General features: G+C 70.1%; 54 protein-coding genes and 5 pseudogenes (1 of these 59 running past the window's edge). 38 read left to right on the top strand and 21 right to left on the bottom strand.

Annotated elements, in window-relative coordinates:
• Positions 1-81 carry the 3' end of an SDR family NAD(P)-dependent oxidoreductase gene (locus E1289_RS07910; RefSeq protein ID WP_131976851.1) on the top strand. 834 nt of this gene lie to the left of the window's left edge, so the window shows 81 of its 915 coding nt (coding positions 835-915); its start codon lies off the left edge, out of view; its stop codon occupies positions 79-81.
• 45 nt (positions 82-126) lie between these two features.
• On the opposite strand, the gene E1289_RS07905 is transcribed toward E1289_RS07910, so the two are convergent.
• Complete coding sequence (locus tag E1289_RS07905) at positions 127-522, bottom strand: hypothetical protein (protein ID WP_131976849.1); 396 nt, start codon at positions 520-522, stop codon at positions 127-129.
• 169 nt (positions 523-691) lie between these two features.
• Between E1289_RS07905 and E1289_RS07900 the strand changes: the two genes are divergently transcribed.
• Positions 692-868, top strand: a complete 177-nt coding sequence (locus tag E1289_RS07900) for an SgcJ/EcaC family oxidoreductase (protein ID WP_131976847.1) — start codon at positions 692-694, stop codon at positions 866-868.
• 14 nt (positions 869-882) lie between these two features.
• On the opposite strand, the gene E1289_RS07895 is transcribed toward E1289_RS07900, so the two are convergent.
• From E1289_RS07895 to E1289_RS07885, 3 genes are read right to left on the bottom strand one after another with little or no spacing between them, the layout of a single operon-like run.
• Positions 883-1,059 (bottom strand): DUF397 domain-containing protein, encoded by a 177-nt coding sequence (locus tag E1289_RS07895; protein WP_131976845.1) that lies wholly within the window; start codon positions 1,057-1,059, stop codon positions 883-885.
• 17 nt (positions 1,060-1,076) lie between these two features.
• Complete coding sequence (locus E1289_RS07890) at positions 1,077-1,196, bottom strand: DUF397 domain-containing protein (RefSeq protein ID WP_347813568.1); 120 nt, start codon at positions 1,194-1,196, stop codon at positions 1,077-1,079.
• Between the two features lie 37 nt (positions 1,197-1,233).
• Complete coding sequence (locus tag E1289_RS07885; RefSeq protein ID WP_131976841.1) at positions 1,234-2,058, bottom strand: helix-turn-helix transcriptional regulator; 825 nt, start codon at positions 2,056-2,058, stop codon at positions 1,234-1,236.
• Positions 2,059-2,163: 105 nt separating this feature from the next.
• Here E1289_RS07885 and E1289_RS07880 point away from each other — a divergent pair, with 105 nt between their 5' ends.
• From E1289_RS07880 to E1289_RS07870, 3 genes are read left to right on the top strand one after another with little or no spacing between them, the layout of a single operon-like run.
• Entirely contained in the window at positions 2,164-2,562 is a 399-nt protein-coding gene (locus tag E1289_RS07880; protein WP_131976839.1) for an ATP-binding protein, read from the top strand.
• A complete protein-coding gene (locus E1289_RS07875; RefSeq protein ID WP_131976837.1) occupies positions 2,559-2,753 on the top strand; it encodes a hypothetical protein in 195 nt (64 codons plus the stop codon). The genes E1289_RS07880 and E1289_RS07875 overlap by 4 nt, the downstream gene beginning before the upstream one ends.
• A gap of 9 nt (positions 2,754-2,762) precedes the next feature.
• Complete coding sequence (locus tag E1289_RS07870) at positions 2,763-3,218, top strand: SRPBCC family protein (RefSeq protein ID WP_131976835.1); 456 nt, start codon at positions 2,763-2,765, stop codon at positions 3,216-3,218.
• A 67-nt stretch (positions 3,219-3,285) separates the two neighbouring features.
• On the opposite strand, the gene E1289_RS07865 is transcribed toward E1289_RS07870, so the two are convergent.
• Entirely contained in the window at positions 3,286-4,128 is an 843-nt protein-coding gene (locus tag E1289_RS07865; RefSeq protein ID WP_131976833.1) for an SDR family NAD(P)-dependent oxidoreductase, read from the bottom strand.
• A gap of 117 nt (positions 4,129-4,245) precedes the next feature.
• Here E1289_RS07865 and E1289_RS07860 point away from each other — a divergent pair, with 117 nt between their 5' ends.
• Positions 4,246-4,875, top strand: coding sequence for a TetR/AcrR family transcriptional regulator (locus E1289_RS07860; RefSeq protein WP_131976831.1), 630 nt, complete (start codon positions 4,246-4,248; stop codon positions 4,873-4,875).
• 182 nt (positions 4,876-5,057) lie between these two features.
• Positions 5,058-5,201 carry a hypothetical protein gene (locus E1289_RS38060; protein WP_165970390.1) on the top strand — a complete coding sequence of 48 codons (144 nt, stop codon included), beginning with the start codon at positions 5,058-5,060 and terminating at the stop codon, positions 5,199-5,201.
• On the opposite strand, the gene E1289_RS07855 is transcribed toward E1289_RS38060, so the two are convergent.
• On the bottom strand, positions 5,186-6,073 hold the full coding sequence (locus E1289_RS07855; RefSeq protein ID WP_131976829.1) for an NAD(P)-binding domain-containing protein: 888 nt from the start codon (positions 6,071-6,073) through the stop codon (positions 5,186-5,188). The genes E1289_RS38060 and E1289_RS07855 overlap by 16 nt on opposite strands.
• 202 nt (positions 6,074-6,275) lie before the next feature.
• Between E1289_RS07855 and E1289_RS07850 the strand changes: the two genes are divergently transcribed.
• Complete coding sequence (locus tag E1289_RS07850) at positions 6,276-7,064, top strand: SRPBCC family protein (RefSeq protein WP_131976827.1); 789 nt, start codon at positions 6,276-6,278, stop codon at positions 7,062-7,064.
• A gap of 34 nt (positions 7,065-7,098) precedes the next feature.
• Positions 7,099-8,133 (top strand): SRPBCC family protein, encoded by a 1,035-nt coding sequence (locus E1289_RS07845; RefSeq protein WP_131976883.1) that lies wholly within the window; start codon positions 7,099-7,101, stop codon positions 8,131-8,133.
• Between the two features lie 24 nt (positions 8,134-8,157).
• On the opposite strand, the gene E1289_RS07840 is transcribed toward E1289_RS07845, so the two are convergent.
• A complete protein-coding gene (locus E1289_RS07840; RefSeq protein WP_131976825.1) occupies positions 8,158-11,004 on the bottom strand; it encodes a LuxR family transcriptional regulator in 2,847 nt (948 codons plus the stop codon).
• A 293-nt stretch (positions 11,005-11,297) separates the two neighbouring features.
• On the opposite strand from E1289_RS07840, the gene E1289_RS07835 reads away from it, so the two are divergent.
• The gene (locus E1289_RS07835; RefSeq protein ID WP_131976823.1) at positions 11,298-12,596 is read left to right on the top strand and encodes a helix-turn-helix domain-containing protein; all 1,299 of its coding nucleotides are present in this window, start codon (positions 11,298-11,300) and stop codon (positions 12,594-12,596) included.
• A gap of 4 nt (positions 12,597-12,600) precedes the next feature.
• Here the strand turns inward: E1289_RS07835 and E1289_RS07830 are convergent, their stop codons facing one another.
• The 3 genes from E1289_RS07830 to E1289_RS07820 all read right to left on the bottom strand — a co-directional run bounded on the left by E1289_RS07830 (position 12,601) and on the right by E1289_RS07820 (position 15,193).
• Positions 12,601-13,446: an alpha/beta hydrolase gene (locus E1289_RS07830; RefSeq protein ID WP_131976881.1), complete on the bottom strand. Its 846-nt coding sequence runs from the start codon at positions 13,444-13,446 to the stop codon at positions 12,601-12,603.
• Between the two features lie 304 nt (positions 13,447-13,750).
• Positions 13,751-14,497: an SDR family oxidoreductase gene (locus E1289_RS07825; RefSeq protein ID WP_131976821.1), complete on the bottom strand. Its 747-nt coding sequence runs from the start codon at positions 14,495-14,497 to the stop codon at positions 13,751-13,753.
• Positions 14,498-15,193, bottom strand: a complete 696-nt coding sequence (locus E1289_RS07820) for an SDR family oxidoreductase (RefSeq protein WP_131976819.1) — start codon at positions 15,191-15,193, stop codon at positions 14,498-14,500.
• Between the two features lie 175 nt (positions 15,194-15,368).
• Between E1289_RS07820 and E1289_RS07815 the strand changes: the two genes are divergently transcribed.
• The 10 genes from E1289_RS07815 to E1289_RS07770 all read left to right on the top strand — a co-directional run bounded on the left by E1289_RS07815 (position 15,369) and on the right by E1289_RS07770 (position 26,354).
• Entirely contained in the window at positions 15,369-16,409 is a 1,041-nt protein-coding gene (locus E1289_RS07815; RefSeq protein WP_131976817.1) for a PucR family transcriptional regulator, read from the top strand.
• Positions 16,410-16,775: 366 nt separating this feature from the next.
• Positions 16,776-17,585: an SAM-dependent methyltransferase gene (locus E1289_RS07810; protein WP_131976815.1), complete on the top strand. Its 810-nt coding sequence runs from the start codon at positions 16,776-16,778 to the stop codon at positions 17,583-17,585.
• A 186-nt stretch (positions 17,586-17,771) separates the two neighbouring features.
• On the top strand, positions 17,772-18,656 hold the full coding sequence (locus E1289_RS07805) for a helix-turn-helix transcriptional regulator (protein ID WP_131976813.1): 885 nt from the start codon (positions 17,772-17,774) through the stop codon (positions 18,654-18,656).
• Positions 18,657-18,916: 260 nt separating this feature from the next.
• On the top strand, positions 18,917-19,774 hold the full coding sequence (gene hpnC / locus E1289_RS07800; protein WP_131976811.1) for a squalene synthase HpnC: 858 nt from the start codon (positions 18,917-18,919) through the stop codon (positions 19,772-19,774).
• Positions 19,775-19,778: 4 nt separating this feature from the next.
• The gene (hpnD, locus tag E1289_RS07795) at positions 19,779-20,654 is read left to right on the top strand and encodes a presqualene diphosphate synthase HpnD (RefSeq protein ID WP_131976809.1); all 876 of its coding nucleotides are present in this window, start codon (positions 19,779-19,781) and stop codon (positions 20,652-20,654) included.
• A complete protein-coding gene (hpnE, locus tag E1289_RS07790; protein WP_131976807.1) occupies positions 20,651-21,997 on the top strand; it encodes a hydroxysqualene dehydroxylase HpnE in 1,347 nt (448 codons plus the stop codon). Before hpnD ends, hpnE begins: the two co-directional genes overlap by 4 nt.
• A gap of 20 nt (positions 21,998-22,017) precedes the next feature.
• Positions 22,018-23,913, top strand: a complete 1,896-nt coding sequence (gene shc, locus E1289_RS07785) for a squalene--hopene cyclase (RefSeq protein ID WP_131976805.1) — start codon at positions 22,018-22,020, stop codon at positions 23,911-23,913.
• Positions 23,910-24,914, top strand: a complete 1,005-nt coding sequence (gene hpnH / locus E1289_RS07780; protein WP_131976803.1) for an adenosyl-hopene transferase HpnH — start codon at positions 23,910-23,912, stop codon at positions 24,912-24,914. Before shc ends, hpnH begins: the two co-directional genes overlap by 4 nt.
• Positions 24,915-25,034: 120 nt before the next feature.
• Positions 25,035-25,847, top strand: coding sequence for an SAM-dependent methyltransferase (locus E1289_RS07775; protein WP_131976801.1), 813 nt, complete (start codon positions 25,035-25,037; stop codon positions 25,845-25,847).
• Between the two features lie 81 nt (positions 25,848-25,928).
• Complete coding sequence (locus tag E1289_RS07770; RefSeq protein ID WP_243712683.1) at positions 25,929-26,354, top strand: DUF2267 domain-containing protein; 426 nt, start codon at positions 25,929-25,931, stop codon at positions 26,352-26,354.
• A gap of 11 nt (positions 26,355-26,365) precedes the next feature.
• Here the strand turns inward: E1289_RS07770 and E1289_RS07765 are convergent, their stop codons facing one another.
• Positions 26,366-26,734, bottom strand: a complete 369-nt coding sequence (locus E1289_RS07765) for a VOC family protein (RefSeq protein WP_131976799.1) — start codon at positions 26,732-26,734, stop codon at positions 26,366-26,368.
• Between the two features lie 43 nt (positions 26,735-26,777).
• Here E1289_RS07765 and E1289_RS07760 point away from each other — a divergent pair, with 43 nt between their 5' ends.
• Entirely contained in the window at positions 26,778-27,842 is a 1,065-nt protein-coding gene (locus tag E1289_RS07760; protein WP_131976797.1) for a class I SAM-dependent methyltransferase, read from the top strand.
• Here the strand turns inward: E1289_RS07760 and E1289_RS07755 are convergent, their stop codons facing one another.
• The 7 genes from E1289_RS07755 to E1289_RS07725 form a co-directional block, all read right to left on the bottom strand.
• A complete protein-coding gene (locus tag E1289_RS07755) occupies positions 27,843-28,937 on the bottom strand; it encodes a PQQ-dependent sugar dehydrogenase (RefSeq protein ID WP_131976795.1) in 1,095 nt (364 codons plus the stop codon).
• Between the two features lie 234 nt (positions 28,938-29,171).
• Complete coding sequence (locus E1289_RS07750) at positions 29,172-30,101, bottom strand: hypothetical protein (protein WP_131976793.1); 930 nt, start codon at positions 30,099-30,101, stop codon at positions 29,172-29,174.
• The gene (locus tag E1289_RS07745; protein ID WP_131976791.1) at positions 30,098-30,652 is read right to left on the bottom strand and encodes a sigma-70 family RNA polymerase sigma factor; all 555 of its coding nucleotides are present in this window, start codon (positions 30,650-30,652) and stop codon (positions 30,098-30,100) included. Before E1289_RS07745 ends, E1289_RS07750 begins: the two co-directional genes overlap by 4 nt.
• Positions 30,653-30,843: 191 nt before the next feature.
• A complete protein-coding gene (locus E1289_RS07740; RefSeq protein ID WP_131976789.1) occupies positions 30,844-31,692 on the bottom strand; it encodes an SGNH/GDSL hydrolase family protein in 849 nt (282 codons plus the stop codon).
• A gap of 79 nt (positions 31,693-31,771) precedes the next feature.
• Positions 31,772-32,614, bottom strand: coding sequence for an acetylxylan esterase (locus tag E1289_RS07735; RefSeq protein WP_131976787.1), 843 nt, complete (start codon positions 32,612-32,614; stop codon positions 31,772-31,774).
• Positions 32,615-32,702: 88 nt separating this feature from the next.
• The gene (locus tag E1289_RS07730; RefSeq protein WP_131976785.1) at positions 32,703-33,869 is read right to left on the bottom strand and encodes a helix-turn-helix domain-containing protein; all 1,167 of its coding nucleotides are present in this window, start codon (positions 33,867-33,869) and stop codon (positions 32,703-32,705) included.
• A 109-nt stretch (positions 33,870-33,978) separates the two neighbouring features.
• Complete coding sequence (locus tag E1289_RS07725) at positions 33,979-35,160, bottom strand: helix-turn-helix domain-containing protein (protein ID WP_131976783.1); 1,182 nt, start codon at positions 35,158-35,160, stop codon at positions 33,979-33,981.
• Positions 35,161-35,292: 132 nt separating this feature from the next.
• On the opposite strand from E1289_RS07725, the gene E1289_RS07720 reads away from it, so the two are divergent.
• The 9 genes from E1289_RS07720 to E1289_RS07675 all read left to right on the top strand — a co-directional run bounded on the left by E1289_RS07720 (position 35,293) and on the right by E1289_RS07675 (position 44,191).
• Positions 35,293-36,819 carry a long-chain fatty acid--CoA ligase gene (locus E1289_RS07720; protein ID WP_131976781.1) on the top strand — a complete coding sequence of 509 codons (1,527 nt, stop codon included), beginning with the start codon at positions 35,293-35,295 and terminating at the stop codon, positions 36,817-36,819.
• Complete coding sequence (locus E1289_RS07715) at positions 36,816-37,592, top strand: ABC transporter ATP-binding protein (RefSeq protein ID WP_131976779.1); 777 nt, start codon at positions 36,816-36,818, stop codon at positions 37,590-37,592. Before E1289_RS07720 ends, E1289_RS07715 begins: the two co-directional genes overlap by 4 nt.
• A gap of 74 nt (positions 37,593-37,666) precedes the next feature.
• Positions 37,667-38,434 (top strand): ABC transporter ATP-binding protein, encoded by a 768-nt coding sequence (locus E1289_RS07710; RefSeq protein WP_131976877.1) that lies wholly within the window; start codon positions 37,667-37,669, stop codon positions 38,432-38,434.
• Positions 38,431-39,318, top strand: a complete 888-nt coding sequence (locus E1289_RS07705) for a branched-chain amino acid ABC transporter permease (RefSeq protein ID WP_131976777.1) — start codon at positions 38,431-38,433, stop codon at positions 39,316-39,318. Before E1289_RS07710 ends, E1289_RS07705 begins: the two co-directional genes overlap by 4 nt.
• Positions 39,311-40,414, top strand: coding sequence for a branched-chain amino acid ABC transporter permease (locus E1289_RS07700; protein WP_243712682.1), 1,104 nt, complete (start codon positions 39,311-39,313; stop codon positions 40,412-40,414). Before E1289_RS07705 ends, E1289_RS07700 begins: the two co-directional genes overlap by 8 nt.
• A complete protein-coding gene (locus tag E1289_RS07695; protein ID WP_131976775.1) occupies positions 40,411-41,661 on the top strand; it encodes an ABC transporter substrate-binding protein in 1,251 nt (416 codons plus the stop codon). The genes E1289_RS07700 and E1289_RS07695 overlap by 4 nt, the downstream gene beginning before the upstream one ends.
• Positions 41,662-42,064: 403 nt before the next feature.
• Positions 42,065-42,640, top strand: a complete 576-nt coding sequence (locus tag E1289_RS07690; protein ID WP_207928852.1) for a PH domain-containing protein — start codon at positions 42,065-42,067, stop codon at positions 42,638-42,640.
• A gap of 825 nt (positions 42,641-43,465) precedes the next feature.
• Positions 43,466-43,648 (top strand): hypothetical protein, encoded by a 183-nt coding sequence (locus E1289_RS07680; RefSeq protein ID WP_131976773.1) that lies wholly within the window; start codon positions 43,466-43,468, stop codon positions 43,646-43,648.
• A gap of 261 nt (positions 43,649-43,909) precedes the next feature.
• Positions 43,910-44,191: a hypothetical protein gene (locus E1289_RS07675; protein WP_131976771.1), complete on the top strand. Its 282-nt coding sequence runs from the start codon at positions 43,910-43,912 to the stop codon at positions 44,189-44,191.
• Positions 44,192-45,277: 1,086 nt separating this feature from the next.
• On the opposite strand, the gene E1289_RS38055 is transcribed toward E1289_RS07675, so the two are convergent.
• Positions 45,278-45,418: a hypothetical protein gene (locus E1289_RS38055; RefSeq protein ID WP_165970388.1), complete on the bottom strand. Its 141-nt coding sequence runs from the start codon at positions 45,416-45,418 to the stop codon at positions 45,278-45,280.
• Positions 45,419-45,431: 13 nt separating this feature from the next.
• On the opposite strand from E1289_RS38055, the gene E1289_RS40060 reads away from it, so the two are divergent.
• The 4 genes and pseudogenes from E1289_RS40060 to E1289_RS07650 all read left to right on the top strand — a co-directional run bounded on the left by E1289_RS40060 (position 45,432) and on the right by E1289_RS07650 (position 49,194).
• Positions 45,432-45,815, top strand: coding sequence for a site-specific integrase (locus E1289_RS40060; protein ID WP_131976768.1), 384 nt, complete (start codon positions 45,432-45,434; stop codon positions 45,813-45,815).
• 766 nt (positions 45,816-46,581) lie between these two features.
• Complete coding sequence (locus tag E1289_RS07660; RefSeq protein ID WP_131976766.1) at positions 46,582-47,154, top strand: hypothetical protein; 573 nt, start codon at positions 46,582-46,584, stop codon at positions 47,152-47,154.
• Between the two features lie 17 nt (positions 47,155-47,171).
• Complete coding sequence (locus tag E1289_RS07655) at positions 47,172-47,945, top strand: zf-HC2 domain-containing protein (RefSeq protein WP_131976763.1); 774 nt, start codon at positions 47,172-47,174, stop codon at positions 47,943-47,945.
• 203 nt (positions 47,946-48,148) lie between these two features.
• Positions 48,149-49,194 (top strand): annotated as a pseudogene (locus E1289_RS07650) (IS630 family transposase).
• Positions 49,195-49,232: 38 nt separating this feature from the next.
• On the opposite strand, the gene E1289_RS07645 reads toward E1289_RS07650, so the two are convergent.
• Both E1289_RS07645 and E1289_RS07640 read right to left on the bottom strand, forming a co-directional pair.
• Positions 49,233-51,581 (bottom strand): tetratricopeptide repeat protein, encoded by a 2,349-nt coding sequence (locus tag E1289_RS07645; protein WP_131976761.1) that lies wholly within the window; start codon positions 51,579-51,581, stop codon positions 49,233-49,235.
• Complete coding sequence (locus E1289_RS07640) at positions 51,536-52,189, bottom strand: hypothetical protein (protein ID WP_131976759.1); 654 nt, start codon at positions 52,187-52,189, stop codon at positions 51,536-51,538. Before E1289_RS07640 ends, E1289_RS07645 begins: the two co-directional genes overlap by 46 nt.
• A 668-nt stretch (positions 52,190-52,857) precedes the next feature.
• Between E1289_RS07640 and E1289_RS39465 the strand changes: the two are divergent.
• The 4 pseudogenes from E1289_RS39465 to E1289_RS07625 all read left to right on the top strand — a co-directional run.
• Positions 52,858-53,265: pseudogene (locus E1289_RS39465) on the top strand (IS5/IS1182 family transposase); the annotation flags it as partial.
• A gap of 257 nt (positions 53,266-53,522) precedes the next feature.
• Positions 53,523-53,921 (top strand): annotated as a pseudogene (locus E1289_RS07635) (transposase); the annotation flags it as partial.
• Between the two features lie 122 nt (positions 53,922-54,043).
• Positions 54,044-55,658, top strand: a pseudogene (locus tag E1289_RS07630) (IS4 family transposase); the annotation flags it as partial.
• 69 nt (positions 55,659-55,727) lie between these two features.
• A pseudogene (locus E1289_RS07625) lies at positions 55,728-56,072 on the top strand (transposase); the annotation flags it as partial.
• Positions 56,073-56,198: the final 126 nt, after the last annotated feature.

Here is a 56,198-nt window from a genome sequence, read left to right as displayed (position 1 = left end):
GCACGACGGCTCGCAGACGCGACAACCGAACTGCTCGCCGACCAGCCGACGCACGCCACGCGGCAGGACGGCTCCCGGTGAACAGTCGAAGTCCCGCCAACGCGTGGGCCGCCGGCATCGGGCCCCTTACGCCTGGGGGCGGCGCCTCTGCTCGACCAGAGTTTTTCCGGCGACGAGGAAGGCCATCATCCCCACGCCCATGAGCGGGTAGGCGTAGCGGACGTCCACCACCAACGGCACGGCCACCAGCACGGCCGAGACCAGGACGATCGCGGCGTAGCGCTTCATCAGCACCCTGAGATCGTCGTTTCCGGGTGACCGGTTCAGCACCGCATGCGTCGCGATGATCACGACGGTGAGGAGCCCGAGCACACCCGGGATCGCGAACCAGAAGAAGGTGTCACTGATCAAGGTGAGCGTGAGCCCGTATGACACGAGACCGGTCACTCCCCAGATCACCGCCGCTCGCGCCGCGCTCCGCCGCTTCCCAGTCCGGCCCGCCGCGGCCGAGGGATTGGACATACCGCCCCCTTTCTCGTCTGTCGTCAAGCTCGGCCACCGGACTCTAGGGGGTCACGGCCCGTCACGCACATGGCCGCGGCGCCACCCTGACGTCGCGATGTCACAGGCCGGACGGCCCCTTCTCATGAACCCAGGTAGATCGCCCCGGTCGGCTGCGATGCTGAAACGCATGCCAGAGACGACCGAACATGCGCAGCCCGCCGAAGCGGCGGTGTCCGCGCTGTACGAAGAGTTGCTCCTCGCCTGGAACCGGCGAGACGCCCGCAGGTATGCGGCGCTGTTCGACCCGGACGGTGCCCTGGTCGGCTTCGACGGCGGCCAGGTGCCCCGGCGCAGTGAGCCGTAGTCGCGAAGCCTGGCTCAGTGCTTGAGGTCGTTGAGGACGGTGCGGAAGGCGTCAGGGGTGAGCAGGAGTTTGGGGCCGTCGGGGTCCTTGCTGTCCCGGACGCCCACTACTTCGGGGAACCGTGCCACCTCCACACACGCGTCCCCTTGGTCACTGCTTCGCCGTGCCTTCCGCCACTTGATCAGGTCCACCTTGGTCCCTACCTGGCTCAGTGCTTGAGGTCGTTGAGGATGGCGCGGAAGGCGTCGGGGGTGAGCAGGAGCTTGGGGCCGTCGGGGTCCTTGCTGTCGCGGACGCCCACAAGACCGGGAAACGCTGCGATCTCCACACACTGGCCGGACGTTCCTTCAGCGGAACGGCTGGACTTACGCCATACCGGAGTGCTCACTCAAAGCCTCCATCGCTCGCTCGATGAATCCTGCCGTGGAGTCTACGGGTGCGGCCTTTGCCCCGATACGCTCGAAGCGTCGGCGGAGGGCGCGCGCGCCGTCCGCGTCCATCACGAGGCGTCCGCCGGTGGGGGCCTCTATGTACCCTATTTCACCTTCTCGCACTGTGATGACCTTGAAAGAGCCGTCTAGCGCCTCGGACTCCCCTGAGCCTCGGGGCACGATGCGCAGGACTACGTTGGGTCGTTCAGCCAGCTCTTTCAGGTAGGTCAACTGGCCGAGCATGGTTTCCGTGCCCCCAACGGGCCACGTCAGCACGTTTTCCGTCATGAGGATCCACAATTCCGGTGGTTCATGTCGAGAGAGGATCTTCTGGCGCGCAAGGCGTTTCGCGAGATCACCCTCAACGTCCGCGTTGCGTCCGGCCAGCAGGAGTGCGCGTGCGTACTCGGGAGTCTGGCAAAGGACCGGGATGAGTTGGCCGCTGAACATCTGGATGAGCGATGCGCGTGCCTCGAACTCGGTGTAGCTCGATAGCCACTGCGGGTCGGGGGCGAGTCGCGCATACCACAGGGCGTAGGTGAAGAAACCACCCGTTCTCCATACTTTGTCCAGCTTGACTGCCTGTTTGTCGGTCAGCCGGGACTCGCCACTCTCGAGTCTGGAAATCGTGGATCGTGAACAGTTGAGAATCTTGGCGACGGCATCGCCGGTGAGTCCGCGCTCTATGCGCTGAAAACGCAGGTGGTGGGCCGTCCATGCCCACATGCTCGACCGCGGATCGGGGGGTTGATTCGTCATGTCCTCTGGGCTTGCAAGATCGCCAAATTTTCAGGTGTTGCACGGGCTGGCGACAACGATAGGCCAGCGGGCGCACTGTGTCACTACATCAGAACAATCTGTGAGGTGGGCAAGGTGGCCGAACCGGCGACGATGGTGATCAAAGCGGAGGCAGGGGAGATCAGGCGGGTCCGGGAGTTCGTGGGGCTGGTATTCGGGGCGTGGGGGTTGGAGGACTACGTCGCCCGGACGGTCGTCAGTGAGCTGGCAACGAACGCGATCACCCACGGGTCGTCCGAAGGGGAGATGGTGGTCGTGCGGGCCTACCGGCGGGAGGACGGGGGTGCCGTCGTCGAGACCTGGGACCGGTCGGATGCGGTGCCCGTGGTCCGGTCGGTTGGCGACGCGGCTGAAAGCGGCCGGGGGTTGCTTCTCATGGAGGCGCTGGTTCGGCGGTGGGGGACTCGCCCGCTGAGCGAGGGCGGGAAGGTCGTCTGGGCCGAGATCGAGCCGGTGTCCGTGTGAACGAGGAGGTTCTGCTGCTGTTCCTTCAGCGGATCTTTCCGGAATGGTCGATCACGCGGGGCGACGACGGTGGCTGGCGGGTCAGTGGGCACGTTCGCGTTTCGGTGGCGTCCATTGACGGGGCGTTGGACCTGCTCGCCGTGGCCGAACCCGAGGCGGAGGAGCGGGTGCGCCGCTTCTTCTCGGGCTAGGGTCGGTTCATGTACTCGACGCGGGTGTCCCGTTTCGTGAAGGCCGAGGCTTCGGTTGTCTACCGGGCGCTTCTGGACGCGGACGCGATCGGGAGGTGGCGGGTGCCGGGGAACATGAGCGCACACGTGCACGAGTTCGATGCTCGTGAAGGCGGCTTCTTCCGGGTCTCGCTCACCTATGACTCGCAGGACGAAGTCGGGAAGTCGTCGGCGCACACCGATACCTATCACGGCCATTTCGTGAAGCTGGTGACCAACGAGCAGGTCGTCGAGGTGTTCGAGTTCGAGACGGGTGCCCCGGAACTGCGGGGTGAGGTGACGATGACCACCACGCTCGCCGAGGCGGACGGGGGGACGGAGATCACCATGGTGCAGGACGGAATGCCCGACAGCGTCTCCCCGTCCGACAACGAACTCGGTATGCGGATGGCGCTCGACAATCTGGCGAAGCTGGTGGAGGGCTAACGCCTGTTCCGAAGTGAGATGAGCGGTGGCGTGTCATGCGCCGGACGCGGCGAGGTGTGCCTCCTGCTCAGGTCGCCGGCTGGCCGCTCCCGGGGAGCATGGCCCGGGTGATGTCCGCCAACCGTCGCGCGGCGGCGGGGTCGAAGGGCGCGCCGTGCACGTCGACCTTCGTGTGCTGCATGTAGGCGCTCAGCGGTTCCGGGTCGGGGTCGTCGAGGTGGCGTCGCAGCATGTCAACGGCGGCGTCGACCGGCTGGCCGCGGTCGTGCATTCCGGCGACCAGTGCAGCGTCGGCCTCGTTGTAGTCACCGGTGAATCCCGTGGCGGTCAGGCCGGGATGCGCCAGGACGTAACGGATCTGGGTGCCGGGGTGTACGGCGGTGAACTCGACGGCGGCCAGGTCGCTGAGTTTGCCGCATTGCGCCATGACCCGGTCCGGTCGGTAGTCACGAGTGAACTGGAGGTCGTCCCAGTTCATCGCCGACAGGTCACCGCCCGGCCCGGCCAGGTTGAGGATCACCGGCCGTTCCGCCGCCTCCAGCCGGTCGGCCAGGCCGTGGCCCAACAGGTACCGGCTGAGGTAGAAGAGCGCGAAATTGTGCTCGATGCCCTCGGCGGTCTCGCGGCGGGTCGAGCGGTAATAGCGCGCGGCCAGCACCAGGGCGTCCACGACCGGGTGGCGCTGCGCGATTTCGGCGACGACCCGCCGGTTCTCGGCCACCAGGCTCAGATCGGCCTGCACGTATGCGGCGCGCTCGCCCGAGCCGATGGCCCGGGCCTCCTCCAGGAACCGGCGGCCCTTGTCCGGGTTGCTGCCGACGACGATCACCCGGGCGCCGCGGCCCAGGTAGTGAAGGCCGAGTCCCTTGCCGATGCCGTCAGTGCCCCCGGTGATCACGATGGTCCTCAATGATCCTCCTAAGTAGACTCATGAGTCTAATCGAACAGTCCTAGTAGACTAGTGTTGACGAGGGAGCATGCTGGCCTCAAGAGTCTGGTTCGATGGACGACTCCGTATGCTGAGAACATGAGCCCACAACTGGACAGGGGCCGCATCGACAAGCGGAAGGACATCCTGGACGCCGCGTTCACCGTGTTCGCGCGCGAGGGCTACCCGCAGGCCCGTGTCGACCAGATCGCCGCGGAGGCGGGAGTCGCCAAGGCCACCGTCTACAACCACTTCGGCGACAAGGAGACCCTGTTCCGCGAGACCGTCGCCGCACTGTCCGAGCGGGCGCTGGCCCGCAACCTGGCCGCGGTGGCATTGCTGGCCAAGGCGGGTGACGACCTGCCCGCGACGCTGACCAACGTCGGGATCCGCCTCGTCGACTGCTACTGCGACCCCCAGTCCTGGGCGCTGAGGCGCCTGCTGTACGCCGAGATTCCGCAGTTTCCCGATCTGCTGGACCTGACGCAGGTCGGCGTCGCCGAACCGGTTGCCCAAGCGCTCGCCGACCGGCTCGCCCGGCTGGCCTTGGAAGGCCACATCGCAGTCTCCGACCCGGCGCTGGCAGCCGAACACCTCACGGCACTGCTGACCGGGCCGCTGGAGGCGCGGTCACGCTTCGGCACCCGCCGCATCCCCCGCCCCGAACGCAAGGCCGTCGCCGAATCCGCGGTGGGCACATTCCTCAGCGCCTTCGCACCCCGGCCGTGAGCCGCGATGGCCCCATCGCACGCGGGGCTCCGGACGTAGAAACGATCAAGGCCCGGAGTTCGGACCCATGGCCGCCGAAGGGCTCCCGGCCGTGCAGGAATGCCTGCTGCGGACCGAGTGGGCGGCGCGGTTCGAGGCGAGCAGCGGCGGCTTCCGCGAGCGGCGACAAGGGATGCACGCTTATGCAAACCGGCCGTAACTCGCACGCGAGGTTCCAGCTACGCCTGGGATGCCGACGTATTGAGCGCATCACTTTCGTCCTGGTCAAGCAGGACGACGGTTGGCGCCTGTACTCCGAAGAGCATCTCGGCTACGACGACGTCTGACCCTGCACAGCCGGCAGCAGTTCGAAGAGGCTGGAAAAGCCCTGGTCGCCGTGGCCTTCGGCGATCCGGGCGTCCATGAGCCTCTTCACCTCGCGCATTCGGAGAGCCTCCACGCCGCGGGATTCGCGGTGGCTGATCATGTCGTCCATGAGGGCGGCCTGGACGTTGAGCGGCCCCAGGTCGGGCTCGTAGTCACCGTTCTTCACGGCATTCGCCATCGTGGTGAGCAATGGCGGGTAGGCGGTCAGGGAGTCTGCGAAGCGCCCGGCGAACTCCGTCACGTCGAACCCTTCAGCCTGGACCAGTTTCAGCGTGTGCAGGAAGCCGATGAGCAGTTCGTAGGACACCGCGACCTGGGCCAGGAATTCCACGGCGGCGAAACCCGCGTCCTCGCCGTGGTAGGTGATGGGCCCCAGTTCCCTCAGCGTCGACTCGTGTGCCTTGAAAACGTCGTGTGATCCGCTGAACGGCAGCATGATGTTCGTCGTCCCCACGTACGGCGGATCTCCCATGATCTTGCCGTCCAGGTACTCGGCCCCGTGCTCGTGCGCCCAGCGTTCGTTCGCCCGTGCTTGGGCGGGGGAGCAACTCGTCACGTTCACCAGCACCTTGCCCGCGACCGCGCCGCCGAGGTTCTCCAAAACCTCCTCGACCGCCGTGCCGTCGAGCAGGCAGAGCACGGTGAGCGGGCTCGCCGCCACCGCCTCCGCGGCCGTGGCGGCGGCTGTCGCGCCGGCGTCGACCAGTGGGGCGGTCTTGCTCGCGGTCCGGTTCCAGACGGTCGTCGCGTAGCCGCGCTCCACGAACATCCCGGCGATCGCCGAGCCCATGTCCCCGAGGCCGATGACGCTGACCTGGCCTTCTGTGCTCATGCTTCTCCCTCGTCGTGCCGAACGGTCGATCGCCGGCCACGCTAGGACCTCAAGCCCACTTGAGGTCAACCGTGACCGGCGTCACCCGGGGCAGCCGATTCGGGGAATTCGGGCCTTGTCCTGGCCTGCAGCCTGTTTTGCCGTCACTTGACCGGGTAATGCGGCGCCGTACACGAGCGGACAAACGAAGTGGGAACAGGACATGAACTTCCGGACGGGTCTGGCCGCCGGTGCGGGCGGTGCGCTGGCCGTGCTGTCGGCCGGGCGGCTGGGCCGGCGGGTGCTGGGCGGGACCGTCCAGCGGCTCGAACGGCGGCTGGAACGCGCCGTCCGGGACCTCACGGCCAAGGCCGAGCAGGGCGGTCCGATCGTCAAGGCCGCGCTGGCCGGAGCCAAGGCGCTCGCCGCGGGCAAGTCCCCGGTGCGGGCGCTGCTGAGCTTCGGCTGGACGGCCCTGAAGGAGACCCTCGCCAACATCTTCGGGCGGGGGCGGAGGGGGAAGCCGACGAACATCGTCGAACAGATCGACGTGGGAGCTCCGCGCCGGCTCGTCTACGACCAGTGGACGCTCTTCCAGGAGTGGCCGACCTTCATGAAGAAGGTGGAGAGCGTCGACCAGAAGTCCGACGAGAAGCTGAGCTGGAAGGCCAAGGTCTTCTGGTCCAGCCGGACGTGGGAGTCGACGATCACCGAGCAGGTCCCCGACCGGCACATCGTGTGGCGGTCCAAGGGCCAGAAGGGCCACGTGGACGGGTCTGTCACCTTCCACGAGCTGGCACCGAACCTGACCCGCGTCCTGCTCGTCCTGGAGTACCACCCCGCCGGCCTTTTCGAGCGGACCGGCAACCTCTGGCGCGCCCAGGGCCGCCGTGCACGCCTTGAACTCAAGCATTTCCGCCGTCACGTGATGACCCGGTCGCTGACCCGCCCCGACGAGATCGAGGGCTGGCGCGGCGAGATCCGCGACGGCGAGATCGTCACCAGCCCCTAGGGAGAGAAGCGAGACCATGAAACGTGGAAGCAGGATGGGCGGACTGCCCGTCGGAAACGTCACCAAGCTGCTGCCGGGCGGCCGCCGCAAGAAGCTGCCCGTCCTGGGCGGCATCACCAAGAGCCTGCCGGGCGGTGGCGGAGGGATCGCCAAGAGCCTGCCCGGCGGGCGGGCCGTCGGCACGGCCGGCGGCGTCCTGCTCGGCGCCGGCGCGGCCGTCGCGGCGAGCCGGGCGTTCACCGGCCGCAAGGACGACCAGGAGTCCGCCGGCGAGGAGAAGCCGGAGAAGAAGGACGCCCAGAGCAAGAAGTCCCGGGACGAGGACGAGGCCACCGAGCAGTCCGAGGACCAGTCCGAGAAGAACGGCCAGGGCGTGCTCGGCCGCCTCAAGGACACCGTCGGCGGTGCCGTCCCGGGCCTCGGCAAGGACGACGGCGAGGACGACGGCAAGAAGGGCGGCGGCAAGGGCGGCGGCGGCAAGAAGGTGAAGGTCACCAACATCGTCGAGCACATCGACATCGGTGCCCCGCGCCGCCTCGTCTACGACCAGTGGACGCAGTTCCAGGACTACCCGTCCTTCATGAAGAAGGTCGTCAGCGTCGACCAGGCCGACGAGACCAAGCTGAACTGGAAGGCGAAGATCTTCTGGTCCAGCCGGACGTGGGAGTCGACGATCGTCGAGCAGGTCCCGGACGAGCACATCGTGTGGCGGTCCAAGGGCCAGAAGGGCCATGTGGACGGGACGGTCAGCTTCCACAAGCTGTCGCCGAACCTGACCCGCGTCCTGCTGGTCCTGGAGTACCACCCGCAGGGCTTCTTCGAGCGGACCGGCAACCTCTGGCGCGCCCAGGGCCGCCGTGTCCGGCTGGAGCTCAAGCACTTCCGCCGGTTCGTGATGACCCAGTCGCTGACCCGCGCCGACGAGATCGAGGGCTGGCGCGGCGAGATCCGCGACAGCGAGGTCGTCCGGACGCACGAGGACGCCCTGGACGAGGAGGAGCACGACCGCAAGGACGCCGCTCCCGAGGTCGAGGAGGAGGAGACCGAGGAGTACGAGCCCGCCCGCTGACGTGGGGGCGGCCGTACCCCGCGGTCAGCGGATCAGCCTGGCCAGTTCGACGCGCGAGCGGATCCCCAGCCGGGTGAAGACGTTGCGGAGATGGTGGTCGATGGTCCGCGGGCTGAGCAGCAGGCGCGCCGCGATCTCGCGGTTGGTGGCCCCCTCGGCGGCCAGCCGGGCGATGTGCGCCTGCTGGGCGGTCAGCTCCCCGAAGCCGTTCGCGGTGCGAGGCGCGGCCCCGCCGTCCGTTCCGGCCCTGCTGGGCGGCGGGGCCGTTTCGGGCGCGGCGGGGGCGATGGTCTCGCCGGCGGCGCGCAGCTCCGTGCGGGCCCGCTCGGCCCACGGGACGGCGTCGTAGCGCTCGAAGATGCGCAGGGCGGCGCGGAGGTGCTCGCGGGCGGCGCGGGGCCGGCGGCCGCGCCGGAGCCGGTGCCCGAACAGCAGTTCCGTCCGGGCCAGGTCGAACACGGCGCCGGCGGCCTCGTGCAGGCGGAGCGCCTCGGTGAAGTGCTCCGTGGCCTCGGAGTCGCGGGCGGCGAGCAGCGCCAGGCAGCGCTGGGCGAGCGCGGCGCGTCCCGGGGCGCGCGGCGTCCCGTCCGCCCAGCGCCGGTAGTGCTCGAACGCCGCGGCGGCCTGCTCCCGCCGGCCGGTGTGCACGAGCGCCTCGACCAGGTGCGGGACGGCCAGCAGCCGCGCGGGCGGATGGGCAGGCCCGGCGGCGCCGGGCAGCCGGAGGCGCGCGGCCGCGTCGGCGGGACGGTCGGCGGCGAGGTCGAGGGCGGCGGGCGCCCAGGAGCCGAAGGCGGCGGCGCGGGTCAGGCCGCCGCTTCCGGCGGGATCGGCGAGCCGGTCGAGATGCCCGTGCGCGGTGGTGTCCTGGCCGTTGAAGGCGGCCGTGAGCGCGAGCGTGGCGAGCTGCTCGGCGGTGTGCGCGTGCAGCTGGGCGGCGCGGGCGAGGCGCAGCCCGTCGTGGCAGGCGGCGATCGGCGCCGGGGGATGCCCGAGGAGCGCCTCGCAGCGTCCGGCGACCACCAGGGCGAACGACTCCAGGGGCGCGTTCCCGGCCCGGCGCGCGGCCGCGACGGCGGCGGCGGCGAGGGAGCGGGTGGCCGCGCCGTCCCCGAGCACGAACGCCGACAGCGCCGCCCACGTCTGCGCGGCCGCGTCGGTGACCTCCGCGCCGAGCAGCACGGCGCGGCGGAGGCGCTCCGCGGCCTCCGCGTAGCGGCCGCGGATCGCGGCGGCCGTGCCGGTGAGGTGGGCGGACAGCAGCGCGGAGCGCGGCGCGGCGGCGGGGCCGGCGCCGGGGAGCGTCGCGGCGCGTCCGGCGATCTCCAGGTAGGCGCCGTGGTCGCCGGACGCGTCGGCGGCCTCGGCCGCCCAGGCCAGCGCGGCCAGTGCCGCTTCGGTGTCGTGCCGGGCGAGCCGTTCGGCGGCGTCCCTGAGCATGGGCACGGCCGCGGCGGGGGAGCCGGCCGCCGCCTCGATCTCGCCGCGCAGCCCGTCGGCGTGCGCGGCGCACGCCTCCGCGCACGCGACCTGGCGAACCTGCCGCAGCAGCGACCGGGCCCGCCGGGACCGGCCGCTCGCCCAGGCGTCGCCGGCCGCGGACAGCAGCCGGTCCGTCCGCGCGCCGTCCTCGCCGGTGAGGGCGGCGGCGCGCTGCCAGACCCGCCACGAGTCGGCGTACCGGCCGGCCTGCTGGGCGGCTCGCGCCGCCGCCGCGAGTTCCGCCGCGATCCGCGCGTCCGGTTCTCCGGTGACGGCCGCGCGGTGCCAGAGCCGCGCCGGCCCCTGCCATTCCTGCACGAGGACCTCGGCGAGCAGCGCGTGCGCCCCCTGCCGCTCCTCCCGCGACGCGTCGGCCCACAGCGAGGACCGGACGAGCCTGTTGCGCACCGTCACCGCGTCGCCCTCGAACCGCAGCAGGCCGGACGCGCGGGCCGCGTCGAGGTCGGCCGGGCCGATGCCCGCGGTCCGGGTGGCCCGCGCCACGGTCGCGGCGTTGACCCACTCGTCCGCCACCACCATGAGGACGAGCCGCCGCGCGCCCGGGGGAAGCCGCAGGTACCGCCGGCGGTTCAGGGCGCGCAGCGTGCTGCCCGCGGGGAGCGAGCGGGGCGGCGGCACGGTGCCGGACAGCTGGCCGGGGGTCAGCGCGGCGGCGAGATCGCGGATCGCCAGCGGGCGGCCGCAGGCGAGGTCGATGATGTCCTCGGCGAGGTCGCCGCCGATCGCGGCGTACGGGACCGCGCAGCCCATCGCCTCCCCGAGCGCGTCCTGGAGGACGTGGCGGCTCGCGTCCTCGTCGAGGGGCGCGAGGTGCAGCCGCCGGATGCCGGCGAGGCCGTCGGGGTCGCCGCGGCCGCCGCGGGCGGCGAACAGCATCGCGACCCGGTCGTGCTGGACGCGCCGCGCCGCGAAGGCCAGCGCCTCCAGCGAGACCGGGTCCAGCCACTGGACGTCGTCGGCCCGGCACAGCACGGGTTCGCGTTCCGCGGCCCGGCTCAGCAGCTCGCACACGGCCGCGTACAGGACGAACGGCGTGCCGCCGCGCCCGCCGCGGGTGACCGCGCCGAGCGCGTTCCGGTGCGCCGCGGGCAGTTCCGCGATCAGTCCGGCCAGCGGCCGCAGCAGGCGGTGCAGCCCGGCGTAGGGGACGGCCGCCTCCCGCCGGACGCCGGTGGTGCCGAGTATCCGGAAGTCGGGTGCGGCCCGGCGCGCCGCCGCGTCCAGCAGGGCGGTCCGGCCGGTGCCCGCGTCCGCGACGATCGCCAGCGCGCCGCCGTGGCCGTCGCGGGCCCGGTCGAGCAGCGTCCCGATGACGCCGAGTTCGTGAGCACGTCCGTGGATCCGTGGGGGCGGGGATTCAGGGGCCATGCCGGTCCTCCTCTGCGGGAACGACCCTGACCTAGCGGGTCTCGGCTAGAACAGACCTCTAGAACGAGCCTCTATAATGAACCTCTGATTGGACGGGTCCTCGAATAGGGAGCGGGCCCATAGATGACCATGCGTCCCGGGGACGGGTCCAGAGCGCCGTTCTGTTTCGGGGCCGCGGCGCAATCCGGACCGGCCCCCGTTGTGCACCGGCACAGTGTGGACGCCCGGCGATGGCCGGAATGCGCCCGTGATGGCACCATGAGGCCCCCGCGTTGTGCTGGAGGTGGCCCTCGATGACGGGAGGACGGCCCGGGACGGCCGGCGGGTCGACGGGGACGGCCGGCGGGTCGACCGCCGATCGCTCCGCCGACCGGGAGATCATGCGCAAGGCCGTGCTGCGCCTCACCGACCGGCTCCCCGACCTCGCCGACCGGCTCACCGCCGAGATCCTCTCGGGCGACGGCGCCCACCGCGACGAGGAGTTCACCCGCGACGTGTGGGAGATGTGCCATACCGGGCTCGGGCACGGCTTCGAGACGATCCTGGAGCCGGGCCGCGGCCGGGCCGACCTCGAATGGGCGCAGCGGCTCGGGCGCCGCCGCGCCCACCAGGGCCAGCCGCTCGACCAGCTCCTGCGCTCCTACCGGCTCGCCGGGAAGGTGTTCTGGGAGGCCGTGGTCGAGGTCGTCGACCGGCACGACCCGGAGAGCGTCGCGACCCTGATCCGGCAGGCGACCCGCACCTGGGACACGATCGACCAGCAGTCCGGCGCCGCGGCCGCCTCCTACCACAGCACCGAGCTGGCGCTCGCGCGGCGCAGCGAGGAACGCGTGCAGGCGATCGTGGACGCGCTCCTGGAGGGCCAGGGCGCCGACGGCGGCCTGCTGTCCACCGCCACCTCGGTCCTCGGCCTGCCCGCGACCGGCCGCTACGCCGTCGTCATGCTCGGCGCGGAGAGCGGGTTCGGCGACGGCGTGGAACGGCGCCCCGGCGACACGGCCGGCATGCGCTTCATCTGGCGGCTGCGCACCGACGCCCAGGTGGCGCTGGTCGCGCTCGGCACCGCGGAACTGGACGACCTGGTCGGCGCCGTCCGCCCCTACGCCCGCTCGCACGCGGGCGTCAGCCCCGTCGTCGACTCCCTAGCCGAGCTGGGCACCGCCCGCTGGTTCGCCGAGCTGGCGCTGCGCACCTGCCGCGGCCCCGGCAACCAGATCGCCCGCCTGGACCGCCGCCTCCCCGACGCGCTCGTGCTGTCCCAGCCGCGGCTGTCCGGGCGGCTCGGGCACGTGGCGCTCGGCGGCCTCACCGACGTGGACCCGGCGTTCCGCGACGTCCTGCTGACCACCCTCGCCACCTGGCTGGAGTGCGACGGCTCCGCCGCCCGCGCCGCGGACCGGCTGTTCTGCCACCGCAACACCGTCCTCAACCGGCTCCGCAAGATCGAGCAGCTCACCGGCCGGACGCTGACCCGCCCCGGCGACCTGGTCGAGCTGGCCCTCGCGCTGAGCGCGCTGCGCCTGCACGGACCCGGCCCCGAACACGGCGGAGGGCCGCCCGCGCGGGGAGGCGTCGGGCGGCCCGTCCGGTAGAGCCCTAGGAGTGCGGGCAGGTGTCGCGGTACTCCTCGATCTCCCAGTCGGGGCGCGGTGCGGGGCACAGGAACTGCTCGTAGCGGGTGTCGTTGTCCACGAACCGCTTCAGCCAGGAGATGCTGTACTTCGCGATCGTCGTGTTCGACGTGTTCGGCGCGAAGTGGCTGGCGTTGTTCAGCTCCAGGTACGCCTTCTCCGTCGCCGCCGGGATGCTCTCGTAGAACGGCTCGGCGTGCGTGCGCACCGACGCGACCGAGTCGCTCTCGGCGCCGACGATCAGCGTGGGGACGCGGCTGTTGCGGAAGTTCTTGTTCAGGTCCCACGGGGTCAGCGGGATCGCCGCCTGGAGCGACGGACGCGACAGGGACGCCTCCAGCGACCCGCCGCCGCCCATCGAGTGCCCCATCACGGCGAGCCGCGAGGAGTCGATCCGGGACCGGACGCTGCTGCGCTCGGTGAGGTAGTCCAGCGCGGCCAGCAGCTGCCGGCCCCGGCTGTCGGGCTGGTCGAAACGCGTGTTGGTGTCGATGGTGAAGACGACGAAGCCCTGCGAGGCGAGCCGCGGCCCGTACCAGGACATGCTGGACTGGCTGGCGGTGAACCCGGGCGCGACCGCGACCGCGCCGAACGTGCCCTCGGAGGTGTCGCGCGGGTAGTAGATCGTCCCGCCGCCGAAGCCGGAGACGGCCAGCGACGAGACGCTGTCCTCCGACACCGAGAACGGGCCGCGCAGTGCCTCGATGCTCGACTCGGTCGGGTCCGGTCCGCGCTCGTAGGGGTTGTCGGCCGCCTGTGCGGCCTGCGGGACGGCGACGGTGCCGGCGGTCAGCGCCGCGGCGAAGAGCATCTTCACCGCGAGCCTGGGGGTGGATAGCACGTCGATTCGCTCCTGTTCGCGGGGAGCCGGGGGGAGCGGCTCCCGAACGGGGGTGGAGCCGGGGGAGGCTCCAGGACGCCGCCATTCTCAGCAGCCGCCCGCCCCGCGAACATCGGCGAAATCGCCGGTCCCTTGCGAACGCCCTCGTCACGGCACCGGTCACGCCCCCGTCACGGCACCGGTCACGGCCGTCCGCCGGCCTCCCCGGACCGGACGGTCTCCCCGGACCGGACGGTCTCCCCGAACACCGGCAGCGCGTCCCCTTCCGGAGTGCTCACGCGCGGGCCCGCGTGGTGCCGCCGTTGACGTGCAGGATCTGGCCGAGCAGCGTCGGGAGCCGCGCGTCGGCGAGGAACGCGACCGCGTCGGCGATCTCCTCGGGGGAGGCGACGCGGCCGAGCGGGACCCGGTCGGCGTACCGGGCGCGGATCTCCGCGACGGTGACCCCCGCCGCCTTCGCGTCCACCTCCAGCCGGGAGGTGTCGATCACGCTCGGCGCGACGGCGTTCACCGCGATGCCGAGCGGTCCCAGCTCGCGGCCCAGCGACTTGGTGAGCGCGATCATCCCGGCCTTGGACGCGGAGTAGGCCGTCGCGTCCGGCCAGCCGATCAGCCCCCACTCGGACGAGATCAGCACCATCCGGCCGCCGCCGCGCTCGACCATCCCGGGCATGACGGCCTGCGCGCACGCGAACGTCCCGCCGAGGTTGACGTCGATGATCCGCCACCAGTCGTCCAGGTCGTGCTCGGTGAACGGCGCCATCGTCAGGTAGGCCGCCCCGGCGACGAGGATTCCGATGTGGCCGCCGGTCTGCCGCTCGACATCCCCGACCATCGCCTCGACGGCGATGGGGTCGGAGACGTCGCCGGGCGCCGCCACCCCGCCCAGCTCGGCGGCGAGCGCGGACACGTCCCGGCCGGGACGGTCGTTGAGGGCGACCTGGTGGCCGCCGGCCGCGAGCCGGCGGGCGATCGCCGTGCCGAGGCCGCCGGCCGCGCCGGTGACCAGTGCGACGGACACCTAGATCACCGCCCCGGCGTTGGGGGACAGGATCTCCCCGGCGCAGAACGTCGCGTCCTCGACCAGGTAGGCGGCGGCGAGCGCGACCTCCTCGGGCGCCGTCAGCCGCCCCGCCGGGAGGGTCTGCAGGTAGGAGGGCCGCCGCCAGGGCGAACTGGGCGGCAGCATCGGCGTGTCGGTCGGGCCGGGCGCCACCGCGTTGACCCGCACCCCGGCGGGTGCCAGTTCCGCCGCCAGCGACCGGACGAAGCCGATCACCGCGCCCTTGGCCGCCGTGTAGTGGGCCTCGGCGTTCCCGCCGCCGATCGCCAGCTCGGACGTGACCGCGACGACGCTGCCCCCGCCGCGTTCCGCCATCCCCGGCGTGACGGCCCGGCACACGTTGACCACGCCCCCCAGGTGCACGCGGAGCATCCGCTGCCACTCGGACCAGGCGATGTCGGACACCGGGACGAGCGCGTAGTGCCCGGCGGCGCACAGCGCCGCCTCGATCGGCCCCAGCTCGCGTTCGATCCGCTTGATCGAGGCGCTCACCTGCGCCGGGTCGGCCACGTCCACCCCGACGGAGTGGTGCGCGTCCTCGGCCGGGGCGAGGTCCAGCCCGGCCGTCGTCCAGCCGCGCCCGGCCAGCTCGCGCACGATCGCGGCGCCGATCCCGCTCGCCGCTCCGGTGACGAGTGCGACTCGCTCCCGCATCGAACCTCCGAACAGTCGGGAAGACAACAGGCAAACCCGCCATAACCCCAGGTGGCAAGGGACATGGCGATTTCTTGGCCAAATGCACCGCGGTACGCCGGGGCTGTCGTGCGCTTCTCCAAAAACACGGTCATGATCACGGACCACCCCCGGGGCGGAATGAGAGGCTGAGGCTGTGACCAGCGATCCCGCGGTGCTGCGCCTCACCGTCCGGCAGCTCCTCGAGGTGCCGCGCTTCCGGCTGCGCCTCGTCGCCGGGGAGAGCGGCCTCGACCGGCCGATCCGCTGGGCCCACTCGACCGAGCTGCTCGACCCCGGCCCGTACCTGCGCGGCCACGAGGTCGTCCTGACGGTCGGCGCGTCGCTGCGGGACGCGGCGTCGTGCGTCGCGTTCGCCGGCTCGGTCAAGGCCAGCCGCGCCAGCGCGATCGGCTACGGCGTCGGCGACGTGACGGAGGAGGTCCCGGAGGCCCTGCGCGAGGTCTGCGAGCGCCTCGGCCTGCCGCTCATGGAGGTCCCGCCCGAGGTCCCGTTCCTCAGCTTCACCGAGTGGTTCGCCGAACGGCTCGCCTCCACCCACGACGTGCGGCACGAGCGCGAGGAGACCGGGCGGCTGCTGCGCATGATCCGGGAGAGGCTCGCGTCCGCCGAGGTGCTCCGCGCCCGGATCGACGAGACCGGGCTCGACCACGGCTCGCTGCTCGCGATCGCGATGGACGTCCCCGAGGGCGACCTGCCGGGGCTCCTCGGGGTGGACGGCGACACGGCCATCCTCATCGGCAACGAGGAGCACATCTGGGCCGAACCGGCCGGGGTGGGCAGCCCCGGCCCCCTGGAGCACCTGCCGCTGTCGCTGGCCGAGAGCCTCGCCGCACTGGACGTCGCGCGCCGGACCGGCGGCGTCGTCCGCGGCACGGACCTGGCGACCTTCCCGGCCCTGCTGCGCCGCCTCACCCCCGACCAGGTCTCCCCGTTCGTCGAGCAGATCGCCCGGCCGCTGCGGGAGTACGACAGCGCGCACGGGACGAGCCTCACCGAGACGCTCCGCACCTTCCTCGCCAGGGGAGGCGCGGTCGGCGCCACGTCCCGCTCCCTGTTCCTGCACCCGAACACGCTCCGCCACCGCCTGGCGCGGATCGAGTCGGTCACGGGCCGCAACCCGCTCCAGTTCGAGGACCGGGTGGCGCTGGCCATCGCGATCTGGGCGGGGCCGTGAACCCGGTGCCCGGTCGCGCCGGGATCTGCCAAATTCATTGAATATCGGGAATTTCGGCGGAAAACGCCCGGTAGGTGGGTGTGGTCTCCATATGGAACCGGTGATGGCATACTGGCGCATCCGTAAGTGATCATTCCGGCGGGACCGTGCAACGGACCCGGTACGCGGCATTCGGAAGGTTCACCCCGATACCCGTGGTCACCGGTGTCACTTCCCCCTCGGTGCCGCGCCTACGCTGCGTATCCGCCAATGTCCCCAATGGCAAAGTGGCCAGGGCCGAATTTTGAATTTCTGGCGATCCCCGGCCGGGCGGGTCTACGTTTGCCCGTGAACCGAAGCCGCAGCACCGAAAGGAGCGCCAGCCCGATGACGGATTCCCCCCAGGGCCCCGACCGGGGTGTGGAGACGAAGATCAACACTGACGTTCCGCAGTCGGCCCGGATCTGGAACTACTGGCTCGGCGGCACCGACAACTACGAGGTCGACCGGATCGCCGGCGACCAGTACGTCGCGCTCTACCCGGGCATCGTCCCGATCGCCCGCGCCGGCCGCTACTTCATGGACCGCGCGATCCGGTTCCTCGCGACCGAGCGCGGCGTCCGCCAGTTCATGGACTGCGGGACGGGCCTGCCCACCATGGACAACACGCACGAGATGGCCCAGCGCGCCGCTCCGGGCGCGAAGGTCGTCTACGTCGACAACGACCCGCTCGTCCTGGCGCACGCCCGCGCCCTGCTGACCGGCTCCGGCGCGGGCCTGACCGCCTACATCGACTGCGACCTGCACGACCCCAAGACGATCATGGCGAAGGCGGCGGAGCTGCTCGACCTGTCGCAGCCGGTCGGGCTGCTGCTCATCGGCGTCATGGGGCACATCGTCGACCCCGGCGAGGCGCTCGGCGTGGTGCGCGGGCTGATGGAGCCGCTCGCGTCCGGCAGCTACCTGATCCTGCACGACTCGACGGACACCAACGAGGCGTTCAACGCGGCGCAGCGCGCCTACGACGAGACCGGGGCCATCCCGTTCCGGCTCCGCAGCCCGGAGTTCATCCGCGGCTACTTCGACGGCCTGGAGATGGCGGAGCCCGGGCTGGTGACGAGCGGGGCCTGGCGCCCCGAGGTCGGCGGCGGGGTCGAGGAGCTCCCGACCCTCTGCGCGGTGGCCCGCAAACCCTGACGCAGCGTGACCGCCGCGCCGCCGCCGGGCCCGGCACCGCCGTGCCGCGGCCCGCGGGAGCCGCGCGGGGCGCGTCCGCGGAGGGTCGCGCACCGTTCCGCGGCCGACGCGTTCGGTGAAGGTATAGTGAGCCGCTCGCCCGCTCTCTTCCTCGATGCCACGCCTGTCCCCCGATGAGGAGTCCCGTTGGCCTCCGTCACGAGCACCGGCAGAACACGCTCCATCGACGCCCAGGGGGACCCGCTCGTCCCCCGGCTGCTGCTGGCGCGGCGCCTCCGCGCGCTGCGGGAGGCGCGGGGGATCGGCCGGCGGGAGGCGGCGCGGGCGATCGGCGGCTCCGGCTCCAAGATCTCCCGGCTCGAACTCGGCCGTTCGGGCTGCAAACCCGGCGACGTCGCCGGGCTCCTCACCCGCTACGGCGCGGACGACGACGAGCGGGCCACCCTGCTCGCCCTCGCCGAGCGGGCGAACGCGCGGCCCTGGTGGCACGCCGACGCCGACATCGTCCCGGGGTGGGTGCGGCCCTACCTCAGCGCCGAGCAGGCGGCCAAGCTGGTCCGCACGTTCGAGGCCCAGTTCGTCCCCGGCCTGCTGCAGACGGAGGACTACGCCCGCGCGCTGATCCGCCGCGGCGGCCCGGAGCCGGAGGCCGAGCGGCGCGTCGAGTTCCGGATGCGGCGCCAGCGGGTCCTGCGCCGCCGTCCGCGTCCCCTCAACCTGTGGGCCGTGCTGGACGAGGCGGCGCTGTGGCGCCCGATCGGCGGCCCGGAGACGATGCGGGCCCAGATCCGGCACATCGTCGAGCTGTGCCGGCGGCCGAACGTCACCGTGCAGATCGCGCCGTTCGGGATCTGCGGCCGCGTCGCCGGCGACGGGCCGCTCACCCTCGTCCGGTTCCCGCAGCAGGGCCTGCCCGACATGGTGTACCTGGAGCGGGCGAACAGCGGCCGGTACCCGGTCCGGCCGCAGGAGGTCGAGCGGCACTGGCACGTGTTCAACACGCTGGTGACCGAGGCGTCCCCGCCCGAGCGCACACCGCACATTCTGGCCGGCATCCACGGCACCTACTGAGCCATTCGAGCAGGCGGTTCGCACCGGGCCTTTTCTTGCGGACCGTTCCAATCCGAGCGGGCGGCGGGATCGGCGATCACGCACTCCCGGCTGACCACTTCCGGCCTATATCCATAAATGACGGATAATCAGGAGGAAACGCCCGGCACTTCGGGGACGTACGGCACAGGGGCCTCCCGCGGCGCCCGTGTTTACCGGACGGACATCCGGTTACCGGGCATCACTGACGCCCTCCTCGCCGCCGCCGTCGAAGGAATGCCATGTCCGTCCGCGAGCGCCTGTGGAATGGGACCGAGGAACGCCGGGCCCGGGGCGAACTCCAGGCCGCAGAGAACTTCCCCGTCGCCACGCGCCTGCTGCCGGCGCGGTACCGCGCGCACCTGCTGAACGTGTACGGCTACGCCCGGCTCGTGGACGACATCGGCGACGAGGCGCCGCCCGCCGAGCGGACCGCGCTGCTCGACCTCGTGGAGCGCGACCTCGACCGGATCTACGCGGGCACCCGGCCGGAACTCCCGGTGATGCGCGACCTGGCCCGGACGGTCACCGCACGCTCCGTCCCGGCGGAACCCTTCCGCCGCCTCCTGCGCGCCAACCGCCTGGACCAGGAGGTCACCCGCTACGAGACCTTCGACGACCTGCTCGGCTACTGCGCGCTGTCCGCCGATCCGGTCGGGCACATCGTCCTGCACGTGTTCGGCGCCGCCACCCCCGACCGGATCGCGCTGTCCGACCGGGTCTGCAGCGCGCTCCAGGTCATCGAGCACTGCCAGGACGCCGCCGAGGACCACCGCAACGGCCGGATCTACCTGCCGGGCGAGGACCTGCGCCGGTTCGGGTGCGCGGCGGACGACCTGGCCGCGGCCGTCACCCCGACCCGGCTGCGGGGCGTGCTCGCCCTCCAGGCGGGCCGGGCGGCGCGGCTGCTGGACGAGGGCGCGGCGCTGACCGGCCGGCTCCGCGGCTTCGCGCGGATCGCCGTGGCGGGCTACGTCGCCGGCGGCCGGGCGGCGCTCGCGGCGCTGGAACGCGAAGCCTACGACGTCCTGGGAGGCCCCCCACGGCCGAGAAGAACGCGGCTGCTCGCCGAGTGGTCGCGGACGCTGCGAAGGAGATGACGAGATGGACGAGGCCGGAGTGGGGACGGCCGGGGCCTACCGGTACTGCGAGGGTGTCGTCCGCTCGCAGGCGCGCAACTTCTCCTACGGGATCAGGCTGCTCCCCGGCCCGAAACGGCGGGCGCTGAGCGCCGTCTACGCCTTCGCCCGGCGCATCGACGACATCGGCGACGACCACGGGGCACCGGCCGCGGACAGGCTCGAGAAGCTGGCGGACGAGCGCGCACGGCTCACCGACCCGGCCGCCCATCCGGCCGATCCCGTGCTCGCGGCGCTGGCCGACGCGGCACGCCGCCACCCGATCCCGCTCGACGCGTTCGGGGAGCTCATCGACGGCTGCGAGGCCGACGTCCGCAGCGCGGGCTACGACACCTTCGACGACCTGCTGTGGTACTGCCGGTGCGTGGCGGGCGCCGTCGGCCGCCTGTCGCTCGGCGTGTTCGGCACGTCCGACCCGGAGACGGCCGTGCCGCGCGCCGACGCGCTCGGCGTCGCGCTGCAGCTCACGAACATCCTGCGGGACGTCCGGGAGGACCGGGAGAACGGGCGCGTCTACCTCCCGGCCAAGGACCTGGTCCGGTTCGGGTGCACGCTGCACCGCGACGAGCACGGCCGCCCGGCCGACCCGCCGGAGCGGCTGGCGGCGCTCATCCGGTTCGAGGCGTCCCGGGCGGAGGAGTGGTACGGCACCGGGCTGAAGCTGCTGCCCATGCTCGACCGCCGCAGCGCCGCCTGCGCCGGGGCGATGGCCGGCATCTACCGGCAGCTGCTGAGGCGCATCACCGCCGATCCCCTCGCGGCGCTGGAGACGCGCACGTCCCTGCCGGGCTGGGAGAAGGCCGCCGTGTCCGCCAAGGCGATGGCGGGACTCCACCGATGAGCGCCGGGGAAGGCCCCGGAGGGCGGGTCGCCATCGTCGGCGGCGGCCTCGCCGGCATCACGACGGCGCTGGCGCTGCAGGAGACGGGCGTACGGACGACGATCTACGAGGCGCGTCCCCGGCTCGGCGGCGCCACCCACTCCTTCGAACGGGACGGGCTCACCGTCGACAACGGGCAGCACATCTTCCTCAAGTGCTGCACGGCGTACCGGGGGCTGCTGGAACGGCTGGACGCGCTGGACCGGGTCCATGTCCAGGACCGCTTCGACGTCCGCGTCCTGACCCCAGACGGCCCGCACGGACGGCTCCGCCGCGCCAAGGCGCCCGGCCCGCTGCACTTCATGCCCGCCCTTGCCCGCTACGAGCTGCTCCCGCCGGCCGACCGGCTGCGCGCCGTCCGCGGGTCGCTGGCGCTGCGCCGCCTCGACCCGGCCGACCCGTCCCTCGACGGCATCGCCATGGGCGGGTGGCTCGCCCGCCACGGGCAGGGGCCGCGTGCGCGGGCGACGCTCTGGGAGCTGTTCGTCACGGCGGCGCTCAACATCGCGCTGGACGACGCCGCGCTCGGCCCCGCCGCGATGGTCTGCCAGACGGCGCTGTTCGGCCGGCCCGACGCCGCCGACATCGGCGTCGCGTCCGTCCCCCTCGGCGACCTGCACGGCACCGCCGCGGCGGCGCGGATCGAGCGGGACGGCGGCCGGATCCACCTCGGGGCGAAGGCGACGGCGGTCGAGGCCGGGCCGAAGCTCGTGGTGAACGGCTCCCCGGTCACCGCGGACGCCGTCGTCGTCGCGGTGCCGCACCGCGCCGCGGCCGCGCTCGTCCCCGCGGCGGCGTGCCCGGACCGGGAGCGCTGGGCGGGGCTCGGCTCCAGCCCCATCGTCAACGTCCACGTCGTCTACGACCGGCCGGTCATGGACGTGCCGTTCGCCGCGGCGGTCGGCTCGCCCGTCCAGTGGGTGTTCGACCGGACCGCGGTGAGCGGCCTGACCGGCGGGCAGTACCTCGCGGTCTCGGTGTCGGCGGCCGGCGACCGGATCGGCGTCCCGGCCGCCGAACTGCGCCGGGTCTACCTCGCCGCGCTGGAGCGGCTGTTCCCCGCCGCCCGCCGCGCCCGCGTCACCGACTTCTTCGTGACGCGGGAACGGCACGCCACATTCCGCCAGAGCCCCGGCAGCGGCGCGCTGCGTCCGGCGTCCGCGACCCGGCTGCCGTGGCTGTTCCTCGCCGGCGCGTGGACCGACACGGGCTGGCCCGACACGATGGAGGGAGCCGTGCGCAGCGGCCTCACCGCCGCCCGCCTCGTCCGGCGCCACCTGCACGCGACCGCCCGGGACCACTGACCGAGAGGAAGGGAGCGCCCATGACCACGACCGAGGCGCCGGGGCTCACCGGCGCGGCGGCGGCCGCCGTCGAGGCCGCCCGCGACCACCTGCTCGGCCTGCAGTCGCCCGACGGGTGGTGGAAGGCGGAGCTGGAGACCAACGTGACCATGGACGCCGAGGACCTGCTGCTCCGCCAGTTCCTCGGCATCCGCACCGACGGCGAGACCCGCGAGGCGGCGCGCTGGATCAGGTCGCGGCAGCGCGACGACGGCACGTGGGCGAACTTCTTCGGCGGCCCGCCCGACCTGTCGACCACGATCGAGGCGTACGTCGCGCTGCGGCTGGCCGGCGATCCGGCCGACACCGCGCACATGCGGCGCGCCGCCCGCCACGTGCGGGAGGCCGGCGGGATCGAGGCGAGCCGGGTGTTCACCCGCATCTGGCTGGCGCTGTTCGGGCAGTGGCCGTGGGACGACCTGCCCGTCATGCCGCCCGAGCTGATGTTCCTGCCGAGCCGGGTGCCGCTGAACGTCTACGACTGGGCGTGCTGGGCGCGGCAGACGATCGTCCCGCTGACGGTCCTCGGGTCGCTGCGTCCCGTCCGGCCCCTGCCGTTCGACCTGGCCGAGCTGCGGTGCGGGGTGCGTCCCGCGCAGGACGCGAAGGGCTGGGGACGGGTCTTCGCCACGCTCGACCGCGCCCTGCACGTGTACGAGCGGCGCCCGGTCCGGCCGCTGCGGACCGCCGCGCTGCGCCGCGCCGCCGAGTGGATCATCGCCCGCCAGGAGGCCGACGGCTGCTGGGGCGGCATCCAGCCGCCGTGGGTGTACTCGCTGATGGCCCTGCACGAGCTGGGCTACGGCCTCGACCACCCGGTCATCCGCCGCGGCCTCGCCGGGCTCGACCGGTTCACGATCAGGGACGAGAAGGGCCGCCGCCTGGAGGCGTGCCAGTCGCCGGTCTGGGACACGGTCCTGGCGATGAACGCCCTATCCGACGCGGGGACGCCGCCGGGCGACCCGGCGCTGCTGCGGGCCGCGCGCTGGATCGCCGCCGAGGAGGTCAGGGGCCCGGGGGACTGGCAGGTCCGCCGCCCGTCGCTCCCGCCGGGCGGCTGGGCGTTCGAGTTCGACAACGACGTCTACCCCGACACCGACGACACCGCCGAGGCGATCCTCGCCCTGCGGAGGTCCGGCCTCCCGGACGCGGCGGAGCCGATCGGGCGGGCCGTCCGCTGGCTGACGGGCATGGCCTCCCGCGACGGCGGCTTCGCCGCCTTCGACGCCGACAACACCCGGGAGCTGTGCACGAAGCTGCCGTTCTGCGACTTCGGCGCGGTCATCGACCCGCCGTCCGCGGACGTCACCGCCCATGTCGTCGAGGCGCTCGCCAAGGAGGGGCACGCGCGGACGACCGTGGTCAAGCGGGCCGTGGTGTGGCTGCTGAAGGCGCAGGAGGCCGACGGCTCCTGGTTCGGGCGCTGGGGAGCCAACCACGTCTACGGGACGGGGAGCGTGGTGCCCGCGCTCATCGCCGCCGGCGTCCGCCCGGACAGGCCCGCGATCCGCCGTGCCGTGGCGTGGCTGGAGGAGCACCAGAACGACGACGGCGGCTGGGGCGAGGACCTGCGCTCCTACGACGACCCGGCGTGGATCGGGCGGGGGGCGTCCACGGCGTCCCAGACCGCCTGGGCGCTGCTGGCGCTGCTCGCCGCCGGGGAGCGCTCTTCGGCCGTGGACGGCGGCGTCCGGTGGCTCGTCGACCACCAGCGCCCGGACGGGAACTGGGACGAGGAGCACTTCACCGGCACCGGGTTCCCCCGCGACTTCTACATCAACTACCACCTCTACCGGCTCGTGTTCCCGATCAGCGCCCTGGGCCGCTACGTGGCGGCGCCCGCATCGACGGATCTGAAGGAGGCCGGCGAATCATGAGCATGCCGTTGCGCCAGAGCGTGCGCGTCGGAACCCACATCCTCCGCAACAAGCTGCGGGGAAGGGACAAGTTCCCGCTGCTCCTCGAACTGGAGCCGCTGTTCGCCTGCAACCTCTCCTGCGCGGGCTGCGGCAAGATCCAGCACCCCGCCGACGTGCTGAAGCGGCGCATGCCCGTCGAGCAGGCCGTCGCCGCCGTCGAGGAATGCGGCGCGCCCATGGTGTCCATCGCGGGCGGCGAGCCGCTCATGCACCCGCAGATCGACGAGATCGTGGCGGAGCTCGTCCGGCGCAGGAAGTTCGTCTTCCTGTGCACGAACGCGCTGCTCATCCCGAAGAAGATCGACAGGTTCGCGCCGTCGCCCTACTTCGCGTGGGCCGTGCACATCGACGGCCTCCGGGAACGCCACGACGCGTCCGTCTGCAAGGAGGGCGTCTTCGACGACGCCGTGGCCGCCGTCCGCGAATGCCGCCGCCGCGGATTCCGCGTCACGACCAACACGACGTTCTTCAACACCGACACCCCGCAGACCGTCATCGAGGTCCTCGACTACCTCAACGACGACCTCGCGGTGGACGAGATGATGATCTCGCCGGGCTACGCCTACGACAAGGCGCCCGACCAGGAGCATTTCCTGGGCGTCCAGGAAACGCGGGAACTGTTCCGCAAGGCGTTCGCGGGCGGGAACCGGAAACGGTGGCGGCTCAACCATTCGCCCCTCTTCCTCGACTTCCTGGAGGGCAGGGTCGACTTCCCCTGCACGGCCTGGGCCATCCCGTCGTACTCGCTGTTCGGATGGCAGCGTCCCTGCTACCTGATGTCGGACGGCTACGCGCAGACCTACCGGGAACTCCTCGACGAGACGGACTGGGAGTCCTACGGCAGGGGCCGCGACCCGCGCTGCGCCAACTGCATGGCCCACTGCGGCTACGAGCCCACGGCCGTCTTCGGCACGGTCGGCTCCCTGAAGGAGTCGCTGCGGGCGCTCCGCAGCACGTAGCCGGCCTGGACGACCGCTGCCCGGCCGGAAAGCCCGGCCCGATGGGCCGTTCCGCCGCTTCGCCGCCGCGGCCGCATTACCATGATCCAGTAATCGGACCATGAACTGGACAAGGTGACCATGGCGGACGAAACGCCGGAATGGCCTCCGGCCGAGCTCGACTTCGACAAGCCCACCATCGCCCGCGCCTACGACGCGCTGCTCGGTGGCAAGGACAACTTCGCCGTGGACCGCGCCCTCGCCGACCAGACGGCCGAACTGATCCCCGGGCTGCGGGAGTCGGCGATCGAGAACCGCAAGGTCCTGGTCAGGGGCGTCCGGTACCTGGCGCGGGAAGCCGGGATGGACCAGTTCCTCGACCTCGGCAGCGGGCTGCCCACCGTCGAGAACACCCACGAGGTCGCGCAGCGCGAGAACCCCCGGGCCCGCGTCGTCTACGTCGACATCGACCCCCTGGTGTCGGTGCACGGGCGCGCCCTGCTCGCGAACAACGACGTCACCAAGGTGATGACCGCCGACGTCCGCGACCCGGAGACCGTCCTGTCCGCGCCCGAGGTGAAGGGCCTCCTCGACTTCTCCCGCCCGGCCGCGATCATGCTGGTCGGGATGCTGCACTACCTGTCCCCGGACGTGGTCGACGACGTCGTCGGCGCCTACCGCGACGTCCTCGTCCCCGGCAGCCACCTGTTCATGACCTCCCTGGTCGACACCGGCCTCCCGCAGCAGCAGGAGCTCGCCCGCATCACCCGCGAGAACCTCGAAGAGGGCTGGGCCCGGACGCCCGAGGAGATCGAGGCCCAGTTCGGCGACTTCGAGCTCATCGAGCCCGGCGTGACCTACACGGCCCTGTGGCGTCCCGACGGCCCGGTCGACCCCGGCAACCTCGCCCCCGGCGAGCAGCTCGGGATGGCGGGCATCGCCGTCAGGCTCTGACGCCCCTGCGGCGCGCGGCCCCGGCGTCCGCCGACGCCGGGCGGGTTTCTCCTGCTCTCGTGGGGAAAGGCGGGAAAGAGCGTGAAGAGTCGTGAGGGGGACGACATGCAGCACGATCATCTGATCGGCCAGGTTCAGGCACGCGCGCACCTGCGCAGCCGGGGGGAGGCGGAGCGGGCCTGCCGCGCCACGCTCGAAACGCTCGGCGAGCGGCTGCCCGAGGGGCTCGCGGACAATCTCGCCGCGCAGCTGCCGCGCGAGATCGGCGAGCACCTGCGGCGCACCGAGGTGTTCGGCGGCGCGGGGACGGGCGAGCGCTTCGACCGGCACGACTTCATCGAGCGCGTCGCGGCCCGCTCCAGCGCGGACGACGCCCGGGCCGCGTACATGGCGAGGGTCGTCCTGGAAGTGGTGGGGGAGGCCACCCAGGGCGGCGTGATGAACAAGGTGAAGGACGCCCTTCCCGACGACATCCGGCAGCTCGTGACCGCCGGCAGCAGCGGCTGAGGCGAGCCGCTCTAGTGGCGGCTCAGGTCCACGACGCAGAAGGCGTTGCCGTCCGGGTCGGCGAGGACGACGAAGTCCGAGTCCGGCGGGTACAGGTCCCAGTCGACCCTGCTCGCCCCGAGTCCGACCAGGCGCTCGATCTCTGCCTCCTGCTCGTCCGTGGTGTCCACCAGCAGGTCGAGGTGGATGCGCGGGTGCCGCTCGGCGGGCGTCTCGCTGAGCATCAGGCCCAGCGCCGGGCCCGACCCGTCGGCGTGCTCCAGCGTCCGCCACCTCGGCGTGGCCGACCTCTCCACCGCCACGAGGTTCAGCGCGGAGGTCCAGAAGGTGACCGCGCGGGGCATGTCGTCCACACCGATCACGGGAAAGAGTCGTGGCATGAGCCCAGTCTAGGTAGGGGCTCGCCGATCTACGGGGTGAAAGATGACGGCAGAAGAGATCACCGAGCGCATGCTGGCGGGCGCGGTGACGACGATGGAGACGATCAGCACCGCGCTCGGCGTCCACCTGGGCCTGTACCGGGCGCTCGCGGACGGCCCCCTCGACGCCCGCGGCCTGGCCGACAAGGCCGGCATCCACTCCCGCTACGCGCGGGAGTGGCTCGAACAGCAGGCGGCCTGCGGCCTGCTGACCCCGGCCGCCGACGCGGCGGACCCGTACGCGCGGACCTTCGCCCTGCCGGACGACGTGCGCGAGACGCTGCTCGACACCGACAGCCTCTACTACGCCGGAGCGCTCCCCGGACTCGTCGTCTCCCTCGCCGAGATCCTGCCGCAGGTGGCCGACGCGTACACCACCGGCGGCGGCGTCCCGTACGCCGCGTACGGGGCGGGCGCCCGGCACGGCATCGGCGGCCTGAACCGGCCCGCGTTCCGCGCCGGGATCGCGGACTGGGTGGCGGCGCTGCCGGACATCGAGGCCCGGCTGACCGGGGGCCCGGCCAGGGTGCTCGACCTGGGCTGCGGCACCGGCTGGTCGTCGATCGCGCTGGCCGAGGCGTTCCCGGCCGCCGGCGTCCACGGCGTCGACATGGACGAGGCGTCGATCGCGGAGGCGGCGGAGCACGCCGCCGAGCACGGGCTGGCGGACCGGGTGACCTTCGCGTGCGCGGACGCGTCCGAACCCGGCGCACCCGGCCCCTACGACCTCGTCTGCACGTTCGAGGCGCTGCACGACATGGCCGATCCGGTGGCGGTGCTGCGGTCGGCGCGGGACGCGCTCGCCCCCGGCGGAGCGGTCCTGATCGGCGACGAGAAGGTCGCCGAGGACTTCACCGCCCCGGGTGACCTGCTGGAACGGCTGAACTACGGGTTCAGCGTCCTGCACTGCCTGCCCGCCACGCGCGCCGAGGGCACCGCCGTGGAGGCCGGTACCGTGCTACGGCCGGGCACCGTGCGTTCCTACGCCGAGGAGGCGGGCTACGCCGGCTTCACCTCCCTCCCCATCGACCACGACCTGTGGCGCTTCTACCGCCTCGACCCGGCCTGATCACCCCAGTTCGAGGCGCAGGATGCGGTCGTCGCCGGGACGGGGGTCGGTGCCTCCCCAGGTGGCCTCGTCGGTGTTGGACGTGGCGAGCCACAGAGACCCGTCCGGGGCCCGTTCCACGGTGCGGATGCGCCCGTACTCGCCGACGAAGTGCTCGACGGGCTCCCCCGCGGCCTCGGGGCCGTCGACGGGCAGCTGCCAGAGCCGCTGACCGCCGAGGGCGCCCATCCAGATCGACCCCTCCGCGTAGGCGATGCCCGAGGGCGATGCGTCGTCGGGGTGCACGGTGAAGATCGGCCGCTCGCCGGTGTCACCGTCCGTCCCCTCGGTGTCGGGCCAGCCGTAGTCGCGGCCCGGCCGCAGGACGTTCAGCTCGTCCCAGGTCCGGTGGCCGAGCTCGGACGCGTAGGCGGTGCCGTCCGGGCCGAAGGCGATCCCCTGCACATTGCGATGCCCCGAAGAGAAGATCGGAGAGCCCGGCGCGGGGTTGTCCTCCGGGACCGACCCGTCCGGCCGGATCCGCAGGATCTTGCCGTTGAGCGAGTCCCCGTCGGCCGCGTTCTCGGGCTCGAACGCGTCTCCCGTCCCGATCCACAGGTTGCCCTCGGGCCCGAAACGCAGCCGGCCGCCGTGGTGCCGGTCGGCCGTCTCGATCCCGTCCAGGACGACGCGCTCCTGCCTGAGCGACCGCAGATCCTCCGCGACGCGAAGCGCGACGACACGGTTGGCGGGCGGCCCCGACACGTACGCGTAGACCGTCCGGTCCTCGGCGAACTCGGGCGAGGTCGCCAGCCCGAGCAGACCGCCCTCGGCGCTCGCCACCACACCGGGCACCTCTCCGACCGGCACCGGCTGACCGCCCCCGGCCGGAATCCGGTGGATCTGCCCGGACGCGCGCCCGGAGACCAGGGCCGAGCCGTCCGGCAGGAACGCCAGCCCCCACGGCATGTCGAGCCCGATGACCAACTCGGTCACCCGCCCCGGCGCCGAGGCCGGGCCCGTCCGGCCGGGGTCCTCCGGTTCGGCCGCCGCCGCGCAACCGGCGAGCGGCAGGACGGCGACGAGCATCAGGGCGATGGCGTACTTGGGAAGCATGGCGTGCCTCGTCTCCCGCGGGGATGTTAATGCTGACAACGAAAACACGATAACGTTGCCAACGTCAACACTGCCAACGTGAACTCGTTGGCAGTGTCAGCACGGGGCCGGAGCCACGGCCATGAAGCGGGGCGGGCAAGCGCGAAGGCGGCCGTCCCCGGAATCCCGGGGACGGCCTTCGGCGGGCGCCGGTGCGTACGTCCGCGCCGCCCTCCACGTGAACCGGCTATTCGTTCAGCTCGGGCAGCCCTTGAACAACGCCCGAGAGTGGGCGCCCTTCTTGATGACCGGCCGCTCCTTCTGGACGAACATCATGATCTGCCCGGGGGCATAGGGGTCGGCATCTCTGACGTACCAGTTACCGGGGATCTTCTCCCTTCCCCCGTTGTAGCCGTAGTTGTTCACCATGTAGTTGTACGTCCCCACGGTCAGCTTGCGCTTCGCGATGCGCCGCTCCGCCTCGTCCACGGTCAGGCCGCGGATGTCGAGGCAGTGCAGGGCCTCCCCGGGGGCGAAGGCACTGCTGGTGCTGCTGTACTGCTCCCCGGGGCGGGCCTCACGACCGAAGGCGATCTCCGCGTTGTTGCGGTAGCCGACGGGGATGCGCAGCCCCCGGATGCACTTGCCGTCGCCGCGGCCCCCGGTGACGCAGCGCCCCTCCTCGATCGTCTCGATCTTCCGGGTGTCCGGGCCGTCCCCGTCGTCCTGCATGACGATCGTGCCCACCACGCTGGGTGAGGCCGGGACGGTCATCAGCTTGATGTTCATGCCGTGGGCCGCGAACTCCCGCTGGTAGCGCCGCGGGTCGGCCAGCGGGTCCTTGATCCGGACCTCGATGTGATCCTTCTTCTTGGTGAAGCTCAGCGCCGCCACCGGCCGCGGGTCGAATCCGCTGGGCGAGACCGCGTTCCGGGACGGCTCCGCAGGCGAACCGGCGGGGAGCAGGGCCAGCGACGTCACGGCGACCGCGCAGCCGGCCGCCACGGCGACCGGCACGCCGATGCGCAGGTACCGGCGCCGCCTCGGCGGCCCGGCCGGGACGGGCTCCGCGGCCGTGATCAGTTCGAGCAGTTCGCGGCGCGTCTCCGCACGTACCGGGCGCACGGCCGCGGCGTCGGAGATCGGTGCGGCGCGGTCGAGCAGAATACGGGGATCGGAGTTCATGCGGGCCTTCCCTTCGAAGGTGCGGCGGAGGCCCGGACGACCATGTGCCCGGCGCCGCGCTGTTCCAGTTCCCGGGCGAAACGACGGCGGGCCCGGTGCAGCCTGATCCGGACCGCGTTGCGGGACACCCCGAGCACGGCCGCGATCTGGCCGTTGTCGAGCCCTTCCCAGGAGGCCAGGCCGAGCAGCTCCCGATCCCCCTCCCGCAACGCGCGCAACGCGGCGCCCACCTCGGGATGCCCCTCGTCCGGGACGGGCGCCGAGGCCAGGTCCGCGGCGAGGTTCCCGCCGATCCTGGCGGCCAGGTGCCTGCGCCGCCGTTCCCCGCGGCGCAGGTTCGCCAGGGTGCGCCGCGCGACGCCGTACAGGTAGAACCGCGCCTCGTCCCCGTGCGGGACGTCGTCGAGGCGGCGCCAGCAGACCAGGAAGGTCTCGGCGATGACGTCCGCGGCGTCGTCGGCGTCGCCCACCCGCCGCCGCACGTAGCCCGTGACGTGCCCGAGATGAGCCTCGTACAGCTCCTCGAACCGGGCCGAGCGTTCGTTCCTCAAGCCATCTCCTCTCGCCGCGGCGGCCCCCGAGGACGCCGCGCGCTCATCGGCCAGGGAATGTCCGCTCGGCGGGCGAGCATTTCAGGCGTTCCCGGGGAAATGATCTCCCGCCGCCGGACATCCGCCGGGCGAGAACGGGCCGCCTCCGCCGTCGGCCCGGCCCACCTCGGACGAGGTGGGCCGGGCGCTCCTCAGAGCTCGGAGACCAGGATCCGCGCGAAGGCCCGCATCCCCGTGGCGTTCGGGTGGAACGGGACCGCGAGGCTGGCCGGAAGGTAGGGCTCGACCCACCGGTCGGCCGGGGAGGCGCAGGCGGTGTGCCCCGAGCCCCGCGCGGCGAGATCGACGAAGCCGGCTCCGGCGGTGCCGGCCCGCTGGGCGAGCATCGTGTTCAGCCGGTCGACGGTCCGCTTCACGTAGGCGGCGTCTCCCGGCAGGATCGGGACGGTCGGGTAGCAGCCGTCGTGTGGCAGGTAGGCGGGGTAGCCGACGACCACGATGCGGGCGTGCGGGGCGCGCTCGCGGATACCGCGCAGCATCCCGTCGATCCTGGGCGCGAGGGCACTGATCTTGGCCTCCCACGCGTCCCGGCCGTCCTCCTGGTAGTCGTCCCGGCACGGTGCGGGGTTCACTCCCAGGGCGAGGCAGTGGGCGACCAGCCGGAACATCGAGATGTCATTGGCCCCGAGGTGGACGGTGACCAGGTCGGTTCCCTCCGTGAGGGCGTCGAACTGCGGCGGGACCGTACCCAGCAGAGTCTTCTGGGGTTCGGTCAGGTCGGTCGTCTCGGCGCTGGAGCACGTCACGTCCGTGAACGAGCGGACGTTGAGGGCGGCGGCCGTCAGGGACGGATAGTTGCGGTGCGAGCGGAAGCAGCCGGGCCGGCTCGGGTCCTGCCGGGGGATGAGGGGACCGGCCGCGGCCGAGTCGCCGAGGGCGACGTAGTCGATGGCGCGGGCACCGGCGTGGGCGTGGGCGGGGGCGGCGAGGGCGAGGGCGCAGGCGCCGGACGCCAGACCGGCGATCAGCCGTCGGATCATGGGGTGGCCTTTCGGAATGGGCCTCTCCCGGCGGGCGGTTCCGCCGGGAGAGGGAACGGTCGGCCGGGAGAGGGGACGGTCAGCCTGGGATCTGGAGGGCCTTGGTGTTGCGGCGCCAGTCCGACCACCGGGTGTCGGAGCAGAAGCCGCAGGAGGGGCCGAAGAACTCGGGCCGGGCGTTCGGGTCGTCCATCAGCCAGTGGCGCAGCCAGGCGGTGGCCGGGCCGCGGAACCCTCCGCCGCCCCAGGCCGCGGTGAGGTGGTCGGCTCCGCGCAGTTCCGCGTACACGGCCGGGATGTGGTCCGAGTCGTTGTAGAGGGCCTTCACCATGAACGGGAAGACGATGCTGTCCTTCTCGCCGGCCATGTAGAGGGTCGGCTCGTCGATCAGGTCGGGGTCGGTGAGGGGACCGGGCTCGATCCCGACGACCGCGTCGACCCGGGGGTCGACCGCGGCGTTGATCGCGCCAGCGCCGCCCTGGGAGTGGCCGGCCGAGGCGATGCGGCCCAGGTCGACCCTCTGGTGGTAGACGCTGCCCGGGTCGGCGTTGCGCCTCGTCAGGGTGTCGATGCCGAGGCGCATGCTGATCCCGGTGTTGGCCTGGGTGGAGTTGGACGCGGCGACGATGAAGCCGTGGCTGGCCCAGTGCCGGAGCAGGGCGCTGTAGACGCCGGGCACGACGAACGTGCCGTTGCCCCAGATGATCACGGGGTGCTTCTCGCCGTGCGCTCCCATGTCGGCGGGGCGGTAGAAGGTGGTGACCGCCTCGATGTCCACGTGGACGTCGTAGGGTCCGCGGTCGGCCCACGCGTGGCCGACGCTCGGGATTCCGTTGGGGGTGGTGTCCGCGGCGGCGGTGCCCTGCAGGAGGGAGACCGTCAGCGCGACGGCCGCCAGCAGGGCGGGTCCTCTTGTCTTCATAGACGCACATGGTGAACGGGTGCCGGGGTGTTGTCTGTCCGCAATCGCGGCAAAGTCGCCGTTCACCGGTTGTGCGTTCGCCCAACGGTCAGCGGGTCAGGTCCAGGGCGGTCAGGGCGGCGGCGAGCAGCCGGGAGGCGTCGGGGTCGGCCGGGTCGAGGCCGGTCAGCGCGGCGATGCGGCGCAGCCGGTAGTCGAGGGTGTTGCGGTGGACGTGCAGGTCGAGCGCCGCCTGCCGCCGGTTGTTGCCGTGGACGGCCACCGCCCGCAGCGTCTCCATCAGGTCGGGCCGGTCCCGGATCGCGTCGAGCTGGGCCGCGAGCTTGGCCAGCCCGTGCCCGGGCCTGGACAGCTGGTACTCCAGCAGGACGTCCTCGATCCGGTACAGGCCGGGCGGGCGGCGCAGCCGGACGACCAGCGCGGCGACCTCGCGGGCCTCGTCGGCGGCGGCCGGGATCTCCGCCGGCGCCGCGGCCGTCGCGTGGGCGGCGGTCGCGGGCCGCCCCGCCGCCCCGCCGAGCAGCGCGACGAGGTCTTCGAGGCGGTGATCCCCGCTCCCCGGCAGCAGCATCGTGCCGCCGTTCTCGTCGAACGAGGCCAGGACGTGCGACCGGGCGTGCGCGTTCAGCGTCGTCTCCAGCGCCCGCAGCAGCGGCCGCACGTCGCCCGGCTCCGGGGCCGCGCCGCCCAGCCGCAGCACGACCACCGTGTACTCGGTGGCGAGCGCGACCCCCGCCCGCACGGCCAGTCCCCGCGCGCGGTCGCCGTTCAGCAGGGCGGTGACCAGGGCCTGCCGCGCCTCCCGCCGTTCGCCGTACAACTGCTGCTGTTCCTGGACGTGCGCGAGCGTCACGGCCGGCACGACCGAGCGCAGGTAGCCGAGCAGGTGCAGCCCGAATTCCTGGAGGTCGCCCGCATCGGCCGGCCCGGCCTCCTCGGCCGCCGCCCGCCAGCACACCTCGATCGCCAGGTGGTAGGCCGCCAGGGCCGCCTCCAGCGGGACGCCCTCCTCGGCCCGCCGCGCCGACCAGCTGATGATCTCCGCCTGTTCCTCGACACTCGGCGCCCGGCACTGCCGGAGGGTCTGCACGACCATCCGCAGGTTCGCCTCGACGGCCAGCCGCACCGGACCGTCCAGGACCTCCGGCGGCTGGAGCGCGTAGAACGGCACCTGCCGCCGGAACTCGTCCACGATGCGCAGTGCCAGCCGCGGCACCTGATCGGCCAACCAGAAATGTAGTTTCGGCTCGTCCATCGTGACTCCAGGGGTGGGGAAGACCGATGCTCTCCCAGCCGCGGGCCACGGTCCATGGGCGATGGCACCATGCCGGGAACCCGCGGCTTGGGCGTGCGCCCAACGGCCGTCAGGACGTCTTCAGCTGCAGGGCCCGGACGGCCGCGTAGAGCGCCGCGGTGTCGCGGGGCCGGTCCGGCGAACGGCCGGTGAGCTGGGCGACGCGGTCCAGCCGGTTGCGGACGGTGTTGCGGTGGCAGTAGAGCCGGGCCGCGACCTCGGTGGTGCTGCCGCCGGTGTCGAGCCAGGCGGACAGGACTTCGAGCAGCGACTCCCGGTCGGGGTGGGCGAGGACCGGGTCCAGCACGGTCGTGAGGAGCCGGGCGGCCAGGTCGGGGCTCGCCGCCACCAGGGCCGCGGCGGGATCGTCGGCGATGGTGCCGGCGCCGCGCGAGCCGGGCGGCATGGAATCGCGGGCCAGCACGGCCAGGCGCCGCGCGTCGGCGGTCTCGCGCACCCCCCGGTAGGCGGGGCTCACCCCGGTCCGGCCGGACGCCGCGCGGTCGAGGGCCTGCACCGCGCGGGCGGCGTCCTCGGCGGCGGGCAGGGCGACCACACCCGCCAGATGGTCGGCGCGGGGCCGCCACACCGATCGCATGCCGTGCCGTTGCAGCGCCCGCTCCAGGGCGGGCGCGTCGCGGCGGTCGGCGACGACGCACAGGTAGGGGCCCCGGTCCGGCAGGCCGATCGCCCGCGGGGTGCCGCCGAGCGTGCTCCAGTCGGCGACGCGCCCCTCGAACAGGGCGTCCAGCAGGATCAGGCGGCGGCGCTCGTCGTCGCGGGCCAGCTCGACGAGCGTCTCCCGGTAGACGTCGTTGACGGTCTGGGACGCGAGGTCGAAGACCGCCCACAGCGTCATCGTCAGCTGGGCGATCTCTTCGAGCGTCACCCCGGGCACCACCTTGGCCCGCCCGATCAGCGCCTCGCACAGCAGCCGCCCGCCGACGAGGTAGGCGTGCAGCAGCGAGGCGATCGGGACGCCCTGTGCGGCGCGCCGCCGCGCGTTCTCCCTGGTCGAGTCGGTACCGATCGGCCGTCCCCGGGACAGGCAGGTCAGCAGCTCGAAGAGGATCTGCTCGTTGAACACCCGGACGTCCGCCCGCCGTTCCACGCCCAGCCCGGCGTAGAAGGCGTCCTCGGTGAGGATCGCCTCGAAGACGTGGTCGGCGAGGGCCGCCACGTCGTTCAGCAGTTCGCCCGCGCACCGCGCGAGCAGGGGTGAGACCACGATCTCGGCGCGCCGGTCAGTCATGGCGCGCCATCTAAGCAGCGGCCGCGGCCATGTGCCAGCGCCCTGGCCTGGGCGCGTGATCGGGGTCGCCCGCCCATGGACCGTGATCGGCCCGCGCCCCGACCATCGTGCCGTCCCGTTGCGAGGAGGACCATGCTGAACCTGTCGGCCGTGCTGGAGCACGGCGCGCGAGAGCATCCCGACCGCACCGCCCTGGTGAGCGGCGCGGCGCGGCTGTCCCATTCCCGGTTGAACGCGCTGGCCTGCCAGGTCGCCGCCCTGCTGGCCGCGCGGGGGATCGAGCCCGGCGACCGGGTGGCGGTGAGCTGCCCCAATGTCGCGTTCTTCCCGGTCGTCTATTTCGGTGTGCTGAAGGCGGGCGCGACCGTCGTCCCGCTGAACGTGCTGCTGACGTCCGACGAGATCGCCTACCACCTGGCCGACTCGTCGGCGCGGGCCTACTTCTGTTTCGAGGGCACCGCGGAGCTGCCGATGGCGGTGCGCGGCCGGGCCGCGTTCGAGAAGTCCCCCGACTGCCGGCTCTTCGTCATCCTGCCCGCGGACCCGCAGGCTGAGCTGCACCCGCTCGGCGAGACGCTGCCCACGGCGCTGGCCGGGCTGCCCGAGGAGCACCCGACGGCCGCGACCGCCCCCGGCGACACCGCCGTCGTCCTCTACACCAGCGGCACGACCGGCCGGCCCAAAGGCGCCGAGCTCAGCCACGAGAACATGGTCCTGAACGCGGTCGTCGCCGACGATCTCGTCGCCCGCACGGGCCGGGACGCCTTCCTCGTGTCGCTGCCGCTGTTCCACTCCTTCGGCCAGACCGTGCTGATGAACATGGGTCTGCGCAGGGGCGCGACGCTGGTGCTCCAGTCCAGGTTCGACGCCGCCGAGGCACTGGCGGTGATGGACGCCGAACGGGTCACGCTGTTCGCCGGGGTCCCGACGATGTACTGGGCGCTGCTGGCCGAGGTGCGGCCGGCGACCGTCCCCCAGCACCTGCGAGTGGCGGTGTCGGGCGGCGCGGCGCTGCCCGTCGAGCTGCTGCACCGGTTCGAGAAGGTCTTCGGCCTCCCCGTCCAGGAGGGGTACGGGCTGTCGGAGACCTCGCCCATCGCGGCGTTCAACCCGCCCGGCCGCCCGATCCGGCCGGGGTCGGTGGGACGGCCGGTGTGGGGCGTCGAGATGAAGCTGATCGACGACGGCTGGAACACCGTGCACGGCGCCGGGCCCGGTGAGATCGCGGTCCGCGGCCACAACGTCATGAAGGGCTACCTCGGCCGCGTCCACGCCACCGCCGAGGTGCTCCGGGACGGCTGGTTCCGCACCGGGGACATCGCCCGCCGGGACGACGACGGCTACTACTTCATCGTCGACCGGGCCAAAGACCTGATCATCCGGGGTGGCCTGAACGTCTACCCGCGCGAGATCGAGGACGTCCTGCTCACCCACCCGGAGGTGAGCCTCGCCGCCGTCGTCGGCGTCCCGCACACCGCCCGCGGCGAGGAGATCAAGGCGGTCGTGGTCCGCGAGGCCGGCTCGGACGTCTCGGCGGAGGAGCTGTCGGCCTGGTGCCGGGAGCGGCTGGCCGCCTACAAGTACCCGCGGCTGTTCGAGTTCCGCGACGGCCTGCCGCTCGGGCCGACCGGGAAGATCCTCAAGCGGGAGCTCCGGTGAGCGGGCTGACCGTCTCCGGGCTGGAGGTCTCCTACGGGGCGGCCGTGCGGGCGCTGCACGAGGTGTCCCTCTCGGTGCCCGACGGCTCGATCGTCGCGGTGCTCGGCGCGAACGGCGCGGGCAAATCGACGCTGATGCGCGCCGTCTCCGGAACGCTCCGCTTCCACGGCGGGCTGGTCGAGTCGGGCGAGATCCGCTACGGCGGACGCCGCCTCGACGGCGCCGCGCCGCACACGGCCGTCGCCGCCGGGATCGTCCAGTCGCCGGAGGGGCGCCGGGTGTTCGGCCGGATGACCGTCGCGGACAACCTGCGGGCCGGCGCGCTCACCGACCGGCGCCACGCGGCCCGGGCCCGCCACCGGGTCCACAAGCTGTTCCCCGTGCTCGCCGAACGCTCGGCGCAACGGGCCTCGCTGCTCTCCGGGGGCGAGCAGCAGATGCTCGCCATGGGGCGCGCGCTCATGGCGTCGCCGAAGCTGCTGCTCCTCGACGAGCCGACGCTGGGTCTGGCGCCGCTGCTGACCGCCCGGATCGCCGAGACCATCACCGAGATCAACGAGCAGGGCGTCTCCGTGCTTCTGGTCGAGCAGAACGCCGCCCTGGCGCTGCGCCTGTCCTCCCACGCCTACGTGCTGGACGTCGGCCGGGTCGCGCTGTCCGGCCCGTCGGCCGACCTGGCCGCCGGCGACGAGATCGGCCGCCGCTACCTCGGCGTCACCGGCGACCGGGCCCCGCTCGCGGCCCGCCGCCAGATCACGAGGTGGTCCGCGTGACGCCGGGTCCGCCGCCGGGGCGCGGGCACGGCGGGACGGCCGGCTCCGGCCCGGCGGCCGCGGCGCCGCCGCCCGTGCCCGCGCTGACCGTCCGCGACCTGACGGTGCGGTTCGCCGGGCTGACGGCGCTCGACGGGATCGGGTTCACGGTGGAACCCGGCACCGTCCACGCGGTGATCGGGCCGAACGGCGCGGGCAAGTCGACCTGCTTCAACGTGCTGTCGGGCCTCTACCGGGCCGCGTCCGGGAGCGTCCGGTTCGGCGACCGGGAGCTGACGTCGCTGGCACCGCACGAGATCGCCGGGCTGGGCATCGCACGGACGTTCCAGAACCTGGCGCTGTCGGCGGAGCTCAGCGTCGCGGACAACCTGATGCTCGGCCGGTACCGGATGACGCGAACCGGGTTCTGGTCGGCGGGGCTGCGGCTGCGCCGGGGACGCCGGGAGGAACTGCGGCACCGCGAGCGCGTCCGGGAGATCGCGGAGTTCACGGGCGTCGCGGAACGGCTGGCCGAACCGGCCGGATCGCTGCCCTACGGCGGCCGCAAACGGGTGGAACTGGCCCGCGCCCTGTGCGCCGAGCCGTCGCTGCTGATGCTGGACGAGCCGGTGGCCGGGATGAACGCCACCGAACGGCTGGAGATGGCCGAGCTGATCGTCGCGGTCCGCGCCGGCCTCGGTATCTCCGTCCTGCTCGTCGAACACGACATGGGCCTGGTCATGCGGCTGGCCGACGAGATCACCGTGCTCGACTTCGGCCGCACGATAGCCGCCGGCCCGCCGCGGGACGTCCAGCGCGACCCCGCGGTGCTGCGCGCCTACCTGGGAGAGGAAACCCCTTGACGCGTCTGCTGGAACTACTGATCAACGGGGTCAGCCTCGGCGCGGTCTACGCGCTGATCGCGCTCGGCTTCGTGATCATCTTCAAGGCGAGCGAGGTGGTCAACTTCGCCCACTCCTCGCTGCTGCTGCTCGGCGCCTACGTGATCGCCACCTCCCACGACGACCTCGGCTTCGCGGGCGCGCTGGCCGCCGGGATCTGCGCGGCGGCGGCCTGCGGCGCGCTGATCGAGTTCGTGCTCCTGCGCCGCAGCCGCACCCGCCGGGACGTGCTGGCCATCGCCACCATCGGCATCGACATCGTGCTCACCGCGGAACTCGTCCGGCGGATCGGCCCGAACGTCATGTCCCTCGGCGACCCGTGGCGCGATCGGGTCGTCCACCTCGGCGGGATCACGATCGCCCAGACCCGGCTGGCGGCGCTGCTCGTGGCGGCCCTGCTCATCGGCGTGTTCCTCGCCGCCTTCCGGTACACCCCGTGGGGGGTGGCGATGCGGTCGGCCGCGGAGGACTCCGAGACGGCCGCGCTGATGGGGGTGCGGCTCGGCCGGACCATGATGTCGGCGTGGGCGGTCGCCGGGGCGCTCGCCGCCGTGGCGGCGGTCTTCCTCACCGCCTTCCCCACGCCGGGCCTGGACCGCACCACCTCCATCGCCGCGCTGAAGGCGTTCCCCGCCGCGATCCTCGGGGGCCTCGACTCCACGACGGGCGCGCTGGTCGGCGGGCTCCTGATCGGGGTGACCGAGTCGCTGGCGAGCGGCTACCAGAGCGACCTGGCGTTCCTCGGCCGGGGCCTCGGCGACGTCGCGCCCTACACCGTGATGGTGCTCGTCCTGCTGTGGCGCCCGGCCGGACTGTTCGGCACGCGCGAGGTGTCCCGTGCCTGAACGCCTCATCCTCGTCGCGGGCGCGGCGGCACTGGCCGCACTCCCCTTCTATCTGGACGCGTCCTGGCTCCAGGCCGGCCTCTTCGCGATGGCCGCCGCGATCGGCGCGATCGGGCTGAACCTGCTCAGCGGCTCCACCGGGCAGCTGTCCCTCGGGCACGCGTTCTTCCTGGCCGTCGGCGCGTACGGGTACGTCTTCTTCGCGGCGGACGGCACCGCGGAGACCGCCGGGCTCGGGCTGCCCACCCCGGTGGCGGCGGTGCTGGCCGTCGCGTCGGCCGGCCTGGCCGGGCTGCTGTTCAGCCCGATCGCCGGACGGCTCGGGGGCGTCTACCTCGGCATCGCCTCCTTGGCGCTGATCTTCCTCGGACAGCATCTGCTGTTCAACATGGAGAGCGTCACCGGCGGCTACAACGGCCGTGACGTCCCCGCACTGCAACTGCCTGGAATCGGCTTCGACGGCCGGTCCGAGCTGTCCGTGCTGGGCGTGCCGTTCGGTGCCATGGAACGACTGTGGTTCCTGGGCCTCGCCCTGGTCGCCGGGGCGGCGTTCTTCGCCCGCGGCGTGCTGGCCGGGCGGCCCGGCCGGGCCATGAACCTGATCCGGGACCAGCAGACGGCCGCCGCCGTCCTGGGCGTCCCGGTGGCGCGCGTCCGGTCCGGCGTGTTCACGCTGTCGTCGATGTACGCCGGCCTCGCCGGGGTGCTGCTCGCCCTGGCCTTCCAGCGGACCGTCCCGGACTACTTCGGCATGATCCTCTCCCTGGAATACCTGGCGATGATCGTGATCGGCGGGCTCGGCTCGGTGGGCGGCGCGATCGCGGGCGCGGCGTTCGTGACGCTGCTGCCGCAACTCCTCACCCGGTACAGCGACGCGCTGCCGCTGGTCGCCGCGCCCGGCACAGACGGGGTCACCCCGGCCGACGCGGCCCGCCACCTCTACGGGGCCGCCGTCGTCGGCACCGTCCTCTTCCTGCCCGGCGGGCTCAGCGGGCGATGGGCGCGGCTGCGCCCGCCGCCTGCCCGCCGCCGTGCCCCCGCCCTGCACCGCAAGGCCGCCATCGCGCGGTCGGATACCGAGGAGTCCAGCCCATGACCATCCGAACCTCACTCATCGTCGGCCTGGCCGTCGTGACGCTGGCCGCCGCAGGCTGCAGCGGCAAGTCGGGGAGCGCCTCCGGGCGGACCGGCGACGACGGCGTCAAGGTCGGCCCCGGCGTCACCGACGAGACGATCACGGTTGGGGCGCTGACCGATCTGACCGGGGTCTACGCCTCGCTCGGCAAGAGCCTGACCCAGGCGCAGCGGCTCTACTTCGACCAGCTCAACGACGACGGCGGCGTCTGCGGCCGGACCGTCGAGCTGCTGGTCCGCGACCACGGCTACGACGTGCAGAAGGGCGTGTCGGCCTACACCGAGATCGCGCCGAAGGTCGTCGGTGTCTCGCAGGTGATCGGGTCGCCGATCGTCAGCGCGGTCCTGCCCCGCATCGCCGAGGACAAGGTGCTGGTGATCCCGGCCGCCTGGCCGTCGACGCTCCTCGAACAGCAGTACGTGCAGGTCGTCGGCGGCACCTACGACATCGAGATGATCAACGGCATCGATTTCCTGCTCGAACGCAAGGGGCTGGACGAGGGCGACAGCATCGGCCATGTCTACTTCGAGGGCGAGTACGGCGAGAACGCGCTCGCCGGATCCAGATACGCGGCCGGCAGGACCGGCCTCACCCTAGTCGAGCAGAAGATCAAGCCGACCGACACCGACATGACCCCCCAGGTCACCGCGTTGAAGGACGCGGGCGTCGCGGCGATCCTCCTCAGCGCGGGCCCGAAGCAGGCCGCGTCGCTCGCGGGCGTCGCGGCGGCGAGCGGCTTCGACGTGCCGATCGTCGCCAGCAACCCCGGCTACGCGCCGCAGTTGCTCGGCACCCCGGCGGCCGGCGCACTTCAGAAGAACTTCTACCTGGTCAACGAGTTCCAGGCGCCGAACTCCAGCGCCCCCGGGATGAAGGCACTGACCGGCGCCTACAAGGCGAAGTACCCCGGGCACGCGCTCGACAACGGCGTCTCGTTCGGCTACGTCGCGGCGAAGGTGTTCGGTGAGGCGCTCAAGGACGCGTGCGCCGCCAAGGACCTCACCAGGGAGGGCATCCTGAAGGCACACCGCGCCGAGACCGCCTTCGACAGCGGCGGCATTGCCGCGCCGCTGGACTTCTCCAAGGTGGGCCAGGTCGGCACCCGCAAGTCGTTCATCCAGCGCCCCGACGCAAAGGCCGAAGGCGGCCTCATCACCGTCGGAGACCCCGTGACCTCGAAACTCGCGACCGGCTACAAGACCCCCTGACCGCTCGATCCGCCACGTCCGGCCCCCGCGCCGCGACGGAGAGACCTGGCGCCTCTCTCGTGCGTCTCAGGTAAGCAGCGCTGGACAATGAGATCGGGCGGGCCCCAGTTGAACTGAGGCCCGCCCGATCTCGTGGTGTCTGCACTGGTCAGCGGCTTGCTGCGCTGGCCCGCGGAAGGTGCCCCCTGCGGGATACACACCAGAACTGCGCAGGCGTTGTTGATCGACGGGGCGGTTGCTGAGCACACACACCACTGCATGAAGCGGCCCGGACGTCCTGGCGAGGGCGGGCATGGGGCAGTTCCCCTGGGGGCGTGATGTGTCCGGATGCGGGCATCCCTGCCGTGAGGCGGCTCGTCGGTCATACGGTGAGGCCAGAGCGTCACCGCCTTTGGAGGGCGTCATGGGCAACAATGAGGAACTGCGCTCGGACATCGCCGCCGCCAAGGAGCGCATGGAGGGACGGCTCGGCGCAAACCGCGAGATCCGCCGCTTGGCTGCGCATCTGTGGGATGGCGAGCGGGTCGAGTTGATGTCCGCTGGCACCTACGGGCCGGGGACTGGCCTAGTCGCGCTGACCGACCGCAGACTGCTGTTTTTGAAGGATGGCTGGACCCGGCAGATCACTGAAGACTTCCCGATGGAGAAGATCTCCTCCGTGCAGTGGTCTTCGGGGGTGCTCCAAGGCTCGCTGACCGTGTTCGCGTCCGGGAACAAGGCTGAGATCGGCAACATGCTGAAGAAGGACGGGAAGGCGATCGCGGATGCGATCCGGGGGCGCCTGGCCGACCGCGACGCAGGCCAGGCGGCATCCGCATCGGCGCCGACACCGACCGCCGAACCAGGCCCCCGGGCGGTGGCCCCTGCGGGGCAGTCGCCGATCGAGCTACTGGAGCGGCTCGGGCAGCTGCGCGAGGCCGGAGTGGTCACCGACGAGGAATTCGAGGCAAAGAAGGCCGAGATCCTGGCGCGCCTGTGAAGGCGGACGTAGGTGAGAGGCACCGCAGATCGCGTCGGCCTCGGCCGTCGTCTTGACCGTCGACCGCAGCAGATCGGCTCGCAGCCCGCTCGGCAAACGAGGCCACAGGCCCACTCTGGTGTCGTCGGAAGTGCGGTTCACTGAGACCGGCCGGGCGTTCCTGGCGGTACTGCTGCACCGTCTGACGCCTGAGGCGCTGCGCCGGTGCGGGTGCTGGTGCGTCCGGACACGGTGTTGCGCGGGCACCGTGCCCTGATCGTTGGCCGACATGCCGCCCGGTCCAGGCCGAAGCGACCTGGCCGGCCGCTGACCGTGCGTTCCATCCGCCTCTTGGTGCTGCGCCTGGTCCGTGAGAACCCGAGCTAGGGATATAGGTGCATGCACGGCGAACTACTGGTGCTGGGGGTAAAGGTCGCCGCCTCTACCGTGTGGGAGATTCTCTAGGACGCCGGGATTGACCCCGGCGCCCGAACGTGCTGCCAGCACGTGGGTCGGCTTCCTGCCGCACGACGGCAGATCTAGGACGAGGGGCTCGGGTTGCTGCCGGGGCCTGCCCCTCGGGTCGCGGGGGACAGGTTCTGGTCGAGGACGTGCTGGTCAGCTTGACTCATCGGGCTTCGGCTCGTCGGCGGGGCCGTGGTGTTGCTACGCCCGAGAACCACTTCGGGTGTCACATCCATAACCAACTATCCGCGGGCTGGTTGCAGGATTTCTACGTCACCGGGTGCGCCAGCCTGGCTTCACCCTGGGGCCGGGAGGCATAGTCGTGTTGCCTGCAGCGACTGCGCCGCTGGTGACACGGGCTTATGGGTGAATGGGGCAGTCGTGGCGATTCGGGTCGCGACGTTCAACGTCGAAAATCTGTTCGCGCGGTTCAGGTTCGGTGAGGGCATCGACCCGCAGGAGGCCAACAAGGAAGGCTGGACGGTCGAGAAGACCGTCTTTCACCCACTGTCGATGACCGGTAAGGCGCCTCACCGGCGCCGCCGTCCAGGAACTGGACGCTGACATCTTGTGCCTGCACGAGGTCGAGAACATCGACACTCTCAAGCACTTCCGGGCCCGGTCCCTCGGAGGCCGGGCGGCTTACCCGCACGTCGCGGGCGTCGACGGTAACGACCCGCGCCTGATCGACGTGGCCGTGCTCTCCCGCCTGCCCATCGTGCACATCCGCTCTACCAGCACCTGCGTGACCCCGAGGTCCCCACCCGGGCACTGTTTTCCCGCGACTGCCTCGAGGTCGACATCCAATGGCCCGCACCGGGGCAGGTGCTGACGCTGTTCGTCCAGCATTTCAAATCGATGATGGGCGGCCGCGACATGACCGGGCCGCGGCGCCGCAGCCAGGCCCGCGCCGTCAAGCAGATCGTTCGCGGCCGCTTCGGCGACAACGCCGGCGCGCATCCCTTCATCGTGTGCGGGGACTTCAACGACTACATGCAGGCCGACGACCAGGGCGAACCGGCCATCGGTGAACTGGTCGACTGGGACCAAAGGGCGCGGATCTGCACGCGGCGGGCCGGTGCGAACAGGCAGCAGGGTCAGCTTTAGCTCTGCCCGGTTCGAGGCCGAGAGGTTCAGCTTCACCGGGGCCAACTTCGGATTAGACGCGACTGGACCTGCCGCCACGTTCGACTTCAGCTCAGCAACCGGGCTGCGGCCCCTGGGACTGCCGGAAGGCGTGGCGGACCACCTGTCGTAAAACGAACGTTAACTGAACAGTTGCCACCCAAAGGCGCTGCAGCAGTCCTCAGGATCCGCTCGCCGGAGCAGGGGCTCGCAGAAGCGGCCTGCGCCCCCCTCAGAGCGCTCGATCCGCCAATCCGGTGGCGGCTCATGCCCCGCAGCTGAATCCGTCACAATGGCCGACTCCAGACCCTCGTTGAACCTGGCGATCCCGGAGAAGGTCGCCCGAGAGAAGTCTGCCCCGTGGACTGTGCATCTGGTCAGGTCAAGGCTGGTGAGGGTGGCGCCGGTCAGGTCCAGGTCGATGTCGGCCCAGTGGTGTCCGGCGTCGCGCCGCAGGTGGGTGTGCAGTAGGCGTTGAGCGGTGAGGCGAACCTGGTGTTCCTCGCGTGGGTCCGCGCCACGAGAGGCAGGGTCCAATGGGGGCGAACCGATTCTCGCGGGCCGCGCGGTAGCGGGCAGCGTTGCGCCGCGCGCGTTCCCGGTGTTCCTCCTCCAAGTCGAGGCCATCGGCTGGAGGCGGTGTGTAGGGCATGCGCAGGTAGGAGCAGCGGCGGTCCTCGCCGCGCACCCAGGCCGGGAACGTGCGCGACCTATCCTGGTGGCTGAGTTACGCGGCCGCGCGCGGCTAGGACGCCCTAGACTTCGACGCGGCCGAGGCCGACTTGTACGCCGCCGCGCTGCGCGCCGTCGGCCTGGCCGCGGCCACCCGGGCCCGCAGGCTGACCGCGGTGTCGTCCTGGTACGCCTACCTCAACCGCGCCCGGGCCGCTGCCCGCAACCCCTTCTGCGAAGGGATGGAGCGCCCCGCCGCGCCGGCCGCCTCCACGATCCGCGGGCTGAGCGAGGACGATCTGCAGCGGATGCTCGCCTACGCCGCCGCCCACGAGACGGCCCGCACCCACGCCCTGCTGGCGGGGATGGCCGCCACCAGTTGCCGGGTCTCCAGCATCACCCGGTACCACCCTCGCCGGCCTCGGCCACACCACCCTGGACCTGCCGGTCAAGGGTGGCGCCCTCAAACGCTTCGTCCTGCCGCCGCTGGCCACCGACGCCGTCGATCGCTGCCTGCAGGAACGCGGCTGCGGCCACCAGGCGGCGGACGATGAGAGCGTCAACGATCGGGGCATGGATTACCAGGCACTCGTGCCCCCCGGGGGCGAGGCTCCGCTGTTCGCGACTCGGACTGGGCGGCCGATCGACCAGCCATACGTGTTCCGGAAGATCCGCCGGATCGCCAAGGCTGCCGACATCGCCCAGGCCGACCGACTGTCACCCGCATTCGCTGCGGCACAGCGTGGTCACCCTGCTGCTGGACCGCGGGCACCCGCTGCACGTGGTGCAGGACTTCCTCGGCCACGCCGACCCCCGCACCACACGCAGCTACGACACCGCCCGCGAATCCCTCGACCGCTCACCCGCCTACGACCTTGGCACCGCGCTCGCCGCCGGCGTCGCCCGGCATGTGCGCACCTACGCCGCCCACTGAGCCGGTGGCTCTAGGTGCCGTTCCTGGTGCGGTTCCCGGCTGGTCTGCTGGATCCGGCGGAGTGCGCTGGCCCAACTGCGCTGGTCACTGCTGCTGCCGCCGCATCCGGCGATCAGGCCGACGACGTGCTCCTGCCGCAATGGCCTGCCGCGGCCAGCCAAGCCGACCCAGCCCAAACGGTCCTATCAGAAGCCGTCGGCCGCCGTCCTTTCGGGGAGCAATGCGTTCGAAACTGTCCGAGCAGAGGATAAAGGACGACATAGCATACATACAGCGAACTTGGTTGGCAGCATCGATCAGGACTGAAGTCAACATGACTACTGTCAGAAAGATCGAAAAGTTGCTGACCCAGTGCTCACGTCGACAGTCCAAGCTCTGATGCTTACCGCCAAGAAGCTTGATATCGACACATAAAGCTTCGGCTCCACCAAGATCCTGATAGGTATACCTAACAAAAGCTACTCGTAGGTAGCGAGTCGGTCGCCACATAGAGCACCGAATGGGCAAAGCCAACAATCATGGTGGTAGACTCAGGCGCTCTTGGGACTCCCGTTACATGGGGAGCAGTGCCCAGGACGGAGGCTCTGCTACCGCCTGCTCGGCTCGTCCACTGACTGCGGGTACGAGGGTTCCACGGGAAGCCTCATGAGGCATGGAAAGGTTCCCCCGACCTCGCATGCCCAGAAGTGAAGACTTCGGCGCGATACTACTCACTTCCCTGCACGCGGAGGGAAACCGACTATTAATGGGATCCTCGGATAGTTACGTGGAAACTAAGTATCCCTTCATACAGTGGCAAGAACTTGACTTTGCCGAGCAGATCCCAGAAGTATCTGCCTTTAACGGCGACTACAAGCAGTTTTTGGATGGATCCGCTCTTCAATTAGTAGTGCTCTTGCGAAGCCTCTCAGCAGATGAAGAGCTGGTCGACCGGGTCTTCTTGCAGACGTTGGTTATACTTAAGAGCGAATGGCCTAAGTTCCGAAATCATAAAAACGTAAAGTTGCGCATGTATTACGTAGGGTTGCGTATCATGCGTCGCACCCAAAGCCACTTGCGTTCCCAGAGCTACAAAGCATCACAACTGCAAGACGCTGGACTCTACCGACTAAACCGAGCTATACTCAACGACGAGGCACTGTGGCTCCAATCCTGGGAACCTCTGTTCACAGAAATAAGGGCCATGCCCAGACGCATAGCTGAAATCACTGTCTTGTCCTTCTTCCTGGGCGTCTCTAAAGATGACACGGCCAGGATAATCGGGGTGACGCCGCTCCAGATTACGGAGTACTATAGGTCTATCCCTGCCAGGATAAGAGCGATTAAGCCGATTTCCTGACGGTGCGGAAGGTGTCGATGTCGTCATTCGAAGACCAGTTCTTCGCGGCCGCGGAAATGGTCAAGGATTGGTCGTTCTATGGTGCTGATATGCGTGCCCTCGATAAGGCTATAGCTTTTGAACATGCTCACCAAAACGCCCATCCCTACGACCGCGCTAAACTCGAATCAGAATGTGCGGGGATCGACTTTGAGCGTGCAGCCTACGAGGCAGCATGCCGCAGCGAAAGAAATAATGATCTGCCGGCCGCCGCCCATTGGTATCGCGTTGCTGCGGAAGGTGATTATGGAGACGCCGCCTTCCGGCTGGCCAATGTCCTTTCTCACCTCCTTCTGAAACTCGTGCAGGATGGCGAGCTTCTTTCGGACGACGACCCGTTGCAACAGTACACGGACCTGCTTCGTGAGATCGCAAAATGGTACCTTGAAGCGTACTGCATCGGTCATGACAACGCACTATCGCTACTTGCCGACTTGACTGAGCAGTGGGGGCCTTCGTATGACCTACTCAGAAGGCGCCTGGAAGCAAAGGAGACGTCGGCGCATATACCAGCTTACATCTGCGGGGAATACATTTCTTCTGCTTCAGAGTTCTTGCTGGGATCGTTGCCAGAGCAGCGCGCAGAAGCAGTAAGAGAGCATCTGAAAACTTGCAGGAGCTGTGTTAAATCCTTCAATAGCATCGTTGCTTCACAGCCTGCGCCCATTAGGAATCGAGCGGCTACGAACAATCGCACCTTCGTGCTACATCTGTATACATCAATGTTCGGAGGCCTGACGATGCCAGGGTAGGTGCATCTAGCGGCGTGATGTATCGACTGCTAATCGTGCTCGGCTGCAGCAAGCAGCAGTGTATCGACAGCTGCCGACTGGATGGACCGCACATAGTTAAGGGCCAGCTGCGGTGCGGTCTGACTTGCAAATTTCGCCTAGTGTCCTGAGTCATTAGTTCTTTGTTAGTCGGTAGGCTGTGGGGATGCCGAGCCCGAAGCTGGATCCGGTGTTTGTTGTCGGACGAGGAGCGGCCGGTGCTGACCGGGTGGGTGCGTCGTCGTTGCGGGCGCGGATCGTGCTGTTGTGCGCCGAGGGCGCCACGATCGCCCGGATTGCTGAGCAGGCCGGGACCTCGCGCAACACGGTGTCGAAGTGGCGGGCGCGGTTCCTGTCCGGCCGGCTGGAGGGCCTGACCGATGAGCCGCGCTCGGGTCGGCCGCGCGTGATCACCGATGAGCAGGTCGAGCGGGTGGTCACTGCGACGCTGGAGGAGACGCCCGGTGCCGATACGCACTGGTCGACGCGGTCGATGCAGCCTCGACCGGGATGTCGCAGTCGGCGGTCTCGCGGATCTGGCGGGCGTTCGGTCTCAAGTCGCACACCGTGCAGACCTGAAAGCTGTCGACCGACCCGCAGTTCGTCGACAAGGTCCGCGACGTGGTCGGGCTGTACCTGAACCCACCGGAGAACGCTCTGGTGCCGGCGGTGGACGAGAAGAGCCAGATGCAGGCGATCGACCGCCCCGCCCCCATCCTGCCGATCATGCCCACCTCCCCGGCGCGGATGACCCACGACTACGTCCGGCACGGCACCACCAGCCTGTTCGCTGCCCTCGACCTCTCCTCCGGGTCGGTGATCGCCCAGCACTACCGCCGCCATCGCCACCAGGTGTTCCTGCGGTTCCTCAAGCTAATCGATGCCGCCGTGCCCAAGGACCTGGACCTGCACCTGGTGCTGGACAACTACGCCGCCCACAAGACCGAGCAGGTCCACAAGTGGCTGATCCGCCACCCCCGGTTCTACCTGCACTTGACCCCGACCAGCTCGTCCTGGCTCAGCCTGGGCGAGCGCTGGTTCGCCGAACTCACCAATCGCAAACTCCGCCGCTCAGCCCACCGCAGCGTCATCGAGCTGGAACGCGACGTCCGCGGCTGGATCAACGAGTGGGAACACCGCCCCCAAGCCGTTCGTGTGGACCAAGCCCGCCGACGAGATCCTCGAAACCCTCGCCGCATACTGCCAACGAATTAACGACTCGCGACACTAGCGTGTGGCCTACCAGCGGAGCACAGGCCAGCTCATGTGCTAAAGTTCTATTTCTTCGACCTGTTCGGCCACATATGTAGCCTTTTCCGCACCCACGACATTGATAAGCGCTGTAGTGAACTCTTGTTCACCAAGGGCTTGCCTCTGTCTGCGTAGCCAAAAAAGGTCAGTGGCAACCTGAGGAGATTCGCTATTAAGCCTTGACATGAGGCTCTGTACTGCATAAGACACAGCTAGATCGCTTTCTCCGGCCTCAGTTAGAGTTGCACTGATATGGCTTAGTATGGCGTTCCTGCTACTTTGATCACCAGTCTTAGTGACTGATTCAAGTGCTCGGTTGTACCAGTGAAGGGCTAGCGTAATATTCTCCTGCGCCTGCGCGCAGAATGCAAGCCCCAGTGCACTGGAAGCTATTCCTGGCCTATCGTGAACTTGTTCTCTGATAGTAAGCGCCCTACGGAAATGCGAAGTCGCGTCAGCGTAAGAGCGACGTCGCTGCATTATCCATCCGAGTCGGTGGTAGGTCTCAGCGATTCCGGCCTTATGGTCAAGTTGTTCATAGATAGACAATGCGCGACGAAAATTGTTCTCAGCGTCTTCATCGGACTCATGCTGTTGCGCTATCCAGCCAAGCTGACTGTAGGCCGCGGCTGCCGCGGGCAGGTTTCTTAGATTCTCGTGGATAAATAGGGCCTTCTGGTAGAAACGCTTAGCCTCACCATAGCTTGCGCGCTCCTGGGCTATCCAGCCAAGGCGCTGGAGTATCCTAGCCTTTTCTCGTCTGTCACTAAGACCTGATTGAGCGCTTAGCGCACGGCGAAGGAGCAATTCAGCTTCTTCGAGCCTGCCATTTTCCTGCGCTACCCAACCCATCATAAGCGCGCTGCGAGCGACTCCCCGTTGGTCCCCGACTGTTTCATAGATCTCTAGAGCCGCCTTGGATAGGTCAGTTGCGACATCGAAGCGACCCGTCTCCTGTCCAACGGAGGCGAGCTTATGCAACTGTTCTGCCATACCAGGACGGTTGTCGAGCTGCTCGTGTATGGCGAGGGCCTGCTTGTAATGCTCCTCAGCATCTTCGTAGAAAGCACGCTCCTGGGCTAGCCAACCGAGTTGGCTATGAGCCTCGGCAGATGCGGCCAGGTCGTTGAGCTGCTCGTGTATGGCGAGGGCCTGCTTGTAATGCTCCTCAGCATCTTCGTAGGATGCACGCTGCTGGGCTAGCCAACCGAGTTGGCTATGAGCCTCAGCTATGCCGGCCCTATCGCCGAGCTGTTCTCTGACAGCAAGGGCCCGAACCAGCGAGCTCGTCGCCTCCCCATACTCGCCCTGCTCCGCCTGAAGTTCCCCGAGCAGTCCAAAGGCAACCGAATGCGTTCGTGTGAATCTTCCCCCCCAGGGGGATTCCGGATACAGACCAGTGAGAATACTTAGTGCCTGATGGTGTTCTCCGCTACGCGCTAATGCTATCGCCTGCTGTGCTTTCGCTTCTTGAACCTCGTCGCTCTCCTCGCCAAGTACAGACGCGAGGATGTTCAGACCCTGATAAAGGTTCGCAAGGGCCTCTGCATGCTCGCCCTGCATCGACTGTGCCGCTCCCAGCTTTACGAGTGCTGAGGCAGTTTCGGGGTGATGCGCGCCGAGTTTCTCCACTCGCTGAGAGTAGACGTCACTTAAAATGTGAACTGCTTCATCTGTATGATCGAAATGAAGAAGCAGATCAGCGTAGTTTACCCGAAGAGCCAGAACATTTGGATGTGTCTCTCCGAATAGTTCCACGATTCCAGGCAAGGCCTCGCTGTAGAGCTCTAGCGCCTCTTCGGACCTACCTGCATTAATTAGAATTGTAGCTTCATTGACTTGATCGGCCGCACTGGAGTCGCTCCGGGGAAGCCTTGTTGCATGAGTCCGACTTTCTCGTTGACCTGAACTCAAGTCCTCACAAAAATTCTTAAGTTCGGCTGCAATAGTCTCAATGGGGTCGGACGCATCATATGGAAAAAGTGTTATCCCTTGACCCGCCGCTGCTGCCATCAACCGTTTGCTTATTTCCTGACTGGTGACGACAACCGGAATCACGGGCTTCGCTTTGCTATCGAGATCCTCAAGGAAATCCTGGACAACGCCGATAATATCAAAATGAAGTCGTCCTGATCCTGCTGCCCATTCCAGGCAAATGTAGCCGCCATAGGGATTCTGTACGATTGCGTCGAACGTGGCGTCGTCGGTGCCTGGACTCGACTCGCGCCAATGCCAACCGGTCATACCTTCGATTTCCTGGCGGAAGGCGTCGAGATAGCGGTGTACAACCGAGTCGCTATTCTCTAGGAGTCGCTTAGACCTCATGGCGATACCTTTGAATACTTCCAAGGGGTTTGCTTCTTCCATTCTCTCTGGTTTATATAGATCGGAAGAAGTGCACCCAAGGCGGCAAGTGGGAGCGAGAGCAAGATTGCTAGCAGATTCTGCACGAGGACGCCGGAGGGTTGTCGGACGTTGGTTTGCCAGAGAACAAGGCCGGCCGTTATGCAAACTAGTATAAAGACTATGAAGTAGGCAGCCTTCGCGCCGATTGACCACTTAGGCGGGTCGTTGTCTCTATGAAGAAGAGGATTATGCTGGCCACTGCTCTTTATTTCGCAAATTTCAAGCTTAGGCTTTCTAGTGAAAAAGGGAACATATTTCCAGCGCTCACATGTTAATGCGCTAAAAGCCCCGGCCAGGAACGTTTCAGTGCCATCGATGAGCATCACCGTCGAGGCGACAGCGTTAGGGTGAGAGCGTCCTGTCACTGGGGTTACCTCGACTGTGAATTCCACTTCGGTGCTCACTCCCGAAAAGCCGGTTATCTCAACGTCCTGGAGTTTGATCTCAAAGTCGGCGCCCGAAGGACTGGCTGAAAAGGTAGAGAACTTCTGCGCAAATTTTGCCCGCACGTCTGCCGCCGAAAGGTCCGAGTGACTCAGGCGACCTTTGACGTAGACGTGTTGAGCCATTAGCGCGCCCTCTAGACATCCGCTCTACCCTGCCCAACGAGGATACAGATAGGTTGATGATCAGCGCGGCTGTGTCGACATGTTCACTTTTTGTCACCCTGCAAGCATCTTAGCTCCATTTGTCCTACTTTGAACCTGCAACTTTACCGCAGTGGAACGTCACTGTGTGTTTTCGATGACATACTAAGTGTTCCCAAGGCCCTTCGTGGCTACACGTCGAGTCTGCATCTTCCCTGGCCAACCTGCTTGTGAGCTCTTGAAAAGATCCTTCTTCGGTGGGCACCTGCTGTCGTACTAGTCTCCCTCGAAGTAGTACGGCAGTCCCGACCAGATCAGGTCACTCCGCTGGGTGACAGGAGGCTAGAGGGCGGGCAACAGGCCAGACGGGCTGGGATTGTCACATCGAGCGCAGCAGGAGGCTGCCTGAGCGTCGCTGGGGTGACCACCCCAGCGCACCACCCTCGCGAGCACGCGCCAGCGGCTATGAAATGAGACTGTCAGGACATGGCGTGGTCAGCGCCATCCCCCAGCACGACGGTTCTGCGACATCGTCTACCGGGCCGTGATCCGCGACGCGGATACCGCTCTGGTCGCAGGGCTTGACGCAGACAGGTGCCGGAAGCCGTCCAGCCGCCGATGTTTGTCTGCGGAAACGTCCTGCGGGCGTTGGGTCGAAGAGCCACTTGCTGACCGAGCACCGGGCTGCCGCTGTCTGTCGGGATCTCCGCTGCAAACACCCGCGACAGTCAGGGCCTGGAACCGCTGGTTCGCGGCACCCCGCCGATCCGTTCGTGCCGCGGACCCGCGCCGTCGGCGTCCAGGCATGCCACGGTGCAGGGGCTACGACTACCCGCACCTGCGGTATCGGCTGCGCTTAGATGCCATCGTCGTACGCATCGCCCGCCGCGGCGTCGAGTTCTCCGAACGCTTAGGCCCCATCGTTGGGTGACTAGGGCGGTGCGTGGCTGGTCGGCTGCCACTGCCTGCACCCACGCTACGAACGCAAGCCCGAACACTTACTGGCCTTCTTCGGCATCGCCGCTGCCCTCCTCCATCACTGCAGACTCACCATGTGAAGCGACGGCTAGAAAGGGGGTATTCCCTCAGGTGTGGAAAGTGATCTTGCTGGGGAGCAAGTGATCAGTGGGTGAAGCGCCCACGTTCTTCGGGGGGAGAACCACACGTCATGTCCGTGATCGACCGTGTCGACGGCACCACCTCAACTACCGTAAGCGATCTTCCGGCTACCGTGGCGGAGGTGAGCGAGCCCGAGCACAACGCCATGCACGAAGCCGCGCGTCGGCCGATCCGGGAGCTGGTCGATGACCGGCTGCTGGACGAGCTGCTGGCCCGTTCCCGTGACCAGGCCGGCGGGCTGCGCCTGACCGGTGAGGGCTCCATGCTCGGCGACCTGGTCAAAGCCGTCCTGGAACGCGCTTTGAAGGCCGAGCTGACCGCCCATCTGGGCTACGACAAGCACCACACCGACGGCTACGGTACCGGCAACTCCCGCAACGGGAAGATCGCCAAGACGGTGCAGACCGGGGTCGGGCCGGTGCGCCTGGCGGTGCCCCGCGACCGGGCGGGGTCGTTCGAGCCGGTGCTGGTGCCCAAACGCGCCGGCCGGGTGTCGGGCGGGCTGGACGACATGGTCATCAGCCTGTACGCGCACGGCATGACGGTCCGCGACATCATCCACCACCTCGACCAGGTGTACGGCAATGCCGCGTAGTTAGGGTCAGCGGCCGGTTCGTCAAGCTGAAGCCGGTTGTGGGCGTGTTGCTGGCGATATGAGAACGGGACCCCTGGTAGGCGGGGGATCGACCAAGATCTTCCTGCCCGTGAGAGGTCCCGTTGCGTGACCAGTGTGTCATCACCGCCAGCGCTCCCGCCGTTCCGGCCCCTGCCTCGGTCTCCGCACCCGGCCACCTGGGGGCGTTAACCCGTTTCATCCCCGTCGAACTCGTCGACGCGGTCATCGACGAGACCCGCACCCGGCAGAAACGGCTGCGTTCGCTGCCGTCTCGTGTGGGTGTGTACTTCCTGCTGGCTCTGGCGCTGTTCCCGCAGGTGGGATACGCCCGGGTCTGGGACAAGCTGGTGGCCGGCCTGCGGGCGGCGCCGTTGCGGCGTCCCAGCGAGAAGGCGCTTCGGGATCTGCGGCGGCGGCTTGGGCCTGCCCCGTTCAAGGCTCTGTTCGAAGCGCTGGCCGGTCCGCTGGCCCAGCCGCACACTCCCGGAGTGCGCTACCGCCGCTGGCGGACGGTCGCGTTCGACGGCTGCGGCTCGATCAAGGTTCCCGACCAGGAACGCAACCGCGGCTGGCTAGGCCGGGTCTCCAACCGGCTGGGCTGGGCGGGCTACCCGACCATGCAACTGATGACCCTGTGCGAAACCGGCACCCGCGGGCTGCTGGGCGCGGCCTTCGGACCCCGACGGCACGGAGAGATCCACTATGCCCGTGCCTTGCTGCCGCTGCTCACACCTCAGATGATGGTGCTGGCCGACCGGAGGTTCGACACCAACGACCTGCTGGCCGCCATCGCCGACACCGGCGCGCAGTTCCTGGTCCGCCTGTCCTCACACCGCCGTCCCGCGGTCCTGGCCGTGCTGCCCGACGGCTCCTATCTCACCCGGTTCGGCGCGCTTCAGGTCCGCATCATCGACGCCAGCCTCACCATGACCACCGCCGACGGCACCAGGGTCACCGAGCACTACCGGCTGGCCACCACCCTGCTCGACCATCGCCACCATCCCGCCGACGCGCTGGTCCGCCTCTACCACGAGCGCTGGGAGGTCGAGACCGCCTACTACGCCCTGCGTCACACCCTGCAGGACGGGCATGTCCTGCGCTCGGCCGACCCGACCGGGCTGGAGCAGGAACTGTGGGCCCTGCTCGCGCTCTACCAGGCCACTACGGGCCGCAATGGTGGAAGCGGTGGAATCGGTCCCGGGAACCGACCCCGACCGGGCCAGCTTCCGCGTCGCCTTGGAGACCGCCCGCAACCACACGATCACCGCAGCCATCGAGGCAGACGACAGCGCGGCCGTGGGCGTCATCGGCCAGGCAGTCCTGGCCGCTCTGCTCCCCGCACGACGCCCACGCACCAGCTCCCGCAAAGTCAAGGCGCCAGTCTCCCGCTACGCCGCCCACCAGCACGACAAACGCCCACTGACCTGCCAGAACATCACCGAACTGGCCATCAACATCCACGACGCCGCCCACACCCCAACCGCCACCCCCATGGGACCCGACGGACGCCGCACCGACCGCGGCCCCGGACGCACCGGAGACGGCATGCGCAACCAAACACTGCAACTCCTGCGCAGCCAGCCAGAACGAACCTGGCACCTGCGCGAGATCGCCCAAACCCTGGGCTAAACCAACACCAGAAGCCTCGCCGCCCAGCTGACCAAATGGGTCCGCGAGGGACTCCTCCACAGAGTCAGCCGAGGCGTCTACACCCTGCCTCACCCCGACCCCCAATCAACTTGACGAACCGGCCGCTGACCCTAACTACGCGGCATTGAGGTGTACGGCACCCAACTGTCGCCCGAGACCGTCTCACGCATCACCGACCAGGTGATGGAGGAGGTCAAGGCCTGGCAGCGCCGCCCCCTGGACCCCGTCTACCCGGTGGTGTTCCTGGACGCCCTCATGGTGAAGGTGCGCGACAACCACGTGGTGCACAACAAGCCCGCCTACCTGGCGGTCGGGATCGACACCGACGGCGACAAACACGTCCTGGGCATCTGGGTCCCCAAAGCAGGCGACGGTCCCGCCGGCCCGCGCGGCATCGGGGAGGGCGCCGCGTTCTGGCGGTCGGTGGTCACCGACCTGCGCAATCGCGGCGTCACCGACATCCTCATCGCCTGCTGCGACTGTGCGGCCTCGACGGCCGCCTGGGCGATGACCGCGGCCTTCTTGATCTTCCGGCCTCGCAGCCACGCCTCGAGCCGCTTGGTGCCGCTGCGGCGGATCGCAGCCGGCGTCTGGTAGCCGCTCAGC

The sequence above is a fragment of the Actinomadura sp. 6K520 genome, from assembly GCF_004349245.1.
In the GTDB taxonomy this organism is placed as follows: domain Bacteria; phylum Actinomycetota; class Actinomycetes; order Streptosporangiales; family Streptosporangiaceae; genus Spirillospora.
Note: the sequence above shows the minus strand (reverse complement) of the source record. Positions and strands in the feature narration are given on the sequence as shown.

Bases quoted from the DNA above. Each gene is read 5' to 3' on its own strand.
- E1289_RS07695 (WP_131976775.1), top strand. From the start codon at position 40,411: ATGACCATCCGAACCTCACTCATCGTCGGCCTGGCCGTCGTGACGCTG.
- E1289_RS07690 (WP_207928852.1), top strand. From the start codon at position 42,065: ATGGGCAACAATGAGGAACTGCGCTCGGACATCGCCGCCGCCAAGGAG.
- hpnC (WP_131976811.1), top strand. From the start codon at position 18,917: ATGTCCGTCCGCGAGCGCCTGTGGAATGGGACCGAGGAACGCCGGGCC.
- E1289_RS07850 (WP_131976827.1), top strand. From the start codon at position 6,276: ATGAACTTCCGGACGGGTCTGGCCGCCGGTGCGGGCGGTGCGCTGGCC.
- E1289_RS07730 (WP_131976785.1), bottom strand. From the start codon at position 33,869: ATGGACGAGCCGAAACTACATTTCTGGTTGGCCGATCAGGTGCCGCGG.
- E1289_RS07810 (WP_131976815.1), top strand. From the start codon at position 16,776: ATGACGGATTCCCCCCAGGGCCCCGACCGGGGTGTGGAGACGAAGATC.
- E1289_RS07755 (WP_131976795.1), bottom strand. From the start codon at position 28,937: ATGCTTCCCAAGTACGCCATCGCCCTGATGCTCGTCGCCGTCCTGCCG.
- E1289_RS07870 (WP_131976835.1), top strand. From the start codon at position 2,763: ATGTACTCGACGCGGGTGTCCCGTTTCGTGAAGGCCGAGGCTTCGGTT.
- E1289_RS07720 (WP_131976781.1), top strand. From the start codon at position 35,293: ATGCTGAACCTGTCGGCCGTGCTGGAGCACGGCGCGCGAGAGCATCCC.
- E1289_RS07900 (WP_131976847.1), top strand. From the start codon at position 692: ATGCCAGAGACGACCGAACATGCGCAGCCCGCCGAAGCGGCGGTGTCC.
- E1289_RS07640 (WP_131976759.1), bottom strand. From the start codon at position 52,189: ATGGCTCAACACGTCTACGTCAAAGGTCGCCTGAGTCACTCGGACCTT.
- E1289_RS07835 (WP_131976823.1), top strand. From the start codon at position 11,298: ATGACGGGAGGACGGCCCGGGACGGCCGGCGGGTCGACGGGGACGGCC.
- E1289_RS07820 (WP_131976819.1), bottom strand. From the start codon at position 15,193: ATGCGGGAGCGAGTCGCACTCGTCACCGGAGCGGCGAGCGGGATCGGC.
- E1289_RS07740 (WP_131976789.1), bottom strand. From the start codon at position 31,692: ATGATCCGACGGCTGATCGCCGGTCTGGCGTCCGGCGCCTGCGCCCTC.
- hpnH (WP_131976803.1), top strand. From the start codon at position 23,910: ATGAGCATGCCGTTGCGCCAGAGCGTGCGCGTCGGAACCCACATCCTC.
- E1289_RS07845 (WP_131976883.1), top strand. From the start codon at position 7,099: ATGGGCGGACTGCCCGTCGGAAACGTCACCAAGCTGCTGCCGGGCGGC.
- E1289_RS07855 (WP_131976829.1), bottom strand. From the start codon at position 6,073: ATGAGCACAGAAGGCCAGGTCAGCGTCATCGGCCTCGGGGACATGGGC.
- E1289_RS38060 (WP_165970390.1), top strand. From the start codon at position 5,058: ATGCAAACCGGCCGTAACTCGCACGCGAGGTTCCAGCTACGCCTGGGA.
- E1289_RS07905 (WP_131976849.1), bottom strand. From the start codon at position 522: ATGTCCAATCCCTCGGCCGCGGCGGGCCGGACTGGGAAGCGGCGGAGC.
- E1289_RS07655 (WP_131976763.1), top strand. From the start codon at position 47,172: ATGTCGTCATTCGAAGACCAGTTCTTCGCGGCCGCGGAAATGGTCAAG.
- hpnD (WP_131976809.1), top strand. From the start codon at position 19,779: ATGGACGAGGCCGGAGTGGGGACGGCCGGGGCCTACCGGTACTGCGAG.
- E1289_RS07735 (WP_131976787.1), bottom strand. From the start codon at position 32,614: ATGAAGACAAGAGGACCCGCCCTGCTGGCGGCCGTCGCGCTGACGGTC.
- E1289_RS07765 (WP_131976799.1), bottom strand. From the start codon at position 26,734: ATGCCACGACTCTTTCCCGTGATCGGTGTGGACGACATGCCCCGCGCG.
- E1289_RS07760 (WP_131976797.1), top strand. From the start codon at position 26,778: ATGACGGCAGAAGAGATCACCGAGCGCATGCTGGCGGGCGCGGTGACG.
- shc (WP_131976805.1), top strand. From the start codon at position 22,018: ATGACCACGACCGAGGCGCCGGGGCTCACCGGCGCGGCGGCGGCCGCC.
- E1289_RS07840 (WP_131976825.1), bottom strand. From the start codon at position 11,004: ATGGCCCCTGAATCCCCGCCCCCACGGATCCACGGACGTGCTCACGAA.
- hpnE (WP_131976807.1), top strand. From the start codon at position 20,651: ATGAGCGCCGGGGAAGGCCCCGGAGGGCGGGTCGCCATCGTCGGCGGC.
- E1289_RS07725 (WP_131976783.1), bottom strand. From the start codon at position 35,160: ATGACTGACCGGCGCGCCGAGATCGTGGTCTCACCCCTGCTCGCGCGG.
- E1289_RS07775 (WP_131976801.1), top strand. From the start codon at position 25,035: ATGGCGGACGAAACGCCGGAATGGCCTCCGGCCGAGCTCGACTTCGAC.
- E1289_RS07885 (WP_131976841.1), bottom strand. From the start codon at position 2,058: ATGACGAATCAACCCCCCGATCCGCGGTCGAGCATGTGGGCATGGACG.
- E1289_RS40060 (WP_131976768.1), top strand. From the start codon at position 45,432: ATGAGAGCGTCAACGATCGGGGCATGGATTACCAGGCACTCGTGCCCC.
- E1289_RS07860 (WP_131976831.1), top strand. From the start codon at position 4,246: ATGAGCCCACAACTGGACAGGGGCCGCATCGACAAGCGGAAGGACATC.
- E1289_RS07830 (WP_131976881.1), bottom strand. From the start codon at position 13,446: ATGCTCTTCGCCGCGGCGCTGACCGCCGGCACCGTCGCCGTCCCGCAG.
- E1289_RS07750 (WP_131976793.1), bottom strand. From the start codon at position 30,101: ATGAACTCCGATCCCCGTATTCTGCTCGACCGCGCCGCACCGATCTCC.
- E1289_RS07645 (WP_131976761.1), bottom strand. From the start codon at position 51,581: ATGGAAGAAGCAAACCCCTTGGAAGTATTCAAAGGTATCGCCATGAGG.